This window comes from Streptomyces sp. NPDC031225 (assembly GCF_055570355.1).
In genome coordinates this window covers 56947-113148 of record NZ_JBVIHJ010000021.1, presented here as the reverse complement: position 1 = coordinate 113148, position 56202 = coordinate 56947, and the positions used below count along the sequence as shown (strand labels likewise).

Genomic DNA, 56202 nt, shown 5'->3' with positions numbered 1-56202 from the left:
GACCCCGACGAGCCGCTCGCCACGCTCTCGCTCTCCAACGACCGTGAGCCGCAGTGGGCCATGCGTCCCCTCAACCAGGAGGGCATCGCCACCAACTGGGGCCAGGAGACGCCGCTGGAGACCTGGTGGCACCTCGCCGTCGTCAACGACGGCAAGCACACCACGCTGTACGTCCAGGGCTGCCCGGTCGTCCGCAACCCGAAGGCGTCCGCCGTCGGGATCACCTCGGTCGCCGAGCCGTGGCTGCTGGGCGGCTACACGTACGCCGACAAGATCGACCAGATCTTCCACGGCCGTCTCGGCGACGTCCGGATCGTCTCGCGGGCGCTGCCCGTCTCCTCCTTCATGACGCACTGACGGGATCACCATGACCGAGCAGCAACTGCCCTCCTGGGCCGACCCTTCCGTCCCGCCCGCCGAGCTCGACGCGCAGGGCGTGTCCAGACGCGGACTCCTGCGCGGCGCGGGCCTGTTCGGCGCCGCGTTCGCCCTCGGCTCGGCGGCGACGCCCGCCTTCGCCTCGCCCCAGCGGCACGGCTTCGGCGGCGAGGACCCGCGCCTCGCCTACCTGGTGGGCGACCACCACGTGCACTCCGTGTACAGCCACGACGCGAAGTACACGTTCTCGCAGCAGGCGAAGGCCGCCGCCAGGTACGGCCTCGACTGGATGGTGTTCAACGAGCACTCCAACTTCGGGCACGCGAGTTACGGCGCGAAGCTGGAACACGCGGAGATCGTCAAGGCCCGTGCGGAGAACCCGCGTCAGCTGATCTTCCAGGGCCTGGAGTGGTACATCCCGGCCGCCGAGCACTGCACGGTGTTCGCGGCCCCCGGGCCCCACGAGACCGACCTGCTCACCCAGTTCGAGCTCGCCTACGACGGCAAGCTGCTCGGTTACACGGAGGGTTCCGCCGGCGCCACGGACACCGCCCGCAACGAGGCGCACGCCGTCAAGGCGATCAAGTGGCTGGCGGAGCAGCGCCGTTCGGGCTACGTCGACGACGTCCTCGTCCTCGCCAACCACCCGCTGCGTCTCGGCATCGACTCCCCGCACGAGATGCGGGGCTGGCGGGACGCGGCCCCCGAGATCATGATCGGCATGGAGGGCGCACCCGGCGCCCAGGGCGCGGCGATCCCCGGCTGGCGCGGTGCGACGTCGATCCGCGGCGAGTACGAGAACAAGCCGTCGGCGCAGTCGTGGTCGGGCTATCCCGCGGAGGCGTATCTGACGTACGGCGGCTTCGACTGGGCGACGGCGACCGTCGGCGGGCTGTGGGACTCGATGCTGGCCGAGGGCAGCCTGTTCTCGATCACCACGAACTCCGACAACCACCGCACCGTCTTCGACACCTGGAAGAACGGCGACTGGCCCGCGGGGCAGAACTTCGACAACACCGGCAAGCTGCCCGACCCGGTGAACACCGACACCGCGCAGCCCGGCAGCGACTTCTGGCCGGGCCAGTTCAGCCGCACCCACGTCGGCGTGACCCGCTACGGCTACCGCTCGGTGATGGCGGGCATGCGTGCGGGCCGCGTCTGGGTGGACCACGGGCATCTGCTCGACGGGCTCGACGTCCGCGTGAAGCGGGACTGCGACTTCGGGCGCGGTGTCACGCTGGGCGGGCGGCTGCGGGTCCGCAAGGGCGAGCGGATCACGCTGTACGTGACGGTCACGAGCGCCTCGCGCCCCAACCCCCAGGGAATCCTGCCCGAGTTGGCGCACGTCGACGTGATCCGGGGCTCGGTGCACGGTCCGGTGGCCGACCGGGACAGCTGGAGGGCGCCCGACACCAAGGTCGTCCGGACGAAGGACGTGTCAGGCCGGAAGGGGACGTACACCCTGAGCATCCCCCTGACCGCCGGGGACGAGTCCTTCTACGTCCGGCTGCGCGGCAGTGACGGCAAGCGGCACGGTGCCGGGTATCTCGGTGCGTCGGTCGACCCGCACGGGCCGATTCCGCACGCGCCCGGGGACGGCGACCCGTGGGCGGACACGTGGTTCTACTCCAACCCGGTCTTCGTCGACGTCACCGGCTGAGGCGAGCGCCTGAAGGGGCGCGGGGAACTGCGCGACCGGTCACAGCGGTCCCGCAGTTCCCCGCTGCCTCCGCGGGGGACTTTCTAGGCGTAGAACCGGGAAAGACTCTGCAGCACCGCCGCCGGCTTGGCGCCGCCCTCGATCTCCACCGCGCCGTCGACGGTGACCTGGACACCGCCCGGCACCTCCTCGACGTCCGTGAGCTTGGCGACGAGACGGATGCGGGAGCCCACCTTCACCGGGGAGGGGAAACGGACCTTGTTCAGGCCGTAGTTGACCTTCGTGGTGACGCCCTGGACGTCCAGCAGCTCGGTGAAGAGCGGGATGAACAGGGAGAGGGTGAGGTAGCCGTGCGCGATGGGGGCGCCGAAGGGGCCCGCCGCCGCCTTCTCGGGGTCCACGTGGATCCACTGGTGGTCGCCCGTGGCGTCGGCGAAGGTGTTGATGCGCTCCTGGGTGACCTCGATCCACTCGCTGGTGCCGAGGTCGCTGCCGGCGAGCTTCTTCAGTTCGTCGAGACCGTTGACGGTGACGCTCATGTAGCTGTCCTTGCCTAGGAGTTGGAGCCGTAGCGCTTGCGCACCCGGGACTTGAGGAGCTTTCCGGAGGCGGTGCGCGGGAGTTCGTCCGCGAGCACCACCGACTTGGGGATCTTGTACTTGGCGAGCCGGCCGGCCAGGGAGGCCAGGACCTCGTCGGGGTCGGGCGTGGTGCCCTCGCGCGGGACGACGACCGCCCGTGGCACCTCGCCCCACTTGTCGTCCGGGACGCCGATGACCGCGCACTCGACGATGTCCGGGTGGGCGAGGAGCAGGTCCTCGATCTCGGCGGGGTAGATGTTCTCGCCGCCGGAGATGATCATGTCCTTGATGCGGTCGACGATGAAGACGTATCCGTCCTCGTCCACACGGGCCGCGTCCCCGCTGCGGAACCAGCCGTCCGTGAACGAGGCGGCGGTCTCCTCGGGCAGTCCCCAGTAGCCGGGCATGACGTGCGGGCCGCGGAGCACGACCTCGCCGGTCTCGTCGACGTCGACGGGCACGAGATCCGGCCGAACGACCCGCACATCGCTGAAGAAGTGGGGGACGCCTGCGGAGCCCGCCTTGCTGACGCAGTGCTCGGCGTCCAGGAGCAGGGTGCCGGGGGACGCCTCCGTCATGCCGTACCCCTGGAGGAAGGTGAGCCCCCGCTCCCCGTACGCGGCGATCAGCGGGGTCGACACCGGGGAGCCGCCGCAGGTCAGGATGCGCAGGGAGGACAGGTCCGCGTCCGGCCAGCGCGGGTGTCTCGCCACCTGCTCGAACATCGTGGGCACCCCGAACATGAAGGTGATCCGGTGCTGTTCGATCAGGTCGAAGGTCGCGTCGGGGTCGAAGGCCTCGACCAGGACGCAGGTGCCGCCCTTGAGCAGCACCGGGAGGGTCAGCATGTTCAGGCCCGCCGTGTGGAACAACGGGGCGGAGACCAGGGCGCGTTCGTCGGTGATCAGGTCGTGGTCGACGAGGACGTTGATCGCGTTCCAGGTCAGGTTGCCGTGCGTGAGCATGGCGCCCTTGGGTCGGCCTGTGGTGCCCGAGGTGTACATGATGATGCAGGTGTCGTCGGGAGCGACCGGTTCGTCGATCGGTTCCACCGCAGGACCGGTGAGCAACTGCTCGTATTCCGGGCCGACTTCGACGTACGTGCGGACGTCGGTGCTGCCCGGCAGTCCGGCGACGAGCCCCGCGTGCGAGGGGCCGTAGACCAGTGCCCTGGCCCCGGAGTCGGAGAGCTGGTAGGCGATCTCCGGTCCGGCGAGGCGGGTGTTGAGGGGGACGAAGACCGCGCCGAGGACACCGGCCGCGAACAGTGTCTCCAGGTAGGAGGGGTGGTTGGGGCCGAGGTAGGCCACCCGGTCGCCGCGCCGGATGCCCCGGGCGCGCAGGGCGTGTGCGAGGCGGGTGACGCGGGTGTGCAGCTGGGCGTAGGTGACCGTCGTGTCGCCGTGGATCAGGGCGGTGCGGTGCGGGGTCTTGCGGGCCCGGCGTGCGGGCCATGACCCGAGTCCCTCGTTGCGCATCTGGGGCCCCTTACGGCTTCGTCAGCCCGAGCAGACGGGCGGCGTTCTCCTTGAGGATCTTCGGCTTGACCTCGTCCTTGATCGGCAGCTTCTCGAAGTCGGCGAGCCAGCGGTCGGGGGTGAGGACGGGGAAGTCGGAGCCGAAGAGGACCTTGTCCTTGAGCAGCGTGTTCGCGTACTGCACGAGCTGCGGCGGGAAGTACTTCGGCGACCAGCCGGACAGGTCGATGTGCACGCCCGGCTTGTGCGTGGCGACCGCGAGCGCCTCGTCCTGCCAGGGGAAGGACGGGTGCGCCAGGATGATCTTCAGGTGCGGGAAGTCGGCGGCCACGTCGTCGACGTGGAGGGGGTTGGAGTACTTGAGGCGGATGCCTCCGCCGCCCGGGACTCCGGCGCCGATGCCCGTCTGGCCGGTGTGGAAGAGGGCGATGGTGCCGGTCTCCTCGATCACCTCGAAGAGGTCGTATGCCACCGCGCGGTCGTTGGGGAAGAAGCCCTGGATGCTGGGGTGGAACTTGAAGCCCTTCACCCCGTACTCCTCGACCAGGCGGCGGGCCTGCTTGACGCCCGCCTTGCCGCGGAAGGGGTCGATGGAGGCGAAGGGGATCAGCACGTCGGAGTTGGCGGCCGCGGCCTCGGCGACCTCCTCGTTCGGGACGGGCGCGGTGCCGGTCGCGGACTCGGCGTCCACCGTGAAGATCACGGCCGCCATCCTCCGCTCGCGGTAGTAGGCGGCGGTCTCCTCAAGCGTGGGCTTCCGCTTGCCCTCCACCTTGAAGTAGGCCGAGGAGGCGTCGTGCAGGTCGTCGTCGAGCGAGGAGTGGCCCTTGGAGGACACCTCGGCGTGGGTGTGGACGTCGATGGCGACGAGGTCGTCGATGTTCATGGGGGTCGTGGGGGTCTTGACGGGGGGTTCCATCACGCCTCCGGAAGCTTCGGCGCCGGGATGCCGACCGTCTGGAGTTCGGCGCCGACCGAGGTCGGGAAGGCGTCGGCCAGGGTGTCGGGGGTCCAGCCGCCGTCGGCGTAGGCCGCGCTGATCTCCTGCGGATGGGACCAGAGTGCCACCTTGTCGCCGCCGATGCCGATCGCCTGTCCGGTGACGGAGCGGGCCGCCTCGGAGGCGAGGAAGGGAACGATGGCCGCGCAGTCCTCGGGGGTGCCGAAGCCCTCGCCCTTGCGCAGGAAGTCCGGCAGCGCCTCGCCGTTCCGCATGGCCTCGATGTACGGGGCGAAGGCGGGGATGGTCTCGGTCATCGCGGTGGCCGCCACGGGCACGATCGCGTTGACGGTGATGCCCGCGCGGCCCAGCTCCATGGACCAGGTGCGGGCGAAGGCGGCGATGCCGGCCTTGGCGGCGGAGTAGTTCGTCTGCCCGAAGTTGCCGCGCTGTCCGGCCGGGGAGCCGACCAGGATCAGGGTGCCGCCCTCGCCCTGCTCGCGCATCCGGACGGCGGCGGCGCGGGCGCAGGTGAAGGTGCCCTTGAGGTGGGTGGTGATCACCGCGTCGAAGTCGTCGTCGGTCATCTTCCACAGCACCTTGTCGCGCAGGATGCCCGCGTTGGTGACCAGGATGTCGAGCCGCCCGAACTCCTCCACCGCCCGGTTCACGAGCCGCTCGGCGGCCTCGGTGGTGCCGACCGGGACCACCTCGGCGACGGCCTTTCCGCCCGCCTCGGCGATGGACTTCACGGCCTGCTCGGCGACCGCCTCGTCGACGTCGTTGACGACCACGGAGGCGCCGTGGGCGGCGAGGGCGTGCGCGTAGGCGAGGCCGAGGCCCCGGCCACTGCCGGTGACGACGGCGACCTTGCCGGTGAGATCGATGCTGGGCACGAGCGAGTCCCTTCACGAGCTGATGCTTGAGGTGCGGCTACGAGAGGTGCGGCTACGAGAAGTGCGGCCACGAGATCGAAGCTAAGAGCAATAATTGGTGACGTCAATAGTTGTCGTCGACTCACAGGTGCGCCATGCTGGGATCACCACCACCTCCGGAGCACAGGGAGCCCGCCATCACACGCCAGCACGTCACCCCGAAGCCCATCGACTCGGAGGAGCCGTGGATGCGCGGGCTGCACGCGGACACCGGTTATCTGCTGTACCGCCTGGGCCTGCGCTCGGGTCAGCTGTTCAACACGTTCCTCCAGGAGTCGGGGCTGCGCCTGCGCCACTACGCGGTGCTGCGCTACCTCGCCGGGTCCGACGGCGCCCTCCAGCGGGAGCTGAGCACCCGGCTCGGCTACGACCCCAGCGCGATCGTCGGCCTGGTCGACGACCTGGAGAAGCTGGGGATGACCGAGCGCCGCCCCTCCCCCGACGACCGCCGCAGCAAGATCGTCGCCCTCACCGAGAACGGCCGCGCCTTCCTGCGCGGCACCGACGAGGCGGGCCGCCGGGTGACCAACGACCTGCTCGCCCCGCTCGACGCCGCCGAACGCGAGACGCTCCAGGCCCTCCTCCTGAGAGTCGCCGACCAGCCATGACCGTGCGTTCCGCGCCGGACCGGCTGCTGTCCGTGCTCGCCGCGTTCGACCACGACCACCCGGCGCTGTCCCTGTCCGACATCAGCCGGCGGGCGGGGCTGACCCTGACGACCACCCACCGGCTGGTGGGCGCGCTGACCGACTGGGGCGCCCTGGAGCGGGACGACGACGGCGTCTACCACGTCGGCCTGCGGCTGTGGGAGGTCGCCGCGCTCGCACCGCGCGGGGTGGCGCTGCGCCAACTGGCACTGCCCTATCTGGAGGACCTGTACGAAGCCACCCACGAGAACGTGCAGTTGGCGGTGCGGGACGGGAACGACGTCGTCTACATCGAATGGATCTCGGGGCGTTCGTCGGTCGGCGTGCACATCCGGGTCGGGGCCCGCTGGCCGCTGCACGCCACCGGGGTCGGCCTGGTCCTGCTGGCCCACCGCGAGGTGCGGGAGCAGGAGGAGTACTGCGCGGCCCCGCTCGCCGTCTTCACGCCGTACACCCTCACCGAGCCCGCGAGACTGCGCCGGGTCCTGGCCGAGGTCCGGCGCACCGGCGTCGCCGTGAGCAGCCGTCAGGTCACCGACGACGCCCTGTCGGTGGCGGCCCCCGTGCGTGGCGCGGACGGCACGGTGATCGCGGCGGTGTCGGTCGTCGTACCTCAGGACGACGCCCAGGTCCCGGCGCTGATCCCGGCGGTGCGGCTGGCCGCGCTCGGGATATCGCGGGCACTGGGCTGGCAGCCTGCGGCCCTGCACCGGTCGGGCGCCGGACATCCCCCGCACCGGTGAGGTCCCCGCGCCGACGCGCCGCTCATGCCCCCGCCCGCCCGGTCCTGGTGCGCCCCCGTCGCGAGCCGACCCGATCACTGATCCCCACGAGGCGGCGCCCGCAGCGCCAAGGATCTCCCGGACCCTGGGCCGCCGGCCCGTGAACGCGCCTCGTTCCGGCGCCGGATATCCCTCGCACCGGTGAGGTCCCCGCCGCGCGGGCGTCGTGATACTGGAACGGCCCCGGCCCCGAGGAGCCGCTCATGTCCGCCGTCCGGTCCTGGTACGCCCTCGCCGTCGCCCGTCTGCGGACGACGAACCCGTACGTCGTCGACAGCGCGCTCGCCGTGCTGGTGCTGTTCACCGCGTCCCTGCAGTGGATGTTCCCGGACGAGGGGGACGACCCGCTGAGCCTGGTGGGCTGGCTGCTGGGGGCCGGCACCGCGGTCCCCCTGGTCTGGCGCCGCCGCTTCCCCTACGTGTGCGCCTTGGCCGTCTCGGCGGCCACCACGGCGATGGCCTACTACCACGCACCACCACCGGATGTGCTCTACGGCGGCCTCGTCGTCCTGTACACGATCGCCGCCCGGGGCCTGCCCTGGCAGCGCCGCACGATGCTGGCGAGCTGGCTGCTCGGGGCCGTCGTGACCATGCAGCACAAGGAACACTCCGAGCCCTTCGAGTACGCCTTCCACCTCACCGGCATGATCTGCGCCTACGGCCTCGGCGTACTGGCCCGGGTGCAGCGCGCGTACACCGCCGCCGTCGAGGACCGGGCCCGCCGTCTGGAGCGGGAGCGGGCCGCGGAGACCGCGAAGGCCATCGCCCAGGAACGGGCCCGGATCGCCCGGGACATGCACGACATCCTGGCGCACGCGGTGAGCCTGATGGTCGTCCAGGCGGAGGCCGGGCCGGTCGTCCTGCGCAGTGATCCGGTGCGGGCCGAGGCGGCGTTCGACGCCATCGCGGCCAGCGGACGGGACGCGATGGCCCAACTGCGGCGGATCCTCGGGGTGTTGAAGGAGGAGGAACGCCGAAGCGGCGCCCTCCGACTGCCCCAGCCGGTCCTCTCCGGTCTCCATGACCTGGTCCGCCAGGTCTCCCACTCGGCCGGCCTGCGGGTCGAGTTGAGTGTCCGCGGCCGGCCCCGCCCGCTGCCCCCGGACACCGAGGTCGCCGCCTACCGCGCGGTGCAGGAAGCCCTGACCAACACCGTGAAGCACGCGTACGCTTCCTGCGCACAGGTGGAACTCGACTGGGCGGAGGACGAGTTGACCCTCACGGTGACCGACGACGGCGAAGGCCCCGGGCACGTCGACGGCGGGCACGGGCTGATCGGTCTCAGGGAGCGGGCGGCCGCCTGCGGGGGCAGCGCCGAGACCGGACCCGGTCCGGAAGGGGGCTTCCGCGTCGTCGTACGGTTGCCCGCCGACGCGGACCGTCAGGCGGCCCTCGGGTGAGCATCCGGGTGGTCGTCGCCGACGACCAGGAACTGGTCCGCAGCGGCTTCAGCATGATTCTGGAGGCGCAGCAGGACATCGAGGTGGTCGCCGAGGCCGGCAACGGCGCCGAGGCGGTCGACGCGGTGCGCAGGCACACGCCCGACGTGCTGCTCCTCGACATCCGGATGCCCGTGATGGACGGCCTGGAGGCGGCCCGGCAGGTGTGCGCCCGGTCGGGCTGCAAGGTGGTCATGCTGACCACCTTCGACCTCGACGAGTACGTGTACGACGCGCTCTACGCGGGCGCCAGCGGCTTCCTCCTCAAGGACGTGCGCCGGGACGACCTCGTGCACGCGGTGCGTGTGGTCGCGGGCGGCGACTCCCTGCTCGCCCCGGCGGTCACCCGCCGTCTGGTCGCGGACATCGTGCGCCGCCGCCGCGAGGAGTCCGCCACCGGGGCCACCCCCGACCGTCTGGACGTCCTGACGGCCCGGGAGGTGGAGACCCTGCGGATGCTGGCGCGGGGCCTGTCCAACGCCGAGATCGCCACCACCCTGTTCGTGAGCGAGCACACGGTGAAGACCCATGTCAGCAATGTGCTGAGCAAGTTGGGGCTCAGGGACCGGGTGCAGGCGGTGATCTGCGCGTACGAGACCGGCCTTGTGGCCCCGGGCGCCCCCTAGTCCAGTTCTGTGAACAGTGTCAGCTGGAGCGAACCGGGCGCCTCCAGGCGGGAGTTGAGGGAGTTCCACGGCGTGCGCGTCGGTTCGGCGACCACCTCCGCGCCGGCCTCGGCCAGCCTGGCTGTCGTGGCGGCCGAGTCGTCCACCTCGAACGCCACCCGGATGTGCCCCGCGACCCGCTTGCCCACCTCGACCTCGTCGATGAACGCGGCGTGGTTCGGATCGGTCAGCTCCAGCGTCGCCCGCCCGGCCTCCAGGATGGTGACCCGCCCGTCAGGCGAGGAGAACGCGGCTCGTTCGGGCAGTCCGAGGACGTCCCGGTAGAAGGTCAACGCCTCGTCGTAGTCCTCGGCCGTGACGACAAGACGGAGTTCACGGACGGCGGGCGGTACTTCGGACATGCTGCCTCCTTGGTGGTGTCGCTGAGGTCAACTCCCGGACCGGTACAGAAGATTCCTCCCTCTCAGGAGTGAGGAGCCGGCTCTCCTCCCCCGTACGACGGAGCTCTCGGAACCGCTCTCCCCGGCGATCCGGTGATCACGCCCGCGGCACGACGCTGAGGGCGGTATCACTCCTCGACCCGCCGGGAGGCGACCGTGCTCTCCACACTGTCCCGGGCAGCGACGAGCCGCCCGCTGACCGTCATCGGCCTCTGGGCCGTCTTCCTCCTGCTCGGCTTCGGCCTGGGGACGGGCGTCTTCGCCGACCTCTCCGACGATGTGCCCGACGTGCCCGGCACCGAGTCCGACACGGCCGACGACCGCCTCTCCGGCGTGGACCCGACCGGCGAGTCCGTCACCGCGGTCGTGGCCGGCGAGTCCGTCTCCGACGCCGCCCTGCGCGCGCAGGTCGAGCGGACCGTCGCCGCGGTCCGCTCGATCGCCGGGGTGGCCGCCGTACCGGACCCGTACACGACGCCCGGTCTCACCGCCCGCGACGGACAGGCCCTGGTCATCCCCGTCACCTTCGAGGGCGGCCTCAGCGACGAGGCCGAGGAGAGGGCGACGGACACGGCGGTCGAGACGATCAAGGGGATCGACGCGCCCGACGTCCACGTCAGCGGCGGTGAACTGCTCGGCCGGCAGCTCGGCGAACGGGCCCAGGAGGACGTGAAGAAAGCGGAGTTGATCTCTCTGCCGGTCGTACTCGCCCTGCTGCTCGTGGTGTTCGGCGGACTGCGCGCCGCCGCGCTGCCGCTGGTGATCGCGGTGAGCGGGATCGCGGGGGCGTTCCTGGGACTGTTCGCCTTCAGCCAGGTCACCGACATCTCGGTGTACGCGATCCAGGTCACGACCATGCTCGGTCTCGGACTCGCCGTCGACTACGCCCTGTTGATGCTGGTCCGCTTCCGCGAGGAACGCCGGTACACCGACGACGTCGTCGCAGCCGTGCACCGCACGGTGGACGCGGCCGGCCGGACCGTGCTGTTCTCCGGGCTCACCGTCGCCGTCAGCCTGACCGGGCTGCTGGTCTTCCCGAGCGTGTTCCTGCGCAGCATGGGCCTGGCCGTAGCCGCCGTCGTGGTGGTCGACATGCTGGCCGCGGTCACGCTGCTGCCCGCGCTGCTCACGAGGTTCGGTGGGCGGATCCGGCCCCCGAAGACACGCTCCGAGGACGAGGAAGGCCGCGTCTTCGCCCGTATCGCCCGCTTCGCGCAGCGCCGCCGCATCGCCGTCCTGGTCACCGTGGTCCCGGCCTTGCTGGTCCTGGCCCTGCCCGTGACCGGCATGAGGATCGCCATCGGGGACGCCCGGCAGCTGCCCGCCGACACCGAGGCACGCCAGTTGTACGACACGGTCGACGCGCACTTCCCGAAGGGCACCGGGGTCTCCCCCGTGGTCGTCGTCCTCGAGCCCGGCACCGACCCCGCGACCGCCGACCGCGTCCGCGCCCTGGTCCCGCACTCCGAGTCCCGCGAACTGCCGGGCGGCGACACCGTCGTGGAACTCCAGCCGACCGGCGGTGTGGACGGCAGGGCCGCCACCGACCTGGTCGAGCGGGTACGGGACGTGCGCGGCGACGAACCGGTCGAGGTGACCGGAGTCGCGGCCCGGCTGGTCGACTTCCGCGCGATGCTCGCCGAGCGGACGCCCTGGGCGGCCCTGACCGTCCTCGCCGGCATCTTCGTGCTCCTGTTCGCGTTCACCGGCTCGGCGCTGATCCCGCTGCGCACGATCGCGACCACGCTGCTCAGCCTGGGTGCCGCGCTCGGCGTGGTGGTGTGGGTCTTCCAGGACGGCCACGGGGCCGGGCTGCTCGGCGGCGAGGGACTGGGCGCGCTCAGCCTGACCGCACCGCCGCTGATCGTCTCGATCGCGTTCGGGCTCGCCATGGACTACGAGATCTTCATCCTGGCCCGGATGCGGGAGAGCCTGTCGGCGGTCCCCCGTCGTACGCCCGCAGGCCGCGGCGCAGGCGGGGGTCCGCCGACAGGCTCTACGGCCCGGCAGCGCACCGGCGACGCGCGGGAGGCCGTCGTGACCGGGCTGCGCCGCTCCGGCCGGGTCGTCACCTGCGCCGCCCTGCTCCTCGCGGTCGTGTTCGGCGCCTTCATGACCGGCGGGTTCTCCCCCATCCTGCAGATCGGCCTCGGCCTGACCCTGGCCGTGCTGATCGACGCGACCGTCGTACGGATGCTGCTCGTCCCGGCGACCATGGCGCTGCTCGGCCGGCACGCCTGGTGGGCGCCGAGGCCGCTGCGCAGGGTGCACGACCGGTTCGGGCTGCGGGAGACGGCGGCGCCCGAGCGTTCCGTGTCGACGAATGCCTGAGGGCCGCTGACGGCGGTCCGGGCGCCCGCTGCCGGTCTCTTCATCGGAATCTCAGCGAACGGCCCCATGATTCAAAGAATCACCCCAGGTAAAAGGCGCAGGATGCACCCGCAACAGGTGGATATCCCAGGAAGGCCTACTGTGGGCGACTCGCACATATCGAACCGGTCCGAGCAGTCGGAGAGGTGGTCCCGGCGCGGGATTCTCGCCGCGCTCGGCGCCGTCCCGGCCGCGGCCCTGCTGACGGGGTGCAGCGACGGTTCGGCGGAGGCCTCACAGGAGTCGGGTTCGGGTTCGACCGCCTCCGCCAAGGCCGCGCAGAAGAAGGCGACGATCTCGGTCACCCCGGCCGACGGCACCACCAGGGCCGACTTCGGCAGCCCCGTGGAGATCACGGTGACCGACGGCACCCTCGCCTCGGTCAAGGTCACCGGCAACGACGGCTCCACGCTCGCCGGGGCCTACGACGACGGCAGGACGAAGTGGACCTCGTCGGCGAACCCGTACTCGGGGACGAAGTACACGGTGGCGGCCCAGGCCGAGGGCGGCACCGCGCAGACGGCCACCTTCACCACGAAGTCCCCCGGCGAGACGTTCGTCGGCCGGTTCACCCCCGAGGCGGACTCCACCTCCGGCGTCGGCATGCCCGTGTCGCTCAACTTCTCGCACGCCGTGTCCGACAGGGCCGCCGTCCAGAAGGCGATCACCGTCACCGCCGAGCCCGCGGTGGAGATCGTCGGCCACTGGTTCAGCGACACCCGGCTCGACTTCCGGCCCGAGACCTACTGGGCGGCCGGCACGAAGATCACGCTCGGTCTGCGGCTCAAGGACGTCCAGGGCACGGACGGCGTCTACGGCGTGCAGTCCAAGGACGTCACCTTCCACATCGGCCGCGCGCAGATCAGCACCGTCGACCTCGGCAGCAAGGAGATGGTCGTCAAGCGGGACGGCGCCACGCTCGCCACCTATCCGGTCAGCGGCGGCAACCCGGACCACACCACGTGGTCCGGGATCATGGTGATCAGCGAGCGGTTCAAGCAGACCCGCATGGAGTCCTCGACGGTCGGGCTGGGCGACGAGTACGACATCTCCGACGTCCCGCACGCCCAGCGCCTGACCACCTCCGGCACCTTCGTGCACGGCAACTACTGGGCGTCGACCTCGGTGTTCGGCAGCCAGAACACCAGCCACGGCTGTGTCGGCCTGCACGACGCCAAGGGCGCGAACGACCCGTCCGTGGCCGGCTACAAGTTCTACGACAGTTCCATGCTCGGCGACGTCGTGATCGTGAAGAACTCCGGCGACAGGACCGTGGAGGCGTCGAACGGGCTCAACGGCTGGAACCTGTCGTGGGCGGACTGGAAGGCGGGCAGCGCGGTTTAGCGGGTATGCCCGCTTTCAAGGGGTGAACTCACCGGGGCCGTACGGACTTTCACGGCTCAACCTCTTGACGGCCGGAGTGACTGCGAGCACATTGGGCCCACTTTGAGAGCGCTCTCAAGGGCTCTCGAAGGGCACCCGCGCACTCATCTCCGTACCCGAGAGGCACCCCCATGAGTGATACCTCCGGCATGTCCCGACGGCGACGAGCCCTCGTCGCCGTCCTGTCCACACTCGGTCTCGCCGCCGCGGCCGCAGGCGCCGCCGCCCTGCCCGCGAACGCCTCCGCCCCCACACCCCCGTCCGGCTGGTCACAGGTCTTCGTCGACGACTTCAACGGCTCCGCGGGTACCGGCGTCTCCACCTCCAACTGGCAGTACTCGACCGGGACTTCCTACCCCGGCGGCCCCGCGAACTGGGGCACGGGCGAGGTCGAGACGATGACCAACAGCACCAGCAACGTCTCCCTCGACGGCAACGGCAACCTGCGCATCACCCCGCTCCGCGACGCGGCCGGCAACTGGACCTCGGGCCGCATCGAGACCAAGCGCACCGACTTCCAGCCCCCGGCCGGCGGCAAACTGCGCGTCGAGGCGCGCATCCAGATGCCCAACGTCACCGGCACCGCCGCCGAGGGCTACTGGCCCGCCTTCTGGGCGCTGGGCGCGCCCTACCGCGGCAACTACCAGAACTGGCCGAGCGTCGGCGAGCTGGACATCATGGAGAACGTCCAGGGCATGAACCGCGTCTGGGCCACCATGCACTGCGGCACCAACCCGGGCGGCGTGTGCAACGAGACGACGGGCCTGGGCAACAACGTCGCCTGTCCCGGCTCGACCTGCCAGTCGGCGTTCCACACCTACACGATGGAGTGGGACCGCTCGGTGAGCCCCGAGACCATCCGGTTCCTGGTGGACGGCACCCAGTACCACTCCGTCAACGCGAGCCAGATGGACGCGACGACCTGGGCCAACGCCACGAACCACGGCTACTTCGTCATCCTCAACGTGGCGATGGGCGGCGCCTTCCCTGACGCGTTCGGCGGCGGCCTGGACTCCGGCACCCAGTCCGGCGTGCCCATGACCGTCGACTACGTCCAGGTCCTGTCGGCCGCCGGGAGCGGTACCACGCCTCCTCCGACTGGCGGGACCGACGCCTACGGCACGATCCAGGCCGAGTCCTACAACGGCCAGAACGGCGTGAGCACCGAGACCACGACGGACACCGGCGGCGGCCAGGACATCGGCTCCCTCGCAGGCGGGGACTGGGCGCTCTACCAGAACGTCAACTTCGGCTCCACCGCGGCGACCCAGTTCGTCGCCCGGGTCGCGAGCGGCGCCGGGAGCGGCGTCAGCGGTCTGGTCGAGGTACGCCTGGACAGCCCGACCGCCACGCCCGTCGGCAGCTTCTCCGTCGCCAACACGGGCGGCTGGCAGTCCTGGAGAACGGTCCCGGCGAACATCAGCTCCGTCACCGGAACCCACAACGTCTATCTGACCTTCACCAGCGGCCAGCCGGCCGACTTCGTGAACGTGAACTGGTTCAAGTTCGGTCACTGACACGGACGTTGATGCCTGTGTCGACGCTGCCCCGCGAGGCCCGATCGGTCTCGCGGGGCAGCGTGGCGTCACCCCAGATAGGCGGGGGCGACCGCGGAGGTCATCAGTCGGCGGGCCGTGCCGGTGCCGTCGGCGGGGACGGTCCACAGATCGGAGCCGTAGTCGCCGGGGAGGGCGTAGACGAGGGTGTCGCCGTCGGCCCACAGGGCCTGGTCGTCGAGGTCGCGCGACTCGGCCGTCGCGGTCTCCTTCATGGTGCGCAGGTCCAGGACGTACAGGCGCCAGGGGGCGTCGGGCGAGGCCCCCTTGACGCGTTTCTTGTACCCGACGCGGGTGCCGTCCGGTGAGAGGGAGGGGCATTCGACGTTGGGATGCAGGGTGGTGAGGGTGCGTGCGGTGACGTCGCCCCGCACGAGGTAGGTCCGGCCGCCGGTCGCCAGCGTGGCGTAGAAACGGTTGTCGTCGGCGAAGGTGACGCCCCAGATGTTGGTGTCCGGAGCGTGGTAGGTCCGGCCGTCCTTGATGACGTGGAAGGTCTCCAGGTTGTCGTCGACGGCCCAGGTGCGGGTGTCGACGATGGCCGTGCGGGTGGAGAAGTGCGTTCCGGCGTACGAGTCCCCGCTGACGAACACCGTCCAGGCGACCAGGTGCCCGGAGGGCGAGACCCGGGCCCGGGTGGGGATGCCCGCGGCCGGGAAGCGGTGCCGTTCGCGCAGCTGCGCGTCGAGCACCACCGCGCGGTAGGTGTCCCGCAGCGCGCCGTGCACGGCCTGGAGGCAGATGCCGGTGCCGGCCGCCGCGTGGAAGCGCAGGCACTTCACGCCCGACGCGGTGCGCGGGCCCTGCGGGTCGTCGGCGGGGACGGTGGCGATCTCGTCGCGGTGCGGGCCCCAGGCCAGGTTCCGCACCAGCAGCCGGCGTTGGGCTGTCGGGCGCAGCGAGACGGTACCGGCCCGTACGGCCGGACCGGCCGCCTGCTGCCGGTCCCGCATGCCCGAGCGATGGACGGCGTGCAGGACCGACCCGGTGCCGACCGCGGCGAGCACCACGACGGCGACAAGAAGGGTCACCAGACGGGTCGTTCGGCTCATGCGGGCGCCCCGCCCGCGCTTCGGGAATCCGTGAGGTGCACGGGCGTCAGTTCCAGATGCCGGTGATGTCGGAGGCCGAGGCGGCGTTGCCCGCGTGGGTGCTCAGCCCGGCCAGGTCCTCCACCGTGCGCAGCACGTTGTAGTGGTTGTAGGTGGTGGAGCTGGAGCTGCCCGCCGCGACGTGCTGCCCGTAGAAGAGGGTGGGGATGCGGTTGCCGGACAGCTTGTTGTCCTCGTCGAAGGTGACGGCGAGGATGCTGTTGTGGGTCTTGGCCCAGGTGGCGTAGGCGCCCAGGTTGTTCTTGATCCAGGTGTCGCCCGTGGAGACCGAGCAGTCGTGCATGTCGCTGCACAGGTTCGGGATCACGAAGGAGACCTTGGGCAGGGTCGTGTAGTCGGTCGGGAACTGAGCGAAGGTCTTCGCGGTGCTTGTCGGCACGTTGGAGAAACCGAACCACGGGTTGTGCTTCTGCGCGTAGGTGCCGCTGCTGCACGTCGTCGAACCCTGGCTGGGCAGCGACTCGTTGTAGCTCGCCCAGGTCTGTCCGGCGGCGATCAGCTCGGAGGCGAGGTTGGCGGCGGAGAGAGAGCCGACGCCGACACAACTGTCGTCGGTGCGGCCCTGGTTGGAGCCCGAGAACAGCATGTAGTAGTTCGGCTCGCTCGGGTGGGTGAGGCCGTAGGACTGGGAGAGGTCGGCGCCTCCCGCCTTGAGCGTGTTGTTGAGGTAGGGGGCACTGGAGCTGCCGATCACCTGCGCGTAGGCGTGGTTCTCCATCACCACGACGACCACATGGTCCGGGGTGGGCAGAGCCGCGGCCTGGGCGGTGGTGGCGGTCGCGGCCCACACCCCGGCCGAGGCGGCGGTGAGGGCGAGGGCTCCGGCGAGCGCGGAGAGGGAACGTCGGGTGCGCTGGGGTGCCTTGACGGCGGCCATGACTGTCCTCCGGACAGTAGTGACGGACGTGCGTGGGGGGAGCGGCGCCGCAACACTAGGGACACTGGGCCGGCTGCGGGTTAAGGCCGGGCGAACCATTGGCCTCGCCCGGCAAAGATCCCCCCACGCACAGGTCACGCACAACAAAGAAAACACCAAATGGACATGACAAACCACCGCGACCTCAGCGCAGCTCCGCCCGGAACGCCGCCGGCGTCAACTCCGTGTGCTGCTGGAAGAACTTGGAGAAGTTCGCCGCGTCGGGGAAGCCGACCGCCGCCCCCACCCGCCCGATCGGCATGTCGGTGTGGGCGAGCAGCCGTTTCGCCTCCAGGACGACCCGCTTGTCGATGAACCCCTTCGGCGTCTCCCCGGTGGCCGCGCGCACCGCGCGGACCAGGGTCCGGCGGGAGTAACCGAGCGCGTCCGCGTACGCGCTGACGCTGTGGTTGGTGGCGAAGCCCTTCTCCACGGCGTCCCGGAACAGGGTGAACGTCGACTCGGTCCGGCGCCCGGCCTCCGCCGAGCTCGTCGCGAGATGGGCCAGCCGGAGCAGGAACGCCGTCAGGGAGTGGCGCAGTACCGAGGTGTGCAGGCTCAGCGGAAGGGTCGCCGTGTCCTCGTACTCCCGCTGGAGCTGGGACAGCGCCGCCGTCAGGCCCGCCAACTGGGCCTCGGAGGGGCGCAGCAGCGGCGGGAGGTCGTAGCGGTACAGCCCCGTCGCCTCGACCGTGGCGCGCGGCAGGAACCCGGGCTGCATGGTCAGGGCGGTTCCGCGGTACTCGCTCGTCGGCGAGAAGCGGTGGACCTGGCCCGGGCGGATCCACAACAGGTCGCCCGCCGCAGCCTCGTACTCGGCGAAGTCGATCATGTGGCGGACCGGGCCGCCGTCGACGAGCATCACGACATGGAAGTCGATGCGGTGCACGCGCTCCAGCGGGGCATCCGCATGCCAGGTGCGCTCGGTGCCCATCGGGCCGACCTGCATACCGACGCCACCCACACTCAGCTCGATGGGGAAGGGGAACGTTCTGATCCCGTCCACTCCGCCGTCATCGGCTCCGCCTTGGATGGAGTCTTGGATGGTTCTGTCCACCATGTCCTTCTCGTGCCGCCTGCCTGGAGCGTTCCGTGTCCCACTTTCACCACAGGCTGGCACACCGCGACCTTCCCCCGTAAAAGTCAGACTTTTAAGTTTGAAGGCGTCAGACCAGCTACTTCGCTCCGATCGAGGACTTCTTGAAGATGAGCACGCAGACACCGGACCGCTTCGAATGGACCGAACTCGACCGGCGTGCCGTCGACACCGCCCGCCTGCTGGCGGCCGATGCCGTGCAGCAGGTCGGGAACGGGCACCCGGGCACCGCGATGGCCCTGGCCCCCGCGGCGTACACGATCTTTCAGAAGGTGATGCGTCATGACCCGGCGGATCCCGAGTGGACCGGGCGTGACCGCTTCGTCCTCTCCCCCGGCCACACCTCGCTGACGCTCTACACCCAGCTGTTCCTGGCCGGGTACGAGCTGGAGCTCGACGACCTGAAGGCCTTCAGGACCCACGGTTCCAAGACGCCCGGCCACCCCGAGTACGGGCACACGGCAGGTGTCGAGACCACCACCGGGCCGCTCGGGCAGGGCGTCGCCAACGCGGTCGGCATGGCGATGGCGGCCCGCTACGAGCGCGGCCTCTTCGACCCCGACGCCCCCGAGGGCGAGTCGCCCTTCGACCACACCATCTGGGCGATCGTCTCCGACGGCGACCTGCAGGAGGGCATCTCCGCCGAGGCCTCCTCCCTCGCGGGCCACCAGCGGCTCGGCAACCTGGTCTTCGTCTACGACGACAACCACATCTCCATCGAGGGCGACACCGCGACCGCGTTCTCCGAGGACGTGCTGAAGCGCTACGAGGCCTACGGCTGGCACACCCAGCGCATCGAGCCCGGCGCCGACGGCGACATCGACGTACACGCCCTGCACGCGGCCCTGACGTCCGCGCGGGCCGAGACCGGGCGCCCCTCGATCATCGCGATGCGCACGATCATCGCCTGGCCCGCCCCGAACGCCCAGAACACCGAGGCCGCGCACGGCTCCGCGCTCGGTGCCGACGAGGTGGCCGCGACCAAGCGGGTCCTCGGCTTCGACCCCGAGCGCACCTTCGAGGTCGCCGACGAGGTCCTGGCCCACACCCGCGGGGCCCTGGACCGCGGTGCCGAGGCGCACGCGGCCTGGGACAAGCAGATCTCCGGCTGGCGCGGGGAGCAGCCCGAGCGCGCACAGCTCTTCGACCGGGTCGTCGCGGGCCAGCTGCCCGAGGGCTGGGAGTCCTCGGTCCCGGTGTTCGAGGAGGGCGGCTCCGTCGCCACCCGCGCCGCGTCCGGCAAGGTGCTCCAGGCGCTGGGCCCGGTACTCCCCGAGCTGTGGGGCGGCTCCGCCGACCTCGCCGGGTCCAACAACACGACGATCGACAAGACGTCGTCGTTCCTGCCCAAGGGCAACCCGCTGCCGGAGGCCGACCCGTACGGCCGAACCGTCCACTTCGGGATCCGCGAGCACTCCATGGCCGCGGAGATGAACGGCATCGCGCTGCACGGCAACACACGCGTCTACGGCGGCACCTTCCTGGTGTTCTCCGACTACATGCGCAACGCCGTGCGCCTGTCCGCGCTGATGCAGCTGCCCGTCACCTACGTCTGGACGCACGACTCCATCGGTCTCGGCGAGGACGGCCCCACCCACCAGCCGGTCGAGCACCTCGCGTCCCTGCGCGCCATCCCCGGCCTGAACGTCGTCCGCCCGGCGGACGCCAACGAGACGGCCATCGCCTGGGCCGAGATCCTCAGGCGGCACGCTTCCAACCCGGCCCCGCACGGCCTCGCGCTGACCCGCCAGGGCGTACCCACCTACGCCCCGAACCCGGATGCCGCCAAGGGCGGTTACGTCCTGCGGGACGCCTCGACCGGGAGCCCTGACGTCGTGCTGATCGCCACCGGCTCCGAGGTCCAGCTGGCCGTCGCCGCGCGCGAGCGGCTGGAGGCCGAGGGGGTCGGCACCCGGGTGGTGTCGATGCCGTCCGTGGAGTGGTTCGAGGAGCAGCCGCGCGAGTACCGGGAGAGCGTCCTTCCGCCGTCCGTGCGAGCCCGCGTCGCGATCGAGGCCGGCATCGGCCTGACGTGGTACCGGTTCACAGGGGACGCGGGACGCATCGTGTCCCTCGAACACTTCGGCGCCTCCGCCGACGCGAAGGTCCTGTTCGCCGAGTACGGCTTCACCGCCGAGAACGTCGCCGCGGCAGCCAGGGAATCACTGGCCGCCGCGCGTGGTTGATCCGACCGCCAGAAAGAAGATGATCACTGTGACCGAAGCGACCGCGACCGCGGGAGCACTCAAGCGCCTGTCCGACGAGGGCGTCTCCATCTGGCTGGACGACCTGTCGCGCAAGCGGATCGAGTCCGGGAACCTGGCCGAACTCGTCGCCACCAAGCACGTGGTGGGCGTCACCACCAACCCGTCCATCTTCCAGGCGGCCATCGGCTCCGGTGAGGGCTACGACGAGCAGCTCACCGACCTCGCCGTGCGGGGCGTCACGGTCGACGAGGCCGTACGGATGATGACGACCGCCGACGTACGCGCCGCGGCCGACGTCCTGCGGCCCGTCCACGACGCCACCGGCGGCCGGGACGGCCGGGTCTCCATCGAGGTCGACCCGCGGCTGGCCCACGACACACCGGCGACGATCGCCGAGGCCAAGCAGCTGGCGTGGCTGGTGGACCGCCCGAACGTCATGATCAAGATCCCGGCGACCAGGGCCGGCCTCCCGGCGATCACCGAGGTCGTCGGCCTCGGGATCAGCGTCAACGTCACGCTGATCTTCTCCCTGGAGCGCTACCGCGAGGTCATGGACGCCTACCTCGCCGGTCTGGAGAAGGCCGCCGCGAAGGGCCTGGACCTCTCCACGATCCACTCCGTGGCCTCCTTCTTCGTCTCCCGCGTCGACGCCGAGATCGACAAGCGGCTGACGGTGCTGGGCACGGACGAGGCTCTCGCGCTCAAGGGGAAGGCCGCCCTCGCCAACGCGCGCCTCGCGTACGAGGCCTACGACGAGGTGTTCACCGGTCAGCGCTGGACCGCCCTCGGCGGCGCCCGCGCCAACAAGCAGCGTCCGCTGTGGGCCTCGACCGGCGTGAAGGACCCGGCGTACAAGGACACCCTCTACGTCGACGACCTGGTCGCACCCGGCACCGTCAACACCATGCCGGAGGCCACCCTGAACGCGACCGCCGACCACGGCGGCATCACCGGCGACACGGTGACCGGCGGCTACTCGCAGGCCCGCGCCGACCTCGGGGCCGTGGAGGCGCTGGGGATCTCCTACGACGAGGTCGTGCAGCAGCTGGAGGACGAGGGCGTGGCCAAGTTCGAGGCGGCCTGGCAGGACCTGCTGGACGCCGTCACCAAGTCTCTGAACAGCAAGGGGGTCGACGGGGAATGACCGAGCTTCCCGCCATTGACGCGCTTTCCGCCGACGACTGGGACAACCCGCTGCGCGATCCCCGCGACCGCAGGCTGCCCCGTATCGCCGGTCCGTCCGGGCTGGTCATCTTCGGCGTCACGGGCGACCTGTCCCGCAAGAAGCTGATGCCGGCCGTCTACGACCTCGCCAACCGCGGCATGCTGCCGCCGGGCTTCTCGCTCGTCGGGTTCGCCCGCCGGGACTGGGAGGACGAGGACTTCGCGCAGATCGTGCACGACTCGGTGCGCGAGCACGCCCGGACCGAGTTCCGCGAGGAGGTCTGGCAGCAGCTCGCCGAGGGCATGCGGTTCATCCCCGGCGACTTCGACGACGACACCGCGTTCAAGCAGCTGCGCAGCACCGTCGACGAGCTGGACAAGGCCCGCGGCACCAGCGGCAACTACGCCTTCTACCTCTCCGTACCGCCGAAGTTCTTCCCCAAGGTCGTCCGGCAGCTCAAGAAGCACGGGCTGGCGAGCGCGCCCGAGGGCTCCTGGCGGCGGGCGGTCATCGAGAAGCCGTTCGGGCGGGACCTGAAGAGCGCCCGCGAGCTCAACGCCCTGGTGCACGACGTGTTCGAGCCGGACCAGGTGTTCCGCATCGACCACTACCTGGGCAAGGAGACCGTCCAGAACATCCTGGCGCTGCGCTTCGCCAACCAGATGTACGAGCCGATCTGGAACCGGTCCTTCGTCGACCACGTGCAGATCACCATGGCCGAGGACATCGGCATCGGCGGCCGGGCCGGCTACTACGACGGCATCGGCGCCGCCCGTGACGTCATCCAGAACCACCTGCTCCAGCTGATGGCGCTGACCGCCATGGAGGAGCCGGCCGCCTTCGACGCCGAGTCGCTGCTCACCGAGAAGCTGAAGGTCCTGCGGGCCGTGAAGCTTCCCGAGGACATCGGCGCGCATGCCGTGCGCGGACAGTACGCGGGCGCCTGGCAGGGTGGCGAGAAGGTGCCGGGCTACCTGGAGGAGGACGGCATCGACGCGGCCTCCACGACGGACACGTACGCGGCCGTCAAGCTGAACGTCGACAACCGTCGCTGGGCGGGTGTGCCGTTCTACCTGCGCACCGGCAAGCGTCTTGGCCGCCGGGTCACCGAGATCGCGGTCGTCTTCCAGACGGCCCCGCACTCCCCCTTCGACCACACGGCGACGGAGGAGCTCGGCAAGAACGCGATCGTCATCCGGGTGCAGCCGGACGAGGGCATGACGGTCCGGTTCGGGTCGAAGGTGCCCGGCACCTCGATGGAGATCCGGGACGTGACGATGGACTTCGCCTACGGCGAGTCCTTCACGGAGTCCTCGCCCGAGGCGTACGAGCGCCTCATCCTGGATGTCCTCCTCGGGGACGCCAACCTGTTCCCCCGCCACCAGGAAGTGGAAGAGTCCTGGAAGATCCTCGACCCGATCGAGGAACACTGGGCGAACCACGGCCGGCCGGCGCAGTACGCGTCGGGCACCTGGGGACCCGAGGAAGCCGACGAGATGCTCGCACGAGACGGACGGAGCTGGCGCAGGCCATGAAGATCGACCTGACCGACACCACGGCAAGCAAGATCAACAAGGCGCTGGTGCAGGGCCGCCGCGCCATCGGGACGCCCGCCGTGGGCATGGTCCTGACGATGGTGATCGTCACGGACGAGGAGAACGCCTACGACGCGATCAAGGCGGCCGAGGAGGCCTCGCACGAGCACCCCTCGCGCACCCTGGTCGTCATCAAGCGGCACGCCAGGACCGCCCGCGACCGCATGGCGTCCAAGCTGGACGCCGAGGTCCGGGTGGGCGCCGACGCCGGCACCGGCGAGACGGTGATCCTGCGGACCTACGGCGAGGTGTCCGACCACGCCGACTCGGTCGTGCTGCCGCTGCTGCTGCCGGACGCGCCGGTCGTGGTGTGGTGGCCGGTGGAAGCGCCGGAGAACCCCGCGAAGGACCCGCTGGGCGCGCTGGCCCAGCGCCGGATCACCGACCTGTACGCCGTGGAGAACCCCCTCGACGTCCTGCGGACCCGGGTGCACTCCTACGCCCCGGGCGACACCGACCTCGCCTGGACCCGGCTGACCCCGTGGCGCTCGATGCTGGCGGCGGCCCTGGACCAGGCCCGCGCGCAGATCATCTCCGGAGCCGTGGAGGCGGAGGCCGACAACCCGGCCGCCGAACTGCTCGCGCGCTGGCTGGAGGCGCGGCTGAAGGTGAAGATCGACCGGGTCGTCACGGCGGGGCCGGTCGTCACGGCCGTCCGCCTCGGCACAGCGGGCGGCGAGGTCGTCATCGACCGCCCCGAGGGCCCGCTGGCCACGCTGTCCCTGCCGGGCCAGCCCTCCCGCACCCTCGCCCTGAAGGTCCGCACCACCTCCGAACTGATCGCCGAGGAGCTCCGCCGCCTCGACGCCGACGAGATGTACGCCGTGGCCCTGCGGGGCGAGGGGGGGTCTGATGGATCAGGCCGGCTCTGAGTCGCAGTACCTCTCGACCAAGCCGAGCGGGGTCTGGTGCGTGCAGCTGCAAGGCGGAGGAGGGAGTCGACGCGGAGCGTCGGCGACCGACGACAACGCCGCTGGGGGCACCCCCTCTGGGGGAGGGCGTGCCAGGGCCCGCGACGCCGGCAAGATCCATCAGACGCCCCCTGTGGGCACCAAGGAGACCCCTGCTCATGTCTGACTCCCCCCTTGTGACGCGCCGGCCCGAGTGGACCGCGCTGGAGGACCACCGCGCCGAGTCGCAGACGCATCTGCGTGAGCTGTTCGCGGCGGACCCGGGGCGCGCGGAACGGTACGTGGTGCGCGTCGGCGATCTGCGCATCGACTACTCCAAGCACCTCGTCACCGACGAGACCCTGGGCCTGCTCCAGGAACTCGCCGCCGCCACCGACGTGTTCGGGTTGCGTGACGCCATGTTCCGCGGTGACCGGATCAACATCACCGAGGACCGGGCGGTCCTGCACACCGCGCTGCGCGCCCCCGCGAACGCGGTCGTCGAGGTCGACGGCGAGAACGTCGTGCCGGGCGTGCACGCCGTGCTCGACAGGATGAGCGACTTCGCGAACCGGGTCCGCTCCGGCGAGTGGACCGGCCACACCGGCAAGCGCATCAAGAACGTCGTCAACATCGGCATCGGCGGCTCCGACCTCGGTCCCGCGATGGCGTACGAGGCCCTGCGGGCCTACACGGCACGGGAGTTGACCTTCCGCTTCGTGTCCAACGTGGACGGCGCCGACCTGCACGAGGCGGTCCGCGACCTGGACCCGGCGGAGACCCTGTTCATCGTCGCGTCCAAGACCTTCACCACGATCGAGACGATCACCAACGCCACCTCGGCCCGCACCTGGCTGCTTCAGGGCCCGAACGGGCTGGGCGACGACAAGGCCGTCGCGAAGCACTTCGTCGCCCTGTCGACGAACGCCGAGAAGGTCACGGACTTCGGCATCGACCCGGACAACATGTTCGAGTTCTGGGACTGGGTGGGCGGCCGCTACTCCTTCGACTCGGCGATCGGCCTCTCGTTGATGCTCGCCATCGGCCCGGACCACTTCCGCGAGATGCTCGACGGCTTCCGGATCGTCGACGAGCACTTCCAGAACGCGCCCGCCGAGGCCAACGCCCCGCTCCTGCTGGGCCTGTTGGGCATCTGGTACGGCAACTTCCACGACGCCCAGTCGCACGCGGTGCTGCCGTACTCCCACTACCTGTCGAAGTTCACCGCCTACCTCCAGCAGCTGGACATGGAGTCCAACGGCAAGTCGGTGGACCGCGACGGCAACCCCGTCCAGTGGCAGACCGGCCCTGTGGTGTGGGGCACGCCCGGCACCAACGGGCAGCACGCCTACTACCAGTTGATCCACCAGGGCACCAAGCTCATCCCGGCCGACCTGATCGGCTTCGCGCGGCCCGTCGACGAGCTCAGCGACGAACTCAAGGCGCAGCACGACCTGTTGATGGCCAACCTGTTCGCACAGGGGCAGGCGCTGGCCTTCGGCAAGACCGCCGAGGAGGTGCGCGCCGAGGGCGTGGCCGAGGCACAGGTCGCACACCGCACCTTCCAGGGCAACCACCCCACGACCACCATCCTGGCCCGCGCACTGACCCCCTCGGTCCTGGGCCAGCTGATCGCCCTCTACGAGCACAAGGTGTTCGTACAGGGCGCGGTCTGGAACATCGACTCCTTCGACCAGTGGGGCGTCGAGCTCGGCAAGGTCCTCGCCAAGCGCGTCGAGCCCGCCCTCACCGAGGGCGCCGACGTCCCGGGCCTCGACTCCTCCACCACCGCCCTGGTGGCCGCCTACCGTGAACTGAAGGAAGTGCACTGACATGCAGTTGGGACTCATCGGCCTGGGCAAGATGGGCGGCAACATGCGCGAGCGGATCCGCCGCGCCGGCCACACCGTCACCGGCTACGACCGCAACCCCGAAGTCTCCGACGTGGCGAGCCTGTCCGAACTGGTCGACAAGCTCGAAGCGCCGCGGGTCGTCTGGGTGATGGTCCCGGCCGGGGCCGCGACCCAGTCCGTCGTGGACGAGCTGGGCGAGCTCCTCTCCCCCGGTGACACCGTCGTCGACGGCGGCAACTCCCGCTGGAGCGACGACGAGAAGCACGCCGAGGAGCTCGGCGCCAAGGGCATCGGCTTCGTCGACGCGGGTGTCTCCGGCGGCGTGTGGGGCCTGCAGAACGGCTACGCCCTCATGGTCGGCGGCGACACCGAGCACGTCGAGCGGCTCCAGCCGATCTTCGAGGCGCTCAAGCCCGAGGGGCCGTACGGCTACGTCCACGCGGGCAAGGTCGGCGCCGGGCACTTCTCCAAGATGGTCCACAACGGCATCGAGTACGCCATGATGCAGGCCTACGCCGAGGGCTGGGAGCTCCTGGAGAAGGTCGAGTCGGTGGACAGCGTCCGGGAGGTGTTCCGCTCCTGGCAGGACGGGACCGTCATCCGCTCCTGGCTGCTGGACCTCGCGGTCAACGCCCTCGACGAGGACGAGCACCTGGACAAGCTGAAGGGGTACGCGCAGGACTCCGGCGAGGGCCGCTGGACCGTGGAGGCCGCCATCGACAACGCGGTGCCGCTGCCCACGATCACGGCGTCGCTGTTCGCCCGGTTCGCGTCCCGCCAGGACGACTCCCCGCAGATGAAGATGATCGCGGCGCTGCGCAACCAGTTCGGCGGCCACGCCGTCGAGCCGAAGAAGTAGTCCGCCGTGGGGGACCTTCTGCTGGTCCGCCACGGTGAGACGGAGTGGAGCGCGTCGGGACAGCACACCAGCTGGACCGACCTGCCCCTCACCCAGCGCGGTGAGGAACAGGCCAAGTCCCTCGCTCCGCTCCTCTCGGGCCGGACCTTCTCGCTCGCGCTGACCAGTTCGCTGGGCCGCGCCGTACGGACCGCCGAACTGGCGGGCATCAACGGAACCTCGATCGACCCCGACCTCCACGAGTGGGACTACGGCGCCTACGAGGGCGTCACCACCGTCGACATCCACCGCACCCGGCCCGACTGGTTCCTGTGGACCGACGGGGTCCCACCCGGCCCCGAAGGACACCCCGGGGAGTCCTCCGAGGAGGTGGGACGGCGTGCCGACCGGGTCCTGGCCCGGGTGGACACCGCCCTGACCGACGGCGATGTCGTCCTCGTGGCCCACGGCCACTTCCTGCGTGTCCTGACGGCCCGCCGTCTGGGTCTCGACCCGGCACTGGGCCGCCTGTTCCAGCTGGCGACCGGCACCGTGAGCCGGCTGTCGACGGAACACGACCGTCCGGTGATCGCGGAGTGGAACACCCGTCCCTGACGTGACGGACGGCCCGGGTCACCGTGTCCTCGACCTCGCTCGACACCTGCGGTGGGGCGAGGGAGTCGACGCGGTGGCCCGGGCCGACGCGATGCCTTGTTGACAGTCGCCCACGGTGGCGTCAGAGTCGCCGCTGATGGAGATCGACAATATGACGCCGGCCGAACTGCGGGTGTGGCGCGCCTACCCCCGGGGCGAGGCCGTGGACTTCCGTGCGGCCGAGGACGAGGACGTGGCGCAGGGCGCCGACTGGGGCCCGGAACGGACCGTGCGGGCAAGGGTGTTGCGGGCACTGATGCTCAACGGGCCGCAGGAGGAGGGCGAGATACCCGCCCTCAAGCTGGCGGGAGCCCGGATCACCGGTGTGCTCGGGCTCCAGTACGGGACGGTCGACCACGCCGTACGCCTCAGCCACTGCTTCTTCGACGACGTACCGCTGCTGTACGGCAGCCGGCTGCGCCAGTTGAACCTCAGCGACTCCGTGCTGCCCGGCCTCACCGCCGCCACGATACGGGTGGAGGCCGTTCTGCGGCTGACGGACTGCCAGGTGCTCGGGCCGGTGCGGCTCGGCGGGGCGCAGATCGCCGGGGCACTGTTCATGGACCGCGCCGAGATCACCGCGGTCGGCGCCGACGAGCCCGCCCTCCAGCTCAACCACGTGACCATGGGCGACGACCTGTGGGCACCGGGGCTGCGCGTGCACGGGGAGATGCGCCTCAACGGGGCCACGATCGCCGGGTCCGCCAACCTCAACGACGCCCGGCTCAGCCACCCGGGCGACATCGTCCTCGACGCGCAGACGCTCGTCGTGGAGGGCGACTTCCATCTGCGCCGGGTGCACACCTTCGGCTGGATCGGTATGCGGGGCGCCCGGATCGCGGGCCGGCTCGACTTCTCGTACGCGCATCTGTGCAATCCGGGCGACGCGGCGCTCCGGGCGAACAGCTCCACCATCGGTGAGCTCTGGCTGCGCAAGGGGCCACCCATGCAGGGCACCCTCAGTCTGCGCCGCGCCCAGATCGACGACCTGTTCCTGGAGCCCGAAGTGGTGCCGGAGGAGGTGCAGTTCAACAAACTCGTCTACACCTCGCTCACCCCGCAGGAGCCCGCCGAGCGCAGGCTGCCGATGCTGGAACGGGACCGCGAGGGCTATGTCCCGCACGCCTACGAGCAGTTGACCGCCGCCTACCGCCGCATCGGCGACGACCGCGCCGCCCGGCTGGTCCAGCTGGCCCGACAGCGCCGGCACCGGACCACGCTGCCCTGGTACGGCCGTCTGTGGGGCCACGTCCAGGACGCCACCGTCGGCTACGGCTTCCACCCGCTGCGGGCCGGCGTGTGGCTGGTCTCCCTGCTCGCCGTCGGCACCGTCGCCTACGGCCTGCACCACCCGCCCCCGCTCAAGGCGGACGAGGCGCCGCACTTCAACGCGCTGTTCTACACCCTCGACCTGCTGCTGCCGGTGATCTCCTTCGGCCAGGAGAGCGCCTTCGCCCCGCAGGGCTGGTACCAGTCACTGTCGTACGCCCTGGTCATCGCGGGCTGGATCCTCGCGACGACGGTCTTCGCCGGTGTCACCCGGACCGTCAACCGGCAGTGATCCGGGGTTACTTGGGAGCTCCGACCGGACCGGCCAGGTCCGCGATGTCCGCCAGCATCCGCGCCGCGTCCGGCTCGCGCCCCGTGAACAGCCGGAACGCGTCCGCGGCCTGGAAGACGGCCATCCCGCCGCCGTCCAGAGTGGCGCACCCCATCGCGCGGGCCGTGCGCAGCAGTTCGGTCTCCAGCGGGCGGTAGACGACCTCGGCGACCCACAGTCCGGGGTGCAGCAGGCCGGCCGGGAAGGGCAGGCCGGGGTGGGCGGCCATGCCGGTGGGGGTGGCGTGCACGATGCCGTCGGCGTCGGTGAGCAGCCGGGACAGCCGGTCCGGGGTGGCCGCGCTCGCGCGTCCCGCGCCGAAGGTGCGGTTCAGCGCGGCGGCGAGATCCGCGGCACGGTCGGCGAGCGCGTCGACGACGGTGACCCGTCCGGCGCCCAGGGTGAGCGTGGCGTGCGCGACGGCCGCGCCCGCGCCGCCCGCGCCCAGCTGCACGACCCGCTCCAGGGGCACGTCGGGCAGCCCGCGCGCGAAGGACGCGGCGAAGCCGGTGACGTCGGTGTTGTGGCCGGTCGCGCGGCCGTCCTCGAAGACGACGGTGTTGACCGCGCCGAGCGCCTCGGCCTGCGGGGCGAGCGCGTCCAGGTGCCCGATGACCAGCTGCTTGCACGGGTGGGTGATGTTCAGCCCGTCGAAACCCAGGTCCCGGGCGGCCCGCACGAGCTCCCCGACCGCCTCGGGGCGCACCCCGAGCGCGTCGATGTCGATGAGCCGGTACACATAGCGCAGGCCCTGCCGGTCGGCCTCCCGCTCGTGCAGCGCCGGGCTCAGCGAGGGCCCGATGCCGGCGCCGATCAGTCCGACGAGATACGAGTCCTTGGCCACGCGGACCTCCTGAGCCGATCGCTAATGTACGAACTAGTACGTTAGCTATATCAGCCGGACGCCTCGCGGGGAAGGCCCCGACCACGGCAGCCCGCCCGCCTTCTAGAATCTGCGGCACCGGCCGCACTCCGAAGGACCCGAGGGAACCCGATGACCAGCGTCGACGAACCGGCACGACAAGGCGGGCGGATCCGCGACGCCGCCCGCACCCAGGCCGAGATCCTCGACGTGGCGACACAGGAGTTCGCGCGGTCCGGCTACGACGGGGCCCGCGTCGACGAGATCGCCGCCCGCACCCGCACCACCAAGCGGATGATCTACTACTACTTCGGCGGCAAGGAACAGCTCTTCACAGCCGTTCTGGAGCGTGCCTACACCGTGATCCGTGAGGCCGAGCAGGAACTGGACGTCGAGCACCTGGACCCGGTCGCGGCGATCCGGCGGCTGGCGGAGCTGACCTTCGACCACCACGAGCAGCACCCGGACTTCATCCGCCTGGTCAGCATCGAGAACATCCACGGGGCCCAGCACATCGCCGGCTCCGCGAAGCTCGGCAGGATCGGCTCCCCGGCGCTCGACGTGATCCGCCGCATCCTGGCCTCGGGGCAGGAGTCGGGCCTGTTCACGGCTGACGTGGACGCGGTCGACCTGCACGCGATGATCAGCTCGTTCTGCTTCTTCCGGGTGGCCAACCGGCACACCTTCGGCGTGCTGTTCGGGCGTGATCTGGTCGCCGCCGGGCAGCGGGAGCACTACCGGACCATGCTCGGCGACATGGTGATCGCGTACCTGACGGCGGAACGGTCCGGCGACTGAGGCCGTACGGCCGGACCCCTTGACACCCGGGAGTCGTGGGCGCAGCATCCGTGGACAACCGCTACTAACTACCCAGTGGGTTAATTAACTGGGTAGCTCCCCGGAGTCCCCCGAATGGAGCACCGCCGTGTCCGTCCCCGCCGAAGCCGTCGGGCAACCGAAAAAGGCGGCCACCGCCGCCTGGATCGGCAGCGCCCTGGAGTACTACGACTTCTTCATCTACGGCAGCGCCGCAGCCCTGATCTTCCCGAAGGTCTTCTTCGACGAGTCCGACCCGGCGAACGCGACCCTGCTGTCGCTGGCCACCTTCGGTGTCGCCTACGCGGCCCGGCCGGTGGGCGCGCTCTTCATGGGGCACTTCGGCGACCGGGTCGGCCGTAAGAAGATCATGGTCTTCACGCTGATCCTGATGGGCCTGTCGACGTTCCTCATCGGGTGTCTGCCGACCCGCGGCCAGGTCGGCTCCCTCGCCCCGGTCCTGCTGGTGCTGTGCCGGGTGCTCCAGGGCATCTCGGCGGCCGGGGAGCAGGCCAGCGCCAACTCCATGAGCCTGGAGCACGCGCCGTCGCACCGACGCGGGTTCTTCACGAGTTTCACGCTCAGCGGCACCCAGGGCGGGCAGTTGCTCGCCACGCTGGTCTTCCTCCCGGTCGCCGCGCTGCCCGAGGACCAACTGCTGTCCTGGGGCTGGCGGGTGCCGTTCTGGATGAGTGTCGCGGTCGCCGTGGTCGGCTTCGTGATCCGGCGCAAGCTGGACGAGACACCGGCGTTCGAGCAGCAGACCGCCTCCGAGGGGGTCGTGAAGCTGCCGCTCCTGGTGCTGCTGCGGGAGCACTGGGCAGACGTGCTGCGGGTCGTCGGGGGCGCGGTCATCGCCTCGGTCTCCACGATCTTCACGGTGTGGGCGCTGGCGTACGCGACGAGCGACGCGGTCGGGATGAGCCGGTCCTCGATGCTGTGGGTGGGCGCGCTGGCCAACCTCGTCGCGCTCGCCGCGATCCCGCTGTGGGCCACCCTGTCGGACCGCATCGGCCGACGGCCGGTCTTCCTGGTCGGCGCGGTGGGCAGCGCGATCATGATGTTCCTGTACCTCTGGGCGATCTCCACGGGCAACTACCCGCTGATCCTGCTGCTCGGCATCGTCACCTTCGGCGTCGTGTACAGCGCAGCGAACGGCGTGTGGCCGTCCTTCTACGGCGAGATGTTCTCCACCCGGGTGCGGCTGTCCGGTATGGCGATCGGCACGCAGATCGGCTTCGCCGTGGCCGGTTTCGCGGTCACCTTCGCGGCGCAGATCGCGGGGCCCGACGGCACCGACTGGTCGTCGGTGGCCCTGTTCACCGCGGCCCTGTGCGTCCCGCCGGTGATCGCCGCCCTCACGGCCCGCGAGACCCACAAGGTCCCCACGGAGGACCTAGGCACTCGCGCCTCCCGGGAGGCGTCCCGGCGGGAGACGGTAACCGCCTGATACGCCGCTGCGATGTCCCCTGCCGCGAACCCCCGGATGCCCTGTGGGCGCCGGGGGTTCGCAGCGGCTGTGTGGCTGCGCCCGGTTCAGAAGGCGTGCGCCATCAGTTCCGCGAACAGCGCGTGCTCGTCGACGTCGAGGCCCCGCGAGCGGAACCAGCCGCAGATGTTGGCGCAGTCGCGCTGGAGGAAGGCCATCCCGTTGAGGTTGCCGACCAGGTCGACGATCTGTGGCAGATCGATGACGACCAGCCGTTCGCCAGCCGCCAGGATGTTGTACGCCGAGAGGTCGCCGTGCACGATGCCGCTCTGCACCATGGTCGCGAGCGCGTCGGTCAGCTGCTCGAAGTAGGACGCCAGCAACTCGGGTGAGGGGCGAACCTGGGCGAGCCGGGGCGCGGTTTCGACCGTGCCGTCCTCGCCGACGACGGTGATCCACTCCATCAGGATCTCGGTGCCGTCGATCTGCACCGGGTAGGGAACCGGCAGCCCGAGGTTCCACAGACGCACGAGCGCGCCCCACTCGGACACGGCCCACTCTCCGGCCGCGACCTGCCGTCCGAAGGTGCTCTTCCGCTTGACGGCCCGTTCGTCACGTGAGCGCTTCATCGAGCGGCCCTCGGTGTAGGACGCGGCGCGGTGGAAGGACCGGTGTTCGGGAGAGCGGTACCGCTTGGCCGCCATGACCACGCCGGCGTCGGGGTCGAGCGGGTCGGCGCGCTCGACGAGGTGGACGTCGGCCTCCTTGCCGGTCTTGAGGACGCCGAGCTCGGTGTCGATCGCGCCCTGGGAGGTCACCACCCAGTCGGGAAGCGGCTCGGGGCCTCGGCTGAGGGGTTCGACGCTGAGCCAGGTCGACCAGCGCTGGCCGTCCTCGAGGTCGTCGTAGGCCCGGAAGTCGAAGACGAACCGTTCGTCGACGTCGCTCAGATCGTCCGACGGGAGGCGGCGATGGGGGTCGGTGGTGACGTCGTCAGGAAATGCCGGGTGCCGGGGGTGCTGCGAGAGATGGTCGTGAGACATCGCTGGGGGTGCTCCATGAGATCAGAGAGGTGTGGTCTGCGGGCAGGCCGAGGACAGTCGTGGTCACGGTCGTGCCTCCTCTCGTGGAGCACCGGGCAGCTCCCGGTGACCCGCCCATGGTGAAGGGCGGACACGGAGAGCGGCAACCGAATTAAGTCCGGCCCGCGTCGAGTCCCCGGCGGTGCCGCACCACGGCGTCCGGGACGGCTTCGCGAGTGCTGCGCTCAGGGAACGAACCGGTCAAGGCCCGGTGAACCGCGACGCGGTGTGCGGCGTGACGCACGAGGGTGGGGCCATGCCCTTCGCACCGCGTTCGCGTGCACAGCGCCTGTCCGGGACCGACCGCCGGTCCGGGACGTCTCCGGACGCGCGAGGCGACGGGTTCGCGGGCGGCTGCATCAGTGTGATCGTGTTGCTCATCGAGGTAGGAACCGCCCTGCTGCTGGGGCTGATGTCGCTCATCCGGGGATGGGGTCGCGTCGGCGGACGAACCGGGCCGGTCACGCCGGACTGGGTTCCGGTGCTCTGGTTCGGCGCGTTCACCCTGGGCGTGCTCGTGATCGCAGTGATCTTCCTGTGCTCGGCCCATCCGTACGCGGGAGCGGTTCAGCTGTGCCTGGCCGCCATCGCGCTGATCATCACAGTCGACGCCTGGCACCAGCAGTACGAGAGTGCCCATCCGACTCCGTTACCGACGTGCCCGACCAGGGCCGGGACGCCATGCGCTCCGCCGAGCCCCGTGACCGGCCGGTGAGAGGTCCGTCCGTCACCGGGCGTTGGACCAGCCCCGCCTGCACAGCACGAGCCGGTATCCGTCCGGGTCCTCCACCGTGACGCCCCACTCGTTCCAGTACGGGTTCGGCGACAGCACCCGCTTGCCGCCGTGGGCCTCCAGACGGGCGACCAGGTCCTCCGGTACCGGGCCGTCGACGTAGATCACCAGGAGGTCCTCCTCGGTGGGGCGGGGTTCGACGGGGCGGCCCCGTTCGTGGACGAGTTCCAGATGCCAGCCGGCGTCGGGCCGACCGAGCATCAGGAGGTCGTGTTCGCCGGGTTCGGCCCCGCCTTCGGCACGCCAGAGGACACCCAGTCCGAGCCCCTCGACCCAGAACCGCTCGGCGGCGGCCAGGTCGCGGGAGGGGCGGGCGATACGGATGTGGCTGTGGCCGTTGACGGGCATGGTGACCTCTTCCCTCGGGGTGGTGACCGGTTCGGTCAGCGTAGGGAGGTGGTGATCGCCGGCGCATCGGCCATCCGTCCTGCTCCCCGGGGCGTAGGACCCTCCCCACTTCACGCCCCGTTGACAGATGGCGTCGTCGGCAACAGCATCGGCCCAAGCGAGCAGAACAGAGCAGCGCTGCGCCGACCCGCCCGCAGACCACCGCGCACTCCGGCCGGTTTCAGGGACGGCCGGGGTGCGCGGGCCTCGCGCCCACCCCCGATTTCGGCCGCCCCGCGGAGCGTTGCGGTTTCCTGAGCGACGATGATGTCCGAGGTGGTCCGGGCCGGGTGTACCCGCCCGCACCTCGACGGACGCGACGGAGGAGAGCGATGGCACAGCTGCGGCAAGAGGTCGACCCCGGTGAGGTGGGGCTGGATGTGAAGGCGCTGGACCGCCTCGACCAGCATTTCGCCCACTACGTCGACGAGGGCCGGATGCCCGGTTTCCTGGTGTCCGTGGCCCGCGGCGGACGTGTCGCCCACCTCACGACGCACGGCCACCGCGACCTCGCGGCCGGACTGCCGGTCGAGCCCGACACCCTGTGGCGCATCTACTCGATGACCAAGCCGGTCACCGCGGTGGCCGCGCTCCTGCTGGTCGAGGAGGGGCGGCTGTCGCTGGACGATCCGGTCGCCGACTATCTGCCGGAGTTCGCGGAGCCGCGCGTGTACGTGGACGGATCGGGCGACACGCTCACGACCCGTCCGGCCCACGGTCCGATACGGGTCCGGCATCTGATGACCCACACCGCGGGCCTGACCTTCGCCTTCTACCACTGCCACCCGGTGGACGCCCTCTACCGCGAGGCGGGCCTGGAGTCGTCGGTGCTGCCGGGCTCGGACCTGGCCAGGACGGTCGCCGTGTACGCGAGCCTGCCGCTCCAGTTCGAGCCGGGCACCCAGTGGAACTACTCGGTGGCCTCCAACGTCCTGGGCCGGGTCATCGAGATCGTGTCCGGTCAGCCACTCGACGCCTTCTTCGCCGAGCGCGTCTTCGGACCCCTCGGCATGCCCGACGCCGGTTTCTGCGTGACGGACGAACAGGCGGGCAGGCTCTCGGAGTTGTACGGCGAGAAGGACGACGGCACGATCGAGCCGGTCCCCGGGCTGCCGCTGCTGGGCCGCCCGCGTCTGCTGTCCGGCAGCGGCGGGATGGCGGCGTCCGCGTACGACGTCCACCGTTTCGCGGAACTGCTGCGCCGCCGCGGCGAAGTCGACGGCACCAGGCTGCTGTCCCCCGAGACGGTGGACCTGATGACCTCCAACCACCTTCCCGGCGGCGCCGACCTGCGCTCCTTCGGCGCCAAGCCCGCCCACGACGAGCCCGGCAACGACGGCCTTGGCTTCGGCCTCAGCGTCTCCGTGGTGATCGACCCCGCCCGCACCCCGGCCCCCTCCGGCCTCGGTTCCTACGGCTGGAGCGGGGCGGCGTCCACGACGTTCTGGGTCGACCCGGGCCGCGATCTGAGCGTCCAGTTCTTCACCCAGGTACGGCCGAAGACGCTGAAGCTCTTCCCCGACCTCAAGCGGCTGGTGCACGAGGCGGTCGTCGACTAGGACGCCCCGCCTCGGTCAGTGATCCACCCGCAGCGTGAAGTGGACGCCGGCGCGGGCGAGTTCACCCAGCCATGTCTCGGACCGGGCCGCCGTCTCCGCGGCCCGGCTCAGGCCCGCGGGCAGGGAGCCGTCCAGGATGTGTCCCACGCCGAGCGCGAGGGTGCGGGAGACGCAGCGGGCCATGGCGCTGTCCTCCTCGTCGCCCACCAGGTCGAGCAGGTAGCCGCCGGACCAGGTGCGGCCGTCCTCCGCACGCACGTCGAGGGAGACGGCGAGGACGACCCGGTCGCGGTCGGCGTCCGTCGTCGGGTACCTGGCCGCCAGCTCCTTGGCCAGGGCGGCGATCCGGGTGTCGTCACCACCCTTCAGCTCCTCGAAGACGGGCTCCCAGGCCTGCAGCCAGCCGTCCAGACGCAGCGTGCCGCGCACGAAGGTCCGCGGTGTCCAGGCGCCGGGCAGTTCGTACCGCTCGACGAAGGGCAGGCTGTCGCGGTTGGGGTAGACCTCGAAGGTCTCACCGTCCACGACATGACGCCGGGTCGCCTCCCAGGGCCGCTCGGCGGTGGTCGGGGCGCCGCCCTCGATGTAACGCGCGGGCGAGCGCAGGGCGTTCAGGACTCCGGCGGGGGCCCAGCTGAAGCGGTACCTGAAGTCGTTGGGGACCGCGGGGACGCCACCGCAGTACGAGGTGAGGCCGTACGACGCCGGTGTCGCGTCGCCGATCGCCGCGCGGGCCCTGGCGACGAGGCCGTGGGCGAAGAGGTGGTCGATGCCGGGGTCGAGACCGGCCTCGGTCAGGACGACGATCCCGGCCTTCCGTGCCGCCGGGACCTGTTCGAGGACGGCGTCGGACACATAGCTGGAGCAGGCGAAGTGGGCCCGTTCGCGCACACAGGCGGCGAGGATGCCGGGGTGCTCGGGCGCGGGGAGCATCGACACGACGACGTCTCCCGGCGCCAGTTCGGCCGTGAGCGCGGGCAGCGTCCAGGCACGGGGAACGGCCCTGCCGTTGAGCCCCAGCCCTTCGAGGGCCTCTTCGGCCCGCTCCTCGGAGCGGTGCCACAGCAGCACGCGGTCGGCCGTGTCGCACAGCTCGGCCAGGCCGCTGCCGGTGGAGAGCCCGGCGCCGATCCAGTGGACGGTGCCGGTCGCGGGTACCAGGTCAGACACGTCGGAACTCCTCTTCCTCGATGCCGAGTTCACGGCAGGCCTGACGGAACCGGTCCAGACAGCGCCCCCAGGGTCCACCGACCCCGAACTCCAGCAGCTGGGGCAGCAGGGACCCCGAGAAGCCGACGCTGGCCTCCTCCGGGAGCAGGGACGGCAGATTGTCGATGGCGATGAGATCCAGCGCGGGGTCCTTGTGGAGCCGGCGCACGGGCTCGGTCCACTCGGTGACGCGGTCGTAGACCGGCAGGACGTTCAGGGGCGAGCCGACGTCGCAGGTGACGTCGGAGAGGGTGCGCAGCCGGCGGGACGGGTCGTCCAGGTCGGCGGTGCGGACGAAGGGCGGGACGGGGGTGGTGGCGAGGACGCAGTTGACCAGCACGTCGTGGGCGAGCAGGGCGGGCCGGTCCAGGTTCCGGGTCTCGTCGAGGTCCCAGCAGGTCGGCTCGATCCCGGCGGCACGGAGCGCGACGCGGGCACCCCGGCCGCTGCGGCCCTGGGCCCCGATCACCAGCGCCGTGAACTCCTCGTCCCCGGCGACGGGCCGGAGGATGTCCTCCAGCTCCTCCTGCGAGGTGGGCGCCAGGGGCGTAGTCAGCCTGCCCCGGTGCTGCAGCACGGCCAGGGCGGCACCCAGGTAGCCGGCCCAGTATCCGAAGGCGGCGAGCCTGCGGCCCTGGTCGTCGACCAGGTACTCCAGGTCGAGGAGGACCCCTCCCCCGGCGGCGAACCGGCGCAGCAGTTCCGGGGCGCCCGGCTGCTCCTTGTAGGCGTGCCCGAAGAAGATGTGACGGTGCGTCAAGGTGTCCGGCTCGTCGGGGAGTTCCTTCAGACCGACGACCACGGCGTCCCGCGGCGCCCGTGCCACCCACGAACCCGCGGGTGCGACCGCGCAGCCGACCGCCTCGTACTCCTCGATCGGGAAGATCCGCTGCGGGGACTCCTCGACGGTCAGTGTCGCCCCGCTGTCGACGAGCCGCCGGGCGTCGGACGGCACGATCGGCGTGCGTCGCTCGGTGGTGCGGACCTCGTGGCGCAGCCACAGATGGAGCTCGGTCATACGCGGTTGGCCTCCGGGCGCAGGGCGTCGGCCGCGAACCGGCCGGCGCTGAGCGGGCTGATGTCCACGAAGGGTACGCGGCCCAGGTACAGGTCACGGACGACCTCGCCGACGGCCGGGCCCTGGAGGAATCCATGGCCGGAGAACCCGGTGGCGTACAGGAAGCGGGAGACCGAAGTCGACTCGCCGATCAGGGCGTTGTGGTCCGGGGTGATCTCGTACAGGCCGGCCCAGCCGCCGGTGCGGCGCAGGTCGAGGAGGGCGGGGGCACGGTGTGTCATGGCCTCGGCGAGGCGGGGGATCCAGCGGTCGTGGGTCGCGGTGTCGAAGCCGGGGCTCTCGTCGGGGTCGGACATGCCGAGGAGGAGGCCGGGGCCCTCGGAGTGGAAGTAGAGGCTGGTGGTGAAGTCGATGGTCATGGGCAGGTCGGCCGGCAGTCCGCCGACCGGTTCGGTGACCGCGATCTGGCGGCGCAGCGGCTCGACGGGCAGGTCCACGCCGACCATCGCGGCGACCCCCCGCGACCAGGCGCCGGCCGCGCAGATCACGGTGTCGGTGGCGATCCGGCCCCTGGTCGTCACGACGGCCGTGATGTCGTCGCCGCGCAGTTCGATGCCGGTGACCTCGGTGTGCCGCAGGATCGTCGCGCCGTGGCGGCGGGCGTCGGCCGCGTAGCCGTACACCACGGACTCGGGCGTGCAGTGGCCGTCCTCCGGTGAGAAGGCGGCGGCGAGGAGGCCGTCGGTGGTGATGAGCGGGGAGAGCCGACGCGCCTCGGCCGGGTCGATCATGCGGCTGGGGACGCCGAGGGCGTTCTGGAGCCGCACGCTGTCCTCGAAGGAGGCGACCTGCTCGGGAGTCGACAGCAGGAACAGATAGCCGACCCGGTGCAACCCGATGTCCTGCCCGGTCTCCTCCTCGAAGCGGCCGAACGCCTCAAGGCTGCGCGCCCCGAGCCGGATGTTGAGCTCGTCGGAGAACTGCGCCCGCACTCCGCCCGCCGCCTTCGACGTGGAACCGGAGGCGAGCTCGTCCCGCTCGACCAGCACCACGTCGGGTACGCCCGCCCGTGCCAGGTGGCAGGCGATGCTCGTGCCCATGACCCCGCCGCCGATGACGACGGTCCCGGCCCGTGTGTTCATCGGCGCTCCCCCTCGGCCGCCCGCACCACGGCCCAGGCGGCTGCCGCGTCCTGGATCCCGAGGCCGACGCTGTTGTAGTAGACGATGTCGTCGGGCCCGGTGCGCGCCACGGCTCGCCCCGTGACGACGTCTCCCAGCGCGGTCAGGGCGTCGGCGTCCAGCAGCCCGCTCCCGAGCGCGTCCACGACCGGCCCGGCGTGCTCGGCCGCGGTCGCCGGGTCGTCCACGACGACGGCCACCGCCCGCCGTAGGACCTCGTCGTCCACCTCCCGGCGGGTGGGCTCGAAGGAGCCCACGCTCACCACTGTGCACCCGGGCGACAGCCAGGCGCCCCACACCACCGGGGTGCGGCTCAGCGTGCAGGCCGCGACCAGGGAGGCGCCGGTCACCGCCTCCTCCGCGGTGCCGACCGCCTCGGCGGTGAGACCGAGGCCCGACAGCGTCTCGGCGGCACGGGCACGGTTGCGCGGGGTCGGGCTCCACAGCCGTACGGACTTCAGGTCCCGGACCCGGGCGATCGCCCGCACATGGGCCAGGGCCTGGGTGCCGGAGCCCAGGACGGCCAGGTCGGTGCTGTCGGGTGAGGCCAGGGCGTCGACGGCGACGGCGCTCGCGGCGGCCGTGCGCAGCGTGGTCACCGCGGCGCCGTCCATGACGGCGGCCGGGCGGCCGGTCACCGGGTCGAGCACCGACACCACGGCGTGGATCGTGGGCAGCCCGGCCGCCGCGTTGCCCGGGTTGACGCTGCCGAACTTCGCGACGGCCCCGGAGTCGGCGGAGAGCCGGGAGACGTACGCGAAGACCACGCTGTCGTCGAAGCGGCTCGGATGCATGATCTTCGCCGGCAGGTCGGCCGTGCCGGAGCCGAGCGCGGCGAAGGCTGCACGCTGCGAGGCGATGGCGGTGTCCACGTCGAGCAGGCGCGTGACCTGCTCTCCGGAGAGGAAGAGGACGTCGTCGGTCATGCCCTCTTCCTGTCCGGATCCGCCGCCCCGGAACCGCCGGGCGATCAGGACAGGTGGGCCACCGCGTCCAGATGGGGCAGGACGTGGTCCAGCCGCTCCCGCTTGGTGCGCAGATAGGTGATGTTGCTCTCGCACGGGGTTATCAGCAGCGGCACCGTCTCGGTGACCTTGATGCCGTGCTGCAGCAGCGCCTCGCGCTTGCGCGGGTTGTTCGACATCAGGCGGACCGAGTTCACACCCAGGTCGTGGAAGATGCCCGCGGCGACCCCGTAGTCGCGGGAGTCCACCGGCAGACCGAGCGCGAGGTTCGCCTCCACGGTGTCCAGTCCCTCCGCCTGCAGGGCCATCGCGCGCAGCTTGGCGAGCAGGCCGATGCCCCGGCCCTCGTGGCCCCGCAGGTAGACGACGATGCCGCTGCCCGCCTTGACCACGGCCCGCAGCGCCGCGTCGAGCTGATCGCCGCACTCGCAGTGCTGGGAGCCGAACGCGTCACCGGTCAGGCACTCGGAATGCAGCCGGACGAGGACGTCGTCCGAACCGATGTCACCGTGAACCAGAGCGACTTGTTCGTCGCCGCGGTCGTGATCGAGATAGCCGACCGCCTGGAATTTCCCGTACACGGTGGGCAGCGGTGCATTCACCACGCGCTCCACACCCGTACGCTGTGGTGCCTTCTTGCCGAGTACGCCAACTGTGTCTGTCATGATCTGGTTCCTAAGCAGAGACGAAAGGCCGTGAAAAGATGAGCGGTTCGGACATAGGGTCGGCGGCGTACGGTCTGTTGCCGACGGACACTACGGAAGACGTACGGACGCGGGGGGCGGGCGTCTCAACACAGGTCGCCGTCCTTCCGGTCGGGAGCTTCGAACAACACGGTCCGTACCTTCCCCTGGCGACCGACACGCTCGTCGCCTGTGCCATCGCGCGCGAGATCGCCGCGGCATACCCGGTGCATCTCCTTCCGCCGGTGACGATCGCCTGCTCGCACGAGCACGCGGCCTGGCCGGGGACCGTCAGCATCTCCTCCGTCACCCTTCACTCGGTGGTACGGGACATCGCGGCCTCGCTGCGCCGCTCCGGCGTCGAGGCCCTGGTCGTGGTGAACGGACACGGCGGCAACTATGTGCTGGGCAACGTCGTCCAGGAGGCCTCCGCCCGCGGGGAGCGGATGGCGCTGTTCCCGGCCGGGGAGGACTGGGAGGCCGCCCGCCAGGAGGCGGGAGTGGTCACCTCGCTGCTGACCGACATGCATGCGGGAGAAATCGAGGCCTCCATTCTTCTGCACGCCCACCCGGAATGTGTCCGGCCCGGTTACGAGACCTCCGATTTCGTCGCGGACGACCGTCGTCATCTCCTCACCCTCGGCATGTCCGCTTACACCGATTCCGGTGTCATCGGGCGCCCTTCGCTGGGCTCCGCGGAAAAAGGGAAAGCGTTGCTGGAGAGCTTCGCGGAGTCCTTCGGAACGTATTTCTCGATGCTCACGGAATCCGGCGCCGGGTCCGAGTAGGCGGTCGCCGGGCCCCGCAGTCCCTGGTACCAGCGGACGACCAGGACGACGGCGCCCGGCAGACTCGCCACGAAGCTGAGGACGCCGTACACGATCGCGGTCGCGAGACCGGCGCCGGCGCCGAGGCCCATGGCGGCGAACGCCCAGGCGGTGACGCCCTCCCGGGGGCCGAAGCCACCGATGTTCAGCGGCAGTCCCATGGCGAGCAGGGCGAGCACGGCCAGCGGCAGCAGGAGGGCGACGGAGGCGGCGGAGCCCGCGATGCGGGCCGCCAGCACGAACATCCCGAGGTGGCCGGCCAGCACGACGGCCGACGAGAGCGCGACGCCGGGCCAGTTGCGGCGGGACAGGAGTCCCTCGCGCGCCTCGCCGAGGGCCGAGCGCAGGGCCCGGGCCCTGCGGGAGGAGGACGGAGTCCGGTTCATCCGCAGGGCCACGACCACGGCGACGGCACCCAGGACGGTCAGGCCGACGACGGGGGCGAGGTGGCGGACCTCGGCCAGCACCGGGGACGGCATGGTGAGCAGCACGGCACCGCCGACGACCGCCAACGCGACCTGTCCGGCGACCCGTTCGAGGACGACCGCCCGTACCCCGCGGCCCATGTCCCCGGCGCTCTGTCCGTGCCGCACCGCGCGATGCACGTCACCGAGGACGCCGCCGGGCAGGGCCGCGTTGAGGAACAGGGCACGGTAGTAGTCGGCCACGGCCACGCCGAGCGGCAGCCGGATGCGCAGCCCGCGGGCCACCAGCTGCCAACGCCAGGCGCTGAACACGGTGGTCACGACGCCGATCGCGAGGGCCGCCAGCAGGGCGGTGCCGTCGATCCTGCGCAGCCCGTCCAGGAAGACGCCGGTGCCCAGGCGCCACAGCAGCAGAGCGAGGATGGTGACACCGGCGACGGTGCCGAAGTGGGTGCGCAGCGCGCGGGAGTTGAGGACCGCGCGCAGTGCGGTGCGCCACCTGGGCGTCCGGGTGGGGCGGGGCCGGGCCGCGGTCACGATGACGCCGATCCGGTCGTGGGAGACGGCGGCTTCGGTGAGGTCCGTGACGGAGTGACCGGCGGCGGCGAGCAGTTCGGCCCTGGCCACCAGGGCCTCGGTGCGCGCCGTGAGCAGGTCGTCCCGCGTGTGGAGCACCTCGGCCCGCAGGGTGAGGGCCCGCTGGGAGGGCGTGGCAGGCTCGACCGTCGCGGCGGGTCGCCGGACCGGCAGGCCCGGCCGCACCGTCTCCACGCTCATGACGCTGCGCCCGTCGGACGGGACAGTGCCAGCAGGTCGCTGTGGTGGACGACGACGTTCAACTCGCCCGCGCGGCAGGCCTCCAGGCGGTCGCTGAGGTAGCGCTCGGCGCGTTCCTTCAGCTCGGGGCGCTCCTCGACGGCCGCGCCGACCCAGCCGCGCAGCCACTGCGTGGTGAGCGCGGCGTCGGCGGGGCCCAGGCGCCAGGCGCTCGGGTGCAGCCGTACGGTCGCGCCCCGCTCGGAGAAGGCCTCGCAGGCGACGGTGATGGCGTCAGGGCCGAGCATTCCGCCGCGTCGCTGGTGCGCGTTGAACGCCTCGGCGATCTCGTGGTCCAGCGGGTCGGACGGGCTCAGTTCGACGCGTCCCGCCACGGACAGGGTGAGCAGGGCCGGTACCCCGGCTCCCGTGCAGGCCGCGGCGAGGGTCTCGATCTCCTGGCGGGTGAGGACGTCCAGGAGGGCGGAGGCCGTCACCAGGGAGGCGCCGGCGAGGATGTCCGGGGTGAGCAGGCCGACGTCGCCGCGGCGGGTCTCCACGGTGACCCGGCTGCCGTCGGCGGCGGACCGCGGGGAGGCGACGGCCGCGAAGTGCAGGAGGTAGGGGTCCCGGTCGTGCAGGATCCAGTGCTGGGGACCGTCGAGGCGGGACGCCAGCCAGCGGCCCATCGAGCCGGTGCCGCAGCCCAGGTCGTGGATGACGAGACCGGCCTTGCCCGGCAGGTTGGCCAGCCGGATCCGCAGCGGGTCGATCAGGTCCCCCGCCCGTGCCGCCGCGTCGGGCCCCTCGCGCAGTTCCAGCCACTCGGGGGCGTAGCGGGGAGCGTCGTCGGGCCCGGCGTCCCGCAGACGTACGGTGGGGCGCTCGCCGGGGCGGACGCTGGGACCCGCTCCGGGAATGACCGATTCCGTGTCGGACGGCACACCAGGCTTCACCGACAGCACCTCCCGGGGTCCCGGCTGTGCCGGGATCGTTCCGCTCTGCTTCGTCGCCGTCTTCCTCATGCCGCCCTCCTGGGCTCGCTCGGGAGTCGGCCGAGTACTCCGGCCAGGCTGCGGGCCGTCGTCGCCCAGCCGTCCAGGGCGGCCCGCCGGCCCCGGGCAGCAGCCTTCAGCCGGCGTCGTACGTCCGCCTCGCCGAACCAGCCGCGCAGTTCGGCGGCGAGGGCGGCGGGGTCCTCCGGCGGGACGAGGATGCCGGGCACGCCGCCGTCGGGGGCGCGTCCGACGGCTTCGGGCAGCCCGCCGACGTCGGTGGCCAGCACCGGGATGCCGCGCGCGAGGGCCTCGGTGACCGCCATGCCGTAGGTCTCGGCGTAGGAGGTGAGGACCATCAGGTCGGCGGCGGCGTAGCTGGCGTCGAGTTCGGCTCCGGCCTGCGGTCCCGCGAGGTGCAGGCGGTCCTGGAGGCCGTACTTCTGGATGAGCGTCCGCAGACCGGCGACGTACTCGGGATCCTGCGTGATCCCGCCGACGCACACACAGCTCCACGGCAGGTCCTTCGCCCCGGCCAGTGCCTCGATCAGCCGGTGCTGTCCCTTGCGGGGGGTCACCGCGGCCACGCACAGCAGCCGGGAGACACCGTCGGTGCCGGAGGCGAGGGGGGCGATGTCGGCACCCGGGGTGGCGACGTGGACCCGCTCGGGGGCGAGGCCGTGGTGCGAGACGAGTCGCCGTACGGCCCAGTCGCTGGTGGCGATGACGGCGGGCACGGCCCGCAGCACCTCGCGCTCCTTGGCGTCCAGTTCGAGGGCGAGCCCGGGTGCGAGTCCCGTCTCGTCGCCGAGGGGCAGGTGGACGAGGACGGCGAGCCGAAGCCGCTCCGCCTCGGGCACGATGATCTCGGGGACTCCGCAGGCGACCAGGCCGTCGATCAGGACGACAGTGTCGTCGGGCAGGTCGCTCAGGGTGCGGGCCAGTTCGGTGCGGGCGGCGGCTCCCGGGCGGGGCCAGCTGCCGGCCACGGCGTGCCGTTCGACCTGCCAGCCGAAGCCGGGCAGGTCCAGGCAGACCCGCCGGTCGTAGGCGTTGCCGCCGCTCGGCGCCGTGGGGTCGTCCACGCCGCCGGGCATCACGAAGTGCACGGACCGCAGGGACATCGGGATGATCTCGGCCTTCTTGAGGGCGGCGTGCTGCACGGGCACGTAGTCGAGCGTGGCCGTCCGCCCGGTCGTCATGTCGGTCACAGGGCACGCTCGTAACTCGCCCAGGCGACGTGCGACTCGTGCAGGGTGACGGTCAGCCCGGCGAGGCCCTTGGCGCCCTCGCCGAGAGCGCCCTTCTCGATGCGCCCGGCGAGCCGGTCGGCGATGACCTTCGCCAGGAACTCCGTGGAGGTGTTGACTCCGGCGAAGTCCGGTTCGTTGTCGAGGTTTCTGTAGTTCAGCTCGCTGACTACGGCACCCAGTTCCTGCGTGGCGAGTCCGATGTCGACGACGATGTTGTCGTCGTCCAGCTGTTCGCGCCGGAACGTGGCGTCCACCAGGAACGTCGCTCCGTGCAGGCGCTGCGCGGGTCCGAAGACGTCGCCGCGGAAGCTGTGGGCGATCATGATGTGATCGCGGACGGTGATGCTGAACAACGGACGACCCTCCAGGTGCGGCGCGTCTGGTCCCCCGGCTGATCCCTGCCGGGGGATGCCGTGTAGTACGGCCCTTCGTCTCCCCCCGTTCAGCGATCTCTCACTCTTTTCTCAGGTCAGGCGCTCTTGTCGTACCTCACGCGGTGACAGAGGGCCGGAATCTCCCCGGTGGTGAGCTTCGGCATCACGTCAGGCAGTTCCTCGAACGCGCTTTCCCCCGTGATGAGGGCGTCGAGCGCCGGATCGGCGAGCAGCTTCAGCGCGAGGGCGAGCCGGTCGCCGTAACTGCGGCCCGCGCGGGCCGGGGACACGGTGCCGACCTGGCTGCTGCGGATGACGAGCCGCCGGGAGTGGAAGGCCTCGCCGAGCGGGAGGCTGACCTTCCGGTCGCCGTACCAGCTCAGTTCGACGACCGTGCCCTCGGGGCTGAGGAGTTCCAGCGCGCGGGTGAGGCCCTGTTCTGTGGCGCTGGCGTGGACGACGAGGTCGCAGTCGCCCAGGGCGTCGGCCGGGGAGGCGAAACCGACACCGAGGGCCTCGGCGATGCCGGCGCGGGCCGGGTCGGCGTCCACCAGCTGGACGCGGACTCCGGGGAAGCGGGCCAGCAGCGCGGCCACGGAACTGCCGACCATGCCGCCGCCGACCACCGCGATCCGGTCGCCGATCAGCGGAGCCGCGTCCCAGAGGGCGTTCACGGCGGTCTCGACGGTACCGGCGAGGACGGCCCGTGCGGCGGGCACGTCGTCCGGTACGACCGTCACGGCGCTCGCCGCCACTACGTACCGCGTCTGATGCGGGTACAGGCAGAACACCGTACGTCCGACCAGGTGGGCGGGCCCCTCCTCCACCTCTCCGACGCTGAGGTAGCCGTACTTCACGGGGCCGGGGAAGTCGCCCTCCTGGAACGGTGCCCGCATGGCCGCGTGCTGGCTCTCGGGCACCTTGCCGCGGAACACGAGTGTCTCCGTGCCCCGGCTGACCCCGGAGTACAGCGAGCGGACCAGCACCTCGTCCTCGCGGGGGGCCGGAAGGGTGGCTTCCCGTATCTCGCCCTCACCCGGAGAGCGGATCCAGAACGCACGTGCGGCGGCCTTCATCGAGAACCTCCTGAACGATCGGGAACTCGTGCACGTACCTCGTTCACGTACCGAGATGTGCACAGGCCGCGCACAGTACGTGGCCTTGATCGACTCTGTCATCTGGCCGGAGGAATCTGCGGTGGCCCTGAACAACACTTACGACGCAAGGCTGGTTCAGCAGGAGACCGCTGTGGGAGCGGGTCTGCAGATCCTGTTGCTGGCCCTGCTCGGCACGGCGATCGGCATGGGGCCGGCGGGCTGGCTGACCGGCCTCGCCTTCGCCGTCGCCACCTGGGGCGTGCTCTCCAGGGCACTGCACCGCACCCGGCCGCGCTCGTTCGGGCCGGCCAACCGGGTGACCCTGGGCCGGGCGACCCTGGTCGGCGGAGTGACCGCGCTGGTCGCGGACTCCTACCAGGACTCCCCGCCGGTGACGCTGTTCGTGGGTCTGACCGCGGTGGCCCTGATCCTCGACGGCGTCGACGGCAAGGTGGCCCGCGCGACGGGCACCTCGACCCCGCTGGGCGCGCGGTTCGACATGGAGGTCGACGCGTTCCTGATCCTGGTGCTCAGCGTGTACGTGTCGATGTCCCAGGGCCCGTGGGTCCTGCTGATCGGCGGCATGCGGTACGGCTTCGTCGCCGCGGCCCGCGCCTGGTCGTGGCTCAACGCCCCGCTGCCGCCGAGCATGGCCCGCAAGACCGTGGCCGCGCTCCAGGGCATCCTGCTGCTGGTCGCCGCGTCCGGATACCTGCCCCATACGGCGACCTTCGGGGTCGTGGCCCTGGCGCTCTCCACGCTGGTCTGGTCGTTCGGCCGGGACATCCTGTGGCTGTGGCGCACGCACCGGGCGGACGAGGCCGCGGTGGGCGAGCTGCTGGAGCTGGAGTTCGCGGCGGCGGAGCGGGAACCGGAGGCCATGGCCTCCTGACGACTCGTGTGCCCCGGAGGGTCAGCCCTTGAGCGGCACCCGGTATACCGTCGACGCCCGCTGCCGGAAGCCCTGTCGCTCGTACAGCCGGTTGGCCGCCGCCCGGTCCGGGCGTGAGGTGAGGTCGACGGTACGGGCCCCGGCTTCCCGGGCGAGCCGGATGGCCTCCCGGATCAGCAGCCCCGCGACCCCTTGGCCGCGTGCGGCGTGGTCGACGATCACGTCCTCGATGCGCGCCCGCAGTCCCGCGGGCGCGGGGAACATGACCAGGGTGAGCGTGCCGACCACCGCCCCGGCCGCCGACCTCGCGATCAGCATGGTGGTGGCGTCACAGGCCAGGATGCGGTCGAGGGCGGCGAGATCGAGGGCCTCGGCCGTCGAGGACAACTGCGGCAGCATCCGCCCGAAGGCATCGACGAGTTCCTGGTCCGCCTCCCGGACGACCGCCACCCGAATCTCCTGCGTCTCCATGGGTGGACCCTACCGCCGCGCCACCTGACACCCCGGGCGGTTGGCCCGGTCCGGGCGGGCGAGCCGCGGGCCGGCTTCGCCGAACCCATCGCAGGGTCCTACCGTCGTGGCAACAGCCCGACCGCGGCCAGCGGTACGGCGGCCAGGGCCAGCCACGGCACCGCGGGCGGCAGGCCGCTGTCCAGGAGGGCGCCGGTGACGGAGCTGCCGATCAGCACGATCAGACCGGACACCGAGGACAACGCCCCGGTGTACAGGCCCAGTCGGCCCTCTTCCGCGAGATCCGGAACCCAGGCCCGGGCCACAGGTGCCACGAGCATCTGGCCGAACGTGAGCAGCACGACGAAGGCGGCCGAGGGCAACAGTCCTGCCGTTCCGGTCCAGTCGGCGGGCCGCGCGAGGGCGACGACCGCGAACCCGGCGCCGATCAGCAGCAGTCCGGCCGACATGGACCGGCGCAGCGACAGTCTGGAGCCGACCCAGCCGGTGACGGGGAGCTGCGCGGCGACGACCAGCAGCGAGGACAGGGCGAACAGCCAGGCCAGCGCCGACTGTGAACCCGTCGCGCGTTCCACCTCGTCGGGGAGGGCGAGGTAGAGCTGGTTGTAGGCGAGCAGGTAGGCGCCGTACGCGCAGCACAGCGCGAGGAAGCGCCGGTTGCGGATCAACGTCCCCGCGCCGCCCATGAGTTGTACGCGTTGCCGCCCCGGGATGTGCTGCGGCAGCAGCCACACGTGCCCTGCGAGTACGAGCACGAAGATCCCGGCGCCCGCCAGGCACACGGCGCGGAAGTCCACCGACAGCAGCAGCGCGCCGAGCAGCGGGCCCACGAACGCTCCCGCCTGCCCGGCGACGGTGAACAGCGCGAGCACACGGGTGCGTGGGCCGCCTCCCGCCGCCTCGTGCACGACCGCCTGCCGCGCGACCTCGGACTCCACGGCCGGGGAGAACAGGGCGGCCGCGAACCCGATGAGCAGGACGGCCCCGATGACCGCCCACGTCTGTTCGGCGTACCCGAGCCAGCCGAACCCGGCGATCCGCAGCACGCATCCGGCGAGGACGACCGGCCGGACGCCGTAGCGGTCGGCGAGCGCCCCGCCCACCACGAACAGCCCTTGCTGGCTGAAGGTCCGCAGTCCGAGCACGAACCCGACCAGCCAGCCCGCCATGCCGACGGCCTGTCCCAGGTGTTCCGCCAGGAAGGGCAGCACGGCGAAGAAGCCGATGTTGAAGGCGAGTTGAGTGAGGATCAGCAGACGCAGCAGCGGTGAGAGCCGGGTGGTCCTCGACAGGGCGACGGCTGCCCGCGTCATCCGGCTTTCACCAACTCCCTTTCGGGTGCGGCATTTTCGACTCTCATGGCGGCCGTACGAGGGTGCGCTCGCCGTCGCGGCCATCGCACTCCGCCCGCCGCGCTGACCGCCAGCGCCCCGAGCAGCGCGAGTGCGGCGGCGGGGGCGAGGACAGCCCAGGGGGCGCGCTCGGCGTAGGGCTGGTTCTCGGCGAGGAGCAGGCCCCACTCCGGGGAGGGCGGCTGGGCTCCGAGGCCGAGGAAGGCGAGCGAGGCGAGGGCGGTGCCGGGCAGGCGCAGCAGGGCGTGCCGGGTGAGGGACAGCAGGACGGCGGGGAGCAGTTCGTGGCGCAGGAGGTGGCGGCGCCCGGCGCCGAGGCCACGGGCGGCGGTGATGTGCAGGGCGGCGCGTTCCTGGCGCAGCAGCGCGGAGGTGTGGACGGCCAGGGGTGCCCAGGCGACGACGCCGACGGCGAGTGCGGGGGTCGCGGCCCCGGTTCCCGTGACCGCGGTCACGAGGAGGGCGCCGAGGACGGGCGGTACGGCGTTGACGGTGTCGGCGAGGGGACCGGAGACCCGGGGCACCAGGCCGAGGAGGACGCCGGCTGCCAGGGCGGCCGCGCCGATTCCGAGGGCGAGCAGCAGGGTGTCGAGGGCGCCGTGGGCGACCCGTGCGAGCAGGTCCCGGCCGAGCGCGTCGGTCCCGAACGGGTGGGCCCAGCTGGGCTTTTGGAGTCGCCGGGTGGTGTCGAGGGCGAGCGGGTCGCGGGGCAGGCCGTATGCGATGACGGCGAGGAGGAGGCCGCCGTGGAGGAGGGGCTGGATGCCGTGGGCAGGTGGCTGTCGTCGATGGGGTGACGACAGGGAGCCGTCGCGCAGGGCGGCCCCGGCGATGCGGCGGGTGGCCAGGGCGGCGAGTGCGGAGGCCGCGGCCGCGAGAGCGAGGAGGGCGAGGGTGCCGGCCTGGAGGACGGGCAGGTCCTGGGCGAGGGCGGCCTGGAGGGTGGTGCGGCCGAGGCCGGGGATGTCGAAGATCTGCTCCACGGCGACGGATCCGCCGGTCAGGCCGACCACGAACAGACCGGAGTTGGGCAGCAGTGCGGGCAGGCAACGGCGTACGGCCTGGCGGGCGATGCTGCGGCCGGGCAGTCCGCGCGCGGTGGCGGCCAGCTCCCAGGGTTCGGCGAAGGCGCCTGGCAGGAGGTCGTCGAGGAGCCTGCCGAGCACGGCCCCGGCGGGCAGGCCGAGAGCGAGTCCGGGCAGGATCGTCCACTGGGGCCCGTACCAGCCGAGGGCGGGCAGCCAGCCCAGTTGGACGCCGACCACGGTGGCGAGCACGGACGCGGTGAGGAACTCGGGCAGCGCGGCGAGGACCGCGGAACCGCTGCCGCCCGGGCGCCGGACGTCGAGCCGCCGGTGCGCGCCGAGCCACAGGGTGCGGGCGCAGATCAGGGCGGCGGTGACGGCGGCGACCGCGAGGGCCGCCGCCATCAACAGGAGGGACACGCCCAGTGCTTGGAGCACCGCGGGTGTGACCTCGTCGCCGGAGAGCCAGGAGCGTCCGGCGTCGCCGCGCCCCAGCCCGCCGAGCCATTCCCCGAGGAGTGTCAACGGTCCCTTGTCCAGGCCGAGTTGGGCTCGGATGTCGGCCAGCACGGCGGGCGTGGGGTCGCGGTCGGCGGAGCGTGCCTTGAGGACCGTCAGGGCCGGGTCGGTGCGGGTCAGCCAGGGCAGCAGGCCGATCCCGCACACGAGGGCGGCCGCGAGCACGGCACGCCACATCAGGGCGGACAGCTGGTGTCGCACGGATCAGCGCCGGGTTCCGGGGCCGACGAGGGTGCGCTCGTAGGGGTCGAGGAGCACACCGCGCACCGAGTCGGCGACGCCGGTGATGATGCGCTGATGGACCAGGGGTACGACGGCGTCCGTGCCGAGGATCTTCGCCTCGGCGGCCATGGCCAGGTCCTGACGCCTGTCGGTGTCGGGTTCCGACTCGGCGTCGGCCACGGCCTTGTCGACGTCCCGGTCGCAGAGTTGGGCGATGTTGAAGCCGCCGTCGCAGGTGTGGTCGCTCGCGAGCACGGCCACGGGGTCGCCGGTGTCGACGAGCGTGTTGCGGGCGAGGACGAACGCGTCGAACTTCCCGTCCAGCGCGTCGCTCTCCAGCCGCGAGTACTCGCGCACCTCCAGGGTGACCCGGAACCCGGCCTTCTCCAGCTGCTGCTTCAACACCTGGGCCGCTTCGGGGAGTTCGGGGCGGTTGTCGTAGGTGGCGAGGGTGATCCTCGCACCGTTCGGCGTGCCGGCCCCGGGTCGCGCGGCGGGCTGCTGCCGCTTGCCCTCGGCCCAGGTCACGGCGGGGCCGTAGATGCCGGCACCGGGATCGGCGTGCCCCTCGTAGACGCCCTTGGCGAGCGCGGAGGTGTCGACGGCCGCGCGGGCGGCGGCGCGGAGCTTCGGGTCCTTGAAGGGACCGGTCTTCGCGTTGAGGAGGAGGCTGGTGGTGCGGGTGGTGGCCGTCTCCTTGCGGGTGGCCGCGGCGAGGGTGGCGGCCTGCGCGACCGGGACCGCCTCGGCGATGTCGAGTTCGCCGGTGCGCAGGGCGCCGGCCCGGGCGGTGCCGTCGGCGATGAACCGGGCGTCGATGCCGGAGGCCTGGGCCCGCCCGCCCCAGTAGTCGTCGAAGCGGTCGAGGGTGGCGGAGGCCGAGCCGTTGACCTTGGTGAGCTCGAAGGGGCCGGTGGCGGTGCCGACCGGGTCGGCGCCGTCCTCGTAGGCCTTCGGGGAGAGGACGGGGAGGCTGGGGCTGGACAGACGCAGGGGCAGTACGGGGTCGGGCTTCGCGGTGGTGATCCGTACGGCGGCGCTCTCCGCCTCGGCCGTGAGGGTGACTCCGGACAGGGCGGCCGGGGCCGGTTTGGCCTCGGTGGCGTGGGTGAGCGCGTCGGCGACCGCGGCCGGGGTGACCTCGGAGCCGTCCTGGAAGGTGGCCTCGCGGAGGGTGAACAGCCAGGTGCGGTCGTTCTCGCGACGCCAGGACTCGGCGAGCGCGGGGGCGGCGGCGCCGTTGGCGTCGAGGGAGGTCAGGCCCTCGGTGACGCCGAGGCGGCTGAGGAGGGTGGCGTCGGCGCCGTAGGGCGAGAGGTTCTCGGCGGGCGGGAAGGCCAGGGCCACCCGGAGGCGGGCGCCCTCGGCCGTGTCACCTTCGGAGTCGCCGCCTTCGGAGGCGAAGCAGGCGGCGAGGAGCGGGGCGAGCAGCAGGGGGCCAAGGATGTGACGGCGTCGCACGGTGTTCATCGCCCTATCGGTATCTCGAAGTGGACGACGCTGCTCGCGCCGCCCGTGGACTCTCGCTCGTCGTGCACGACCTTGCCGAGGGAGCGCCAGAAGGGTTCGGCGCCGGGGACCGTCGGGTCGGTGTGCAGATAGACGGACCGGTAACCGCCGTCAGCGGCCGCGAACGCGAGCAGTTCGGCCACCAGGCGCCGGGCCAGACCGCGCCTGCGGTGCTCGGGGCGGACGTAGATCCGGCGCAGCTGCGCGGTGATGCCACAGGGGTAGCACTCGGCGAGTTCGCGCGGGTTCGGCGGGTGGGCGGGACCGCGGGAGTCGAGGGCCGCGGTGGCCACGACGGTCCGGTCGTCCGGGTCCAGGGCGACGAGGAGGGTGTGGCGGGCCGGGACGAGATAGGCGCTGGCGGGGTCGATGATGTCGCCGTGCCAGCGGGGCACATACCCGGTTCCGAAGTCGCGGTAGACGGTGTCGAGCATCACGGCTCGGGCACCGTCGAGGTCGTCCGGGCCTGCCGCCCTGATGCTGTAGTTATGCACTTGCACATCATATGCATTAAGGGGGAACGCTTGATCGCGGGGTGATTTGACAGTGATCGGGGGCACGCCATACAACCTACCGACATGACATCCATTTTCAAAAAGGCGGAGCGGTAGTGCGCATCGCGTTCGTCGGCAAGGGCGGCAGCGGCAAGACCACCCTGTCGGCGCTCTTCTCCCGACATCTGGCCCGCTCGGGCGCACCGGTGCTGGCCGTGGACGGCGACATCAACCAGCACCTCGCCGAGGCGCTGGGCCACGACACCGACCGGGCCGGCACCCTGGACGCCCCTCCCCTGGGCGCGCACGTGGCAGACATCAAGGACTACCTGCGCGGCGCCAACCCGCGCATCGCCTCCCGCGAGGCGATGATCAAGACGACACCGCCGGGCCGCGGTTCACGCCTGCTGAGACTTCTGGGCGACGATGAGCTGCACACCCGCCACGTCCGCCGGGTGGGTGACGTGCCGCTGATGGTGACGGGCGAGTTCGACGAGAACGACCTGGGCGTGGCCTGCTACCACTCCAAACTCGGCGGAGTGGAGCTGTACCTCAACCACCTCGTCGACGGCCCCGGCGAGTACGTCGTGGTCGACATGACGGCCGGCGCGGACGCCTTCGCGTCGGGCCTGTTCACCCGCTTCGACATGACCTTCCTGGTGGCCGAACCCACCCGCAAGGGCGTGTCGGTCTACCGCCAGTACCGGGACCACGCACGGGAGTTCGGGATCCGGATCGCGGTCATCGGGAACAAGGTGACCGGCGAGGACGACCTGCTCTTCCTCAAGGAACACGTGGGTGACGACCTGTTGACCCACCTGGTCCAGTCGCCGTGGGTGCGCGCCGCCGAACAGGGCCGTGGCGAAAGTGACTTGGGCGCTCTGGAGCCGCACAACCGGCACGCTCTGACGGTCCTGCGCGAGGCCGTCGACTCCCACCCCCGCGACTGGTCGGCGCTCCACCGCCACGCGGTCGAGTTTCATCTGCGCAACGCCCGCTCCTGGGCGAACGAGGCGACCGGACTCGATCTCGCGTCCCAGGTGGACCCGGACTTCGTACCGGGTCCTGCCTCCCTCGGCTGACCCCCTCCTTTCAGTTCACGACAACAGGACAGGAACCCCCCTCACATGTCTCTCGACGTCTCCCCGAAGCTCCTCGCCGAAGCCGAGCAGGGCACCATCCGCGAGGAGGACTTCGTGGAAACGGTCCGCACGTCCCTCCCCTGCGCCTACGACCTGATCGCCGGCCTCGCCACCCAACTCAAGGGCGGCATCGCCGAGTTCACCGACAACCAGACCCCTCCCCCGTCGGAGAAGGAGCGCGGCCAGCTGCTGCGCGCCCTCGCCGGCGACGCGATCCGAGGCAGTCTGGAACGCCACTTCGGCGTGGCCCTGGCCTTCCAGAACTGCCACCGGGTGGCGGCGTTCCGCCCGGAATCGGTGACCGGCGAGACGTACGCCCGCTTCACGTCGCTGCGCTCGCAGGTGCTGAACCAGTCGCCGGAGTTCAGGGACTGCTGACCCGGACGACAGTCGCGGGGGCGCCTGCCCGGTTCACCGCCGTGACAGTGTTCCGAACGTCGGTGGGGCACCGCACTGGTTCTCGCTGTGCCCCACCGGCACGACGTCGTGCACGGAAGGAGTGGACCGCGGTGCCTGACGGTCTCGCATGGATCGCCGACGCCTGCACGCTCCGCGAGTGGCAGCGGGGCCGCAGGGCGCAAGTACGGCCGCCCTACGACCCCTGTCGGTCACGGGACTTCCGCCCCGGACCTCACCGTGCCGCCGCCTCCGCCGGAGCCGGCGCGTAGCCCGTCGGACGGGCCGTGAAGGTGCCGCGGCCCTGGGTCCGGCTACGCAGCCTCGTCGCGTAGCCGAAGAGTTCGGACAGCGGCACGGTTGCCGTCACGACCGCCGTGGCACCCCGCGTGACCGAGCCGGAGACCCGGCCCCGGCGCGCGGCGAGGTCACCGAGGACACCGCCGACGGCGTCCTCGGGCACGGTGACCGTGACCTCGACGACCGGTTCCAGAAGGACCATCGCGCAGGCGCGCAGGGCCTCCCGGAGGCCGAACCGGCCCGCCGTGCGGAAGGCCGTGTCCGAGGAGTCCTTCACATGGGTCGCCCCGTCGGTGAGGGTGACGCGCAGCCCGGTCACCGGGTGCCCGCCGAGCGGCCCTTCGGACAGCGCATCCCGGCAGCCTGCCTCGACCGCCCGGACGTACTCCTGAGGAACGCGCCCGCCGGTCACCGCCGAACGGAACTCGAAGCCCTCCTCGGCCGGTGCCACATCGAGCACGACATGCGCGAACTGCCCCGCCCCACCGTCCTGTTTGACATGCCGGTAGACCAGACCGGACACCCCGCGCCCGACCGTCTCGCGATAACTCACCCTTGGACGGCCGACATTGAGCGCAATCCCCTGCTCGCGCCGAACCTTCTCCACCGCGACCTCCAGGTGCAGCTCACCCATACCCGACAGCAGGGTCTGACCGGTCTCGGCGTCGGTGCGGACGACGAGGGACGGGTCCTCCTCGGCCAGCCGGGCCAGCGCCGAGGCCAACCGGTCGGTGTCGACGGACCGTTGGACCTCGACCGCCACGGACACGACCGGTTCCGCCACGCTCGGCGGTTCGAGCACGAACGGGGCGTCCGGCGCGCACAGCGTCGAACCCGCGCGGGCCGCCTTCAGCCCCACCACGGCGACGATGTCACCGGCGACCGCCCGCTCCAACTGGGCGTGCCGGTCGGCCTGTACGCGCAGAATGCGGCCGATCCGCTCGGTACGCCCTGCGCCCGCGTTCCACACGGTGTCTCCCTTCTCGATCGTTCCCGCATACACGCGTACATAGGTCAGCCGGCCCGTC

51 protein-coding genes and 1 pseudogene (2 of these 52 cut by a window edge) are annotated in these 56202 nt (G+C 71.4%); 25 read left to right on the top strand and 27 right to left on the bottom strand.

Annotated features, from left to right (window positions below):
• Together ACZ48Z_RS31420 and ACZ48Z_RS31415 are read left to right on the top strand one after the other, a co-directional pair.
• On the top strand, positions 1–357 hold the final stretch of the coding sequence (locus ACZ48Z_RS31420; RefSeq protein WP_468739262.1) for a LamG-like jellyroll fold domain-containing protein. 1470 nt of this gene lie to the left of the window's left edge; the window shows 357 of its 1827 coding nt (coding positions 1471–1827); its start codon lies beyond the left edge, outside the window; the stop codon is at positions 355–357.
• Positions 358–367: 10 nt separating this feature from the next.
• Complete coding sequence (locus tag ACZ48Z_RS31415; protein ID WP_468739261.1) at positions 368–2038, top strand: histidinol-phosphatase; 1671 nt, start codon at positions 368–370, stop codon at positions 2036–2038.
• Between the two features lie 83 nt (positions 2039–2121).
• On the opposite strand, the gene ACZ48Z_RS31410 is transcribed toward ACZ48Z_RS31415, so the two are convergent.
• From ACZ48Z_RS31410 to ACZ48Z_RS31395, 4 genes are read right to left on the bottom strand one after another with little or no spacing between them, the layout of a single operon-like run.
• The gene (locus tag ACZ48Z_RS31410) at positions 2122–2577 is read right to left on the bottom strand and encodes a MaoC family dehydratase (RefSeq protein WP_057612706.1); all 456 of its coding nucleotides are present in this window, start codon (positions 2575–2577) and stop codon (positions 2122–2124) included.
• Between the two features lie 14 nt (positions 2578–2591).
• Positions 2592–4097, bottom strand: coding sequence for an acyl-CoA synthetase (locus ACZ48Z_RS31405; protein ID WP_468739260.1), 1506 nt, complete (start codon positions 4095–4097; stop codon positions 2592–2594).
• Positions 4098–4107: 10 nt separating this feature from the next.
• Positions 4108–4983, bottom strand: coding sequence for an amidohydrolase family protein (locus ACZ48Z_RS31400; protein ID WP_468739325.1), 876 nt, complete (start codon positions 4981–4983; stop codon positions 4108–4110).
• 32 nt (positions 4984–5015) lie between these two features.
• Positions 5016–5933 carry an SDR family NAD(P)-dependent oxidoreductase gene (locus tag ACZ48Z_RS31395; RefSeq protein ID WP_468739259.1) on the bottom strand — a complete coding sequence of 306 codons (918 nt, stop codon included), beginning with the start codon at positions 5931–5933 and terminating at the stop codon, positions 5016–5018.
• Positions 5934–6160: 227 nt separating this feature from the next.
• Here ACZ48Z_RS31395 and ACZ48Z_RS31390 point away from each other — a divergent pair, with 227 nt between their 5' ends.
• The 4 genes from ACZ48Z_RS31390 to ACZ48Z_RS31375 all read left to right on the top strand — a co-directional run bounded on the left by ACZ48Z_RS31390 (position 6161) and on the right by ACZ48Z_RS31375 (position 9466).
• Positions 6161–6580: a MarR family winged helix-turn-helix transcriptional regulator gene (locus tag ACZ48Z_RS31390; protein ID WP_389101684.1), complete on the top strand. Its 420-nt coding sequence runs from the start codon at positions 6161–6163 to the stop codon at positions 6578–6580.
• Complete coding sequence (locus tag ACZ48Z_RS31385) at positions 6577–7362, top strand: IclR family transcriptional regulator (protein ID WP_468739258.1); 786 nt, start codon at positions 6577–6579, stop codon at positions 7360–7362. Before ACZ48Z_RS31390 ends, ACZ48Z_RS31385 begins: the two co-directional genes overlap by 4 nt.
• 242 nt (positions 7363–7604) lie before the next feature.
• Positions 7605–8801, top strand: coding sequence for a sensor histidine kinase (locus ACZ48Z_RS31380; RefSeq protein WP_468739257.1), 1197 nt, complete (start codon positions 7605–7607; stop codon positions 8799–8801).
• The gene (locus ACZ48Z_RS31375) at positions 8798–9466 is read left to right on the top strand and encodes a response regulator (protein ID WP_468739256.1); all 669 of its coding nucleotides are present in this window, start codon (positions 8798–8800) and stop codon (positions 9464–9466) included. The genes ACZ48Z_RS31380 and ACZ48Z_RS31375 overlap by 4 nt, the downstream gene beginning before the upstream one ends.
• Here ACZ48Z_RS31375 and ACZ48Z_RS31370 read toward each other — a convergent pair.
• Positions 9463–9867, bottom strand: a complete 405-nt coding sequence (locus ACZ48Z_RS31370; RefSeq protein WP_468739255.1) for a VOC family protein — start codon at positions 9865–9867, stop codon at positions 9463–9465. The two genes, ACZ48Z_RS31375 and ACZ48Z_RS31370, sit on opposite strands and share 4 nt — an antisense overlap.
• A gap of 195 nt (positions 9868–10062) precedes the next feature.
• Here ACZ48Z_RS31370 and ACZ48Z_RS31365 point away from each other — a divergent pair, with 195 nt between their 5' ends.
• The 3 genes from ACZ48Z_RS31365 (at position 10063) to ACZ48Z_RS31355 (ending at position 15176) form a co-directional block, all read left to right on the top strand.
• Complete coding sequence (locus tag ACZ48Z_RS31365) at positions 10063–12237, top strand: MMPL family transporter (RefSeq protein ID WP_468739254.1); 2175 nt, start codon at positions 10063–10065, stop codon at positions 12235–12237.
• 141 nt (positions 12238–12378) lie between these two features.
• A complete protein-coding gene (locus tag ACZ48Z_RS31360) occupies positions 12379–13620 on the top strand; it encodes a L,D-transpeptidase (protein ID WP_468739253.1) in 1242 nt (413 codons plus the stop codon).
• Between the two features lie 170 nt (positions 13621–13790).
• Positions 13791–15176, top strand: coding sequence for a glycoside hydrolase family 16 protein (locus ACZ48Z_RS31355; RefSeq protein ID WP_468739252.1), 1386 nt, complete (start codon positions 13791–13793; stop codon positions 15174–15176).
• A 68-nt stretch (positions 15177–15244) separates the two neighbouring features.
• Here ACZ48Z_RS31355 and ACZ48Z_RS31350 read toward each other — a convergent pair whose 3' ends face one another.
• The 3 genes from ACZ48Z_RS31350 to ACZ48Z_RS31340 form a co-directional block, all read right to left on the bottom strand.
• Entirely contained in the window at positions 15245–16267 is a 1023-nt protein-coding gene (locus ACZ48Z_RS31350; RefSeq protein ID WP_468739251.1) for a TolB family protein, read from the bottom strand.
• A 46-nt stretch (positions 16268–16313) separates the two neighbouring features.
• Positions 16314–17204: an alkaline phosphatase family protein gene (locus ACZ48Z_RS31345; protein ID WP_468739250.1), complete on the bottom strand. Its 891-nt coding sequence runs from the start codon at positions 17202–17204 to the stop codon at positions 16314–16316.
• A gap of 184 nt (positions 17205–17388) precedes the next feature.
• Complete coding sequence (locus ACZ48Z_RS31340) at positions 17389–18303, bottom strand: helix-turn-helix transcriptional regulator (protein WP_468739249.1); 915 nt, start codon at positions 18301–18303, stop codon at positions 17389–17391.
• Positions 18304–18449: 146 nt separating this feature from the next.
• On the opposite strand from ACZ48Z_RS31340, the gene tkt reads away from it, so the two are divergent.
• From tkt to ACZ48Z_RS31300, 8 genes are all read left to right on the top strand, one after another.
• Positions 18450–20525 carry a transketolase gene (gene tkt, locus ACZ48Z_RS31335; protein WP_468739248.1) on the top strand — a complete coding sequence of 692 codons (2076 nt, stop codon included), beginning with the start codon at positions 18450–18452 and terminating at the stop codon, positions 20523–20525.
• Positions 20526–20544: 19 nt separating this feature from the next.
• Complete coding sequence (gene tal / locus ACZ48Z_RS31330; RefSeq protein ID WP_468739247.1) at positions 20545–21690, top strand: transaldolase; 1146 nt, start codon at positions 20545–20547, stop codon at positions 21688–21690.
• The gene (gene zwf, locus ACZ48Z_RS31325; RefSeq protein ID WP_468739246.1) at positions 21687–23246 is read left to right on the top strand and encodes a glucose-6-phosphate dehydrogenase; all 1560 of its coding nucleotides are present in this window, start codon (positions 21687–21689) and stop codon (positions 23244–23246) included. The genes tal and zwf overlap by 4 nt, the downstream gene beginning before the upstream one ends.
• Positions 23243–24178 (top strand): glucose-6-phosphate dehydrogenase assembly protein OpcA, encoded by a 936-nt coding sequence (opcA, locus tag ACZ48Z_RS31320; RefSeq protein ID WP_468739245.1) that lies wholly within the window; start codon positions 23243–23245, stop codon positions 24176–24178. The genes zwf and opcA overlap by 4 nt, the downstream gene beginning before the upstream one ends.
• Before the next feature lie 197 nt (positions 24179–24375).
• Positions 24376–26028 (top strand): glucose-6-phosphate isomerase, encoded by a 1653-nt coding sequence (gene pgi, locus ACZ48Z_RS31315; protein WP_468739244.1) that lies wholly within the window; start codon positions 24376–24378, stop codon positions 26026–26028.
• Between the two features lies 1 nt (position 26029).
• Positions 26030–26908 carry a phosphogluconate dehydrogenase (NAD(+)-dependent, decarboxylating) gene (gene gnd, locus ACZ48Z_RS31310; protein ID WP_468739243.1) on the top strand — a complete coding sequence of 293 codons (879 nt, stop codon included), beginning with the start codon at positions 26030–26032 and terminating at the stop codon, positions 26906–26908.
• A gap of 6 nt (positions 26909–26914) precedes the next feature.
• The gene (locus tag ACZ48Z_RS31305) at positions 26915–27502 is read left to right on the top strand and encodes a histidine phosphatase family protein (protein WP_468739242.1); all 588 of its coding nucleotides are present in this window, start codon (positions 26915–26917) and stop codon (positions 27500–27502) included.
• Between the two features lie 136 nt (positions 27503–27638).
• On the top strand, positions 27639–29102 hold the full coding sequence (locus ACZ48Z_RS31300; RefSeq protein ID WP_468739241.1) for a membrane-associated oxidoreductase: 1464 nt from the start codon (positions 27639–27641) through the stop codon (positions 29100–29102).
• Between the two features lie 7 nt (positions 29103–29109).
• On the opposite strand, the gene ACZ48Z_RS31295 is transcribed toward ACZ48Z_RS31300, so the two are convergent.
• Entirely contained in the window at positions 29110–29985 is an 876-nt protein-coding gene (locus tag ACZ48Z_RS31295; RefSeq protein ID WP_468739240.1) for a shikimate dehydrogenase, read from the bottom strand.
• 150 nt (positions 29986–30135) lie between these two features.
• On the opposite strand from ACZ48Z_RS31295, the gene ACZ48Z_RS31290 reads away from it, so the two are divergent.
• Together ACZ48Z_RS31290 and ACZ48Z_RS31285 are read left to right on the top strand one after the other, a co-directional pair.
• On the top strand, positions 30136–30801 hold the full coding sequence (locus ACZ48Z_RS31290; RefSeq protein ID WP_468739239.1) for a TetR family transcriptional regulator: 666 nt from the start codon (positions 30136–30138) through the stop codon (positions 30799–30801).
• 127 nt (positions 30802–30928) lie between these two features.
• Positions 30929–32269: an MFS transporter gene (locus ACZ48Z_RS31285; RefSeq protein WP_468739238.1), complete on the top strand. Its 1341-nt coding sequence runs from the start codon at positions 30929–30931 to the stop codon at positions 32267–32269.
• Between the two features lie 86 nt (positions 32270–32355).
• Here ACZ48Z_RS31285 and ACZ48Z_RS31280 read toward each other — a convergent pair whose 3' ends face one another.
• Positions 32356–33291, bottom strand: a complete 936-nt coding sequence (locus tag ACZ48Z_RS31280; RefSeq protein ID WP_468739237.1) for a serine protein kinase RIO — start codon at positions 33289–33291, stop codon at positions 32356–32358.
• Between the two features lie 295 nt (positions 33292–33586).
• On the opposite strand from ACZ48Z_RS31280, the gene ACZ48Z_RS31275 reads away from it, so the two are divergent.
• Entirely contained in the window at positions 33587–34045 is a 459-nt protein-coding gene (locus tag ACZ48Z_RS31275; protein WP_468739236.1) for a DUF6234 family protein, read from the top strand.
• Positions 34046–34057: 12 nt separating this feature from the next.
• Here ACZ48Z_RS31275 and ACZ48Z_RS31270 read toward each other — a convergent pair whose 3' ends face one another.
• The gene (locus ACZ48Z_RS31270; protein ID WP_468739235.1) at positions 34058–34471 is read right to left on the bottom strand and encodes a VOC family protein; all 414 of its coding nucleotides are present in this window, start codon (positions 34469–34471) and stop codon (positions 34058–34060) included.
• Positions 34472–34842: 371 nt separating this feature from the next.
• On the opposite strand from ACZ48Z_RS31270, the gene ACZ48Z_RS31265 reads away from it, so the two are divergent.
• The gene (locus tag ACZ48Z_RS31265) at positions 34843–36069 is read left to right on the top strand and encodes a serine hydrolase domain-containing protein (RefSeq protein ID WP_468739234.1); all 1227 of its coding nucleotides are present in this window, start codon (positions 34843–34845) and stop codon (positions 36067–36069) included.
• Between the two features lie 15 nt (positions 36070–36084).
• Here ACZ48Z_RS31265 and ACZ48Z_RS31260 read toward each other — a convergent pair whose 3' ends face one another.
• From ACZ48Z_RS31260 to ribA, 5 genes are read right to left on the bottom strand one after another with little or no spacing between them, the layout of a single operon-like run.
• Positions 36085–37239 carry a saccharopine dehydrogenase family protein gene (locus ACZ48Z_RS31260; RefSeq protein ID WP_468739233.1) on the bottom strand — a complete coding sequence of 385 codons (1155 nt, stop codon included), beginning with the start codon at positions 37237–37239 and terminating at the stop codon, positions 36085–36087.
• Positions 37232–38296, bottom strand: coding sequence for a saccharopine dehydrogenase (locus ACZ48Z_RS31255; protein ID WP_468739232.1), 1065 nt, complete (start codon positions 38294–38296; stop codon positions 37232–37234). The genes ACZ48Z_RS31260 and ACZ48Z_RS31255 overlap by 8 nt, the downstream gene beginning before the upstream one ends.
• The gene (locus ACZ48Z_RS31250; protein ID WP_468739231.1) at positions 38293–39438 is read right to left on the bottom strand and encodes an NAD(P)/FAD-dependent oxidoreductase; all 1146 of its coding nucleotides are present in this window, start codon (positions 39436–39438) and stop codon (positions 38293–38295) included. Before ACZ48Z_RS31250 ends, ACZ48Z_RS31255 begins: the two co-directional genes overlap by 4 nt.
• Positions 39435–40403: an ornithine cyclodeaminase family protein gene (locus tag ACZ48Z_RS31245; RefSeq protein ID WP_468739230.1), complete on the bottom strand. Its 969-nt coding sequence runs from the start codon at positions 40401–40403 to the stop codon at positions 39435–39437. Before ACZ48Z_RS31245 ends, ACZ48Z_RS31250 begins: the two co-directional genes overlap by 4 nt.
• A 44-nt stretch (positions 40404–40447) precedes the next feature.
• Positions 40448–41107: a GTP cyclohydrolase II gene (ribA, locus tag ACZ48Z_RS31240; protein ID WP_468739229.1), complete on the bottom strand. Its 660-nt coding sequence runs from the start codon at positions 41105–41107 to the stop codon at positions 40448–40450.
• Between the two features lie 38 nt (positions 41108–41145).
• On the opposite strand from ribA, the gene ACZ48Z_RS31235 reads away from it, so the two are divergent.
• A complete protein-coding gene (locus tag ACZ48Z_RS31235) occupies positions 41146–41913 on the top strand; it encodes a creatininase family protein (RefSeq protein WP_468739228.1) in 768 nt (255 codons plus the stop codon).
• Between the two features lie 113 nt (positions 41914–42026).
• On the opposite strand, the pseudogene ACZ48Z_RS31230 reads toward ACZ48Z_RS31235, so the two are convergent.
• The 5 genes and pseudogenes from ACZ48Z_RS31230 to ACZ48Z_RS31210 form a co-directional block, all read right to left on the bottom strand.
• Positions 42027–43154: pseudogene (locus ACZ48Z_RS31230) on the bottom strand (lysylphosphatidylglycerol synthase transmembrane domain-containing protein); the annotation flags it as partial.
• The gene (locus ACZ48Z_RS31225; protein ID WP_468739227.1) at positions 43151–44158 is read right to left on the bottom strand and encodes a class I SAM-dependent methyltransferase; all 1008 of its coding nucleotides are present in this window, start codon (positions 44156–44158) and stop codon (positions 43151–43153) included. The pseudogene ACZ48Z_RS31230 and the gene ACZ48Z_RS31225, both read right to left, overlap by 4 nt.
• Positions 44155–45330, bottom strand: coding sequence for a glycosyltransferase family 4 protein (locus ACZ48Z_RS31220; protein WP_468739324.1), 1176 nt, complete (start codon positions 45328–45330; stop codon positions 44155–44157). Before ACZ48Z_RS31220 ends, ACZ48Z_RS31225 begins: the two co-directional genes overlap by 4 nt.
• 5 nt (positions 45331–45335) lie before the next feature.
• The gene (locus ACZ48Z_RS31215) at positions 45336–45734 is read right to left on the bottom strand and encodes a 6-pyruvoyl trahydropterin synthase family protein (RefSeq protein WP_328751759.1); all 399 of its coding nucleotides are present in this window, start codon (positions 45732–45734) and stop codon (positions 45336–45338) included.
• Positions 45735–45850: 116 nt separating this feature from the next.
• On the bottom strand, positions 45851–46831 hold the full coding sequence (locus tag ACZ48Z_RS31210; RefSeq protein WP_468739226.1) for a zinc-dependent alcohol dehydrogenase: 981 nt from the start codon (positions 46829–46831) through the stop codon (positions 45851–45853).
• Positions 46832–46952: 121 nt separating this feature from the next.
• Here ACZ48Z_RS31210 and ACZ48Z_RS31205 point away from each other — a divergent pair, with 121 nt between their 5' ends.
• Positions 46953–47744 (top strand): CDP-alcohol phosphatidyltransferase family protein, encoded by a 792-nt coding sequence (locus ACZ48Z_RS31205; RefSeq protein ID WP_468739323.1) that lies wholly within the window; start codon positions 46953–46955, stop codon positions 47742–47744.
• A gap of 21 nt (positions 47745–47765) precedes the next feature.
• Here ACZ48Z_RS31205 and ACZ48Z_RS31200 read toward each other — a convergent pair whose 3' ends face one another.
• The 5 genes from ACZ48Z_RS31200 to ACZ48Z_RS31180 all read right to left on the bottom strand — a co-directional run bounded on the left by ACZ48Z_RS31200 (position 47766) and on the right by ACZ48Z_RS31180 (position 53336).
• Positions 47766–48215, bottom strand: a complete 450-nt coding sequence (locus ACZ48Z_RS31200; RefSeq protein ID WP_468739225.1) for a GNAT family N-acetyltransferase — start codon at positions 48213–48215, stop codon at positions 47766–47768.
• A 98-nt stretch (positions 48216–48313) separates the two neighbouring features.
• On the bottom strand, positions 48314–49528 hold the full coding sequence (locus ACZ48Z_RS31195) for an MDR family MFS transporter (RefSeq protein WP_468739224.1): 1215 nt from the start codon (positions 49526–49528) through the stop codon (positions 48314–48316).
• Positions 49525–51288, bottom strand: coding sequence for an ABC transporter permease subunit (locus tag ACZ48Z_RS31190; protein WP_468739322.1), 1764 nt, complete (start codon positions 51286–51288; stop codon positions 49525–49527). The genes ACZ48Z_RS31195 and ACZ48Z_RS31190 overlap by 4 nt, the downstream gene beginning before the upstream one ends.
• Before the next feature lie 27 nt (positions 51289–51315).
• Positions 51316–52803 carry an ABC transporter substrate-binding protein gene (locus ACZ48Z_RS31185; RefSeq protein ID WP_468739223.1) on the bottom strand — a complete coding sequence of 496 codons (1488 nt, stop codon included), beginning with the start codon at positions 52801–52803 and terminating at the stop codon, positions 51316–51318.
• Entirely contained in the window at positions 52800–53336 is a 537-nt protein-coding gene (locus tag ACZ48Z_RS31180) for a GNAT family N-acetyltransferase (protein ID WP_468739222.1), read from the bottom strand. Before ACZ48Z_RS31180 ends, ACZ48Z_RS31185 begins: the two co-directional genes overlap by 4 nt.
• Before the next feature lie 116 nt (positions 53337–53452).
• Here ACZ48Z_RS31180 and ACZ48Z_RS31175 point away from each other — a divergent pair, with 116 nt between their 5' ends.
• Together ACZ48Z_RS31175 and ACZ48Z_RS31170 are read left to right on the top strand one after the other, a co-directional pair.
• Positions 53453–54418 (top strand): ATP-binding protein, encoded by a 966-nt coding sequence (locus ACZ48Z_RS31175; protein WP_468739221.1) that lies wholly within the window; start codon positions 53453–53455, stop codon positions 54416–54418.
• A 45-nt stretch (positions 54419–54463) separates the two neighbouring features.
• Positions 54464–54856, top strand: coding sequence for an SCO5389 family protein (locus ACZ48Z_RS31170; RefSeq protein WP_468739220.1), 393 nt, complete (start codon positions 54464–54466; stop codon positions 54854–54856).
• Positions 54857–55109: 253 nt separating this feature from the next.
• On the opposite strand, the gene fusA is transcribed toward ACZ48Z_RS31170, so the two are convergent.
• Positions 55110–56202: the 3' portion of an elongation factor G gene (gene fusA, locus ACZ48Z_RS31165; protein ID WP_468739219.1), read on the bottom strand. It continues 956 nt past the right edge of the window; 1093 of the gene's 2049 nt are visible here — the last part of the coding sequence; the start codon falls outside the window, past its right edge; its stop codon occupies positions 55110–55112.

Bases quoted from the DNA above. Each gene is read 5' to 3' on its own strand.
- ACZ48Z_RS31415 (WP_468739261.1), top strand. From the start codon at position 368: ATGACCGAGCAGCAACTGCCCTCCTGGGCCGACCCTTCCGTCCCGCCC.
- ACZ48Z_RS31410 (WP_057612706.1), bottom strand. From the start codon at position 2,577: ATGAGCGTCACCGTCAACGGTCTCGACGAACTGAAGAAGCTCGCCGGC.
- ACZ48Z_RS31405 (WP_468739260.1), bottom strand. From the start codon at position 4,097: ATGCGCAACGAGGGACTCGGGTCATGGCCCGCACGCCGGGCCCGCAAG.
- ACZ48Z_RS31400 (WP_468739325.1), bottom strand. From the start codon at position 4,983: ATGAACATCGACGACCTCGTCGCCATCGACGTCCACACCCACGCCGAG.
- ACZ48Z_RS31390 (WP_389101684.1), top strand. From the start codon at position 6,161: ATGCGCGGGCTGCACGCGGACACCGGTTATCTGCTGTACCGCCTGGGC.
- ACZ48Z_RS31385 (WP_468739258.1), top strand. From the start codon at position 6,577: ATGACCGTGCGTTCCGCGCCGGACCGGCTGCTGTCCGTGCTCGCCGCG.
- ACZ48Z_RS31380 (WP_468739257.1), top strand. From the start codon at position 7,605: ATGTCCGCCGTCCGGTCCTGGTACGCCCTCGCCGTCGCCCGTCTGCGG.
- ACZ48Z_RS31370 (WP_468739255.1), bottom strand. From the start codon at position 9,867: ATGTCCGAAGTACCGCCCGCCGTCCGTGAACTCCGTCTTGTCGTCACG.
- ACZ48Z_RS31355 (WP_468739252.1), top strand. From the start codon at position 13,791: ATGAGTGATACCTCCGGCATGTCCCGACGGCGACGAGCCCTCGTCGCC.
- ACZ48Z_RS31350 (WP_468739251.1), bottom strand. From the start codon at position 16,267: ATGAGCCGAACGACCCGTCTGGTGACCCTTCTTGTCGCCGTCGTGGTG.
- ACZ48Z_RS31345 (WP_468739250.1), bottom strand. From the start codon at position 17,204: ATGGCCGCCGTCAAGGCACCCCAGCGCACCCGACGTTCCCTCTCCGCG.
- ACZ48Z_RS31340 (WP_468739249.1), bottom strand. From the start codon at position 18,303: ATGGTGGACAGAACCATCCAAGACTCCATCCAAGGCGGAGCCGATGAC.
- tkt (WP_468739248.1), top strand. From the start codon at position 18,450: ATGAGCACGCAGACACCGGACCGCTTCGAATGGACCGAACTCGACCGG.
- tal (WP_468739247.1), top strand. From the start codon at position 20,545: ATGATCACTGTGACCGAAGCGACCGCGACCGCGGGAGCACTCAAGCGC.
- zwf (WP_468739246.1), top strand. From the start codon at position 21,687: ATGACCGAGCTTCCCGCCATTGACGCGCTTTCCGCCGACGACTGGGAC.
- opcA (WP_468739245.1), top strand. From the start codon at position 23,243: ATGAAGATCGACCTGACCGACACCACGGCAAGCAAGATCAACAAGGCG.
- pgi (WP_468739244.1), top strand. From the start codon at position 24,376: ATGTCTGACTCCCCCCTTGTGACGCGCCGGCCCGAGTGGACCGCGCTG.
- gnd (WP_468739243.1), top strand. From the start codon at position 26,030: ATGCAGTTGGGACTCATCGGCCTGGGCAAGATGGGCGGCAACATGCGC.
- ACZ48Z_RS31300 (WP_468739241.1), top strand. From the start codon at position 27,639: ATGGAGATCGACAATATGACGCCGGCCGAACTGCGGGTGTGGCGCGCC.
- ACZ48Z_RS31290 (WP_468739239.1), top strand. From the start codon at position 30,136: ATGACCAGCGTCGACGAACCGGCACGACAAGGCGGGCGGATCCGCGAC.
- ACZ48Z_RS31280 (WP_468739237.1), bottom strand. From the start codon at position 33,291: ATGTCTCACGACCATCTCTCGCAGCACCCCCGGCACCCGGCATTTCCT.
- ACZ48Z_RS31275 (WP_468739236.1), top strand. From the start codon at position 33,587: ATGCCCTTCGCACCGCGTTCGCGTGCACAGCGCCTGTCCGGGACCGAC.
- ACZ48Z_RS31270 (WP_468739235.1), bottom strand. From the start codon at position 34,471: ATGCCCGTCAACGGCCACAGCCACATCCGTATCGCCCGCCCCTCCCGC.
- ACZ48Z_RS31265 (WP_468739234.1), top strand. From the start codon at position 34,843: ATGGCACAGCTGCGGCAAGAGGTCGACCCCGGTGAGGTGGGGCTGGAT.
- ACZ48Z_RS31255 (WP_468739232.1), bottom strand. From the start codon at position 38,296: ATGACCGAGCTCCATCTGTGGCTGCGCCACGAGGTCCGCACCACCGAG.
- ACZ48Z_RS31250 (WP_468739231.1), bottom strand. From the start codon at position 39,438: ATGAACACACGGGCCGGGACCGTCGTCATCGGCGGCGGGGTCATGGGC.
- ACZ48Z_RS31245 (WP_468739230.1), bottom strand. From the start codon at position 40,403: ATGACCGACGACGTCCTCTTCCTCTCCGGAGAGCAGGTCACGCGCCTG.
- ribA (WP_468739229.1), bottom strand. From the start codon at position 41,107: ATGACAGACACAGTTGGCGTACTCGGCAAGAAGGCACCACAGCGTACG.
- ACZ48Z_RS31235 (WP_468739228.1), top strand. From the start codon at position 41,146: ATGAGCGGTTCGGACATAGGGTCGGCGGCGTACGGTCTGTTGCCGACG.
- ACZ48Z_RS31225 (WP_468739227.1), bottom strand. From the start codon at position 44,158: ATGAGGAAGACGGCGACGAAGCAGAGCGGAACGATCCCGGCACAGCCG.
- ACZ48Z_RS31220 (WP_468739324.1), bottom strand. From the start codon at position 45,330: ATGACGACCGGGCGGACGGCCACGCTCGACTACGTGCCCGTGCAGCAC.
- ACZ48Z_RS31210 (WP_468739226.1), bottom strand. From the start codon at position 46,831: ATGAAGGCCGCCGCACGTGCGTTCTGGATCCGCTCTCCGGGTGAGGGC.
- ACZ48Z_RS31200 (WP_468739225.1), bottom strand. From the start codon at position 48,215: ATGGAGACGCAGGAGATTCGGGTGGCGGTCGTCCGGGAGGCGGACCAG.
- ACZ48Z_RS31195 (WP_468739224.1), bottom strand. From the start codon at position 49,528: ATGACGCGGGCAGCCGTCGCCCTGTCGAGGACCACCCGGCTCTCACCG.
- ACZ48Z_RS31190 (WP_468739322.1), bottom strand. From the start codon at position 51,288: ATGTGGCGTGCCGTGCTCGCGGCCGCCCTCGTGTGCGGGATCGGCCTG.
- ACZ48Z_RS31185 (WP_468739223.1), bottom strand. From the start codon at position 52,803: ATGAACACCGTGCGACGCCGTCACATCCTTGGCCCCCTGCTGCTCGCC.
- ACZ48Z_RS31170 (WP_468739220.1), top strand. From the start codon at position 54,464: ATGTCTCTCGACGTCTCCCCGAAGCTCCTCGCCGAAGCCGAGCAGGGC.